Source organism: Pseudomonas sp. R25(2017), from assembly GCF_002112565.1.
In the GTDB taxonomy this organism is placed as follows: domain Bacteria; phylum Pseudomonadota; class Gammaproteobacteria; order Pseudomonadales; family Pseudomonadaceae; genus Aquipseudomonas; species Aquipseudomonas ekonensis.
On sequence record NZ_NEHZ01000001.1, the window covers coordinates 228505 to 286175 of the forward strand.

The following is a 57671-nucleotide window of genomic DNA, read 5'->3' on the forward strand; positions in this document are numbered from 1 at the left end:
CCCGCTACCGGCCGGACGTGCCGGAATGGCTGGCGCAGTGCCTTGCGCGCGGGGTGGAGGCCGATCCCGCGCAACGCTACGAGACCGCCGAAGAATGGTTGCTGGTGCTGGAGCACGGCGAACGCCGCAGCCTGAGCGTCCGGCCCCGGCCTTTGCTGGAGCGGGAACCGCTGAAGGTCTGGCGGACGTTGGCGCTGGTGGGGTTGCTGGGCAACCTGACGCTGCTGTTCCTGTTGTTCCATGGCTGACACCGGGGCGCTTCTTTCGCGGGCGTGCGCCCCATTTGCGGGCAACCCGCTTCGATTCAGTGCGAAACCACGGGCCTCCCGCCACCCCGATCACGGCCCACCCCTTGAAAACCGCCGGATGCAGCCAGTTGGCACAACCGCTGCATTACCGTTTGCAACACACATAAAGCGCAGCCTTCAACGACGAAGGCCGCGCTTCCCGAGCGAACGGGATCAGGACAAAGGCGTCCTCGTCAGGCCACTGACGGGACGCCTTTTTTGTTTGCGCCACATTTGCCGAGCACGGCCCGACTGCCCACAAGAGGCAAGCCCCACGCTCCCGGAGAACCTGATGAAAAAACTCAAACTGGTGATGATCGGCAATGGCATGGCCGGGGTCCGCACCCTGGAGGAACTGCTCAAGCTGAGCGACGAGCTCTACGACATCACGGTCTTCGGCGCCGAACCGCACACCAACTACAACCGCATCCTGTTGTCGCCGGTGCTGGCCGGCGAGCAGACCTTCGAAGAGATCGTGCTGAACGACCTGGACTGGTACCTGGAAAACGGCATCCAACTGCTCCTCAACCGCAAGGTGGTGGAGATCGACCGGGTCAAGCGCCGGGTGATCGCCGAAGACGGCACCGAAGCCGAATACGACCGCCTGCTGATCGCCACCGGCTCCACGCCGTTCATCCTGCCGATTCCCGGCAACACCTTGCAGGGCGTGATCGGCTACCGCGACATCGCCGACACCCAGGCGATGATCGACACTGCCAAGACCCACAAGCACGCCGTGGTCATCGGCGGCGGCCTGCTGGGGCTGGAGGCCGCCAACGGCCTGATGCTGCGCGGCATGCACGTCACCGTGGTGCACCTGGGCGAGTGGCTGCTGGAACGGCAACTGGACAAGACCAGCGGCCAGCTCCTGCAGACCGCCCTGGAGGCTCGCGGCCTGCACTTTCGCCTGTGCGAGCAGACCCAGGCCCTGCACGACGCCGGCAACGGCCGGGTCGGCTCCGTGCAGTTCAAGAACGGCGACATCATCCCCGCCGACCTGGTGGTGATGGCCGCCGGCATCCGCCCCAACACCGAACTGGCGGAAAAGGCCGGCATCCCGTGCAACCGCGGCATCCTGGTCAACGACACCCTGCAGACCTACGATCCGCGCATCTATGCCATCGGCGAGTGCGCCAGCCACCGCGGCATCGCCTACGGCCTGGTCGCGCCGCTGTTCGAACAGGCCAAGGTGTGCGCCAACCACCTGGCGCAACTGGGTTTTGCCCGCTATCAGGGTTCGGTCACGTCCACCAAACTGAAGGTCACCGGCATCGACCTGTTTTCCGCCGGCGACTTCATGGGCGGCGAAGGCACCGAGACCATCACCCTCTCCGACCCGATCGGCGGGGTGTACAAGAAACTGGTGATCAAGGATGACGTGCTGGTCGGGGCCTGTCTGTACGGCGATACGGCAGATGGCGGTTGGTATTTCCGGCAGATTCGTGAGAACCATGCCATCGGCGAGATCCGCGACCACCTGATGTTCGGCGAAAACGCCCTCGGCGACGTAGGACACCAAGGCCAGGACAAAGCCATGAGCATGGCCGACAACGCCGAAGTCTGCGGCTGCAACGGCGTGTGCAAAGGCACCATCGTCAAGGCGATCCAGGAACACGGGCTGTTCAGCGTCGACGAGGTGAAGAAGCACACCAAGGCCGCCAGTTCCTGTGGCTCCTGCGCCGGCCTAGTGGAGCAGATCCTGATCAACACCGTCGGCGGCGCGGCGGACGTCAAGCCGAAAAGCGAAAAGGCCATCTGCGGCTGCAGCGACCTCAACCACGGCCAGATCCGCCAGGCCATCCGACAGGAGCACCTGCTGACCATCGCCGGCACCATGAGCTACCTCAACTGGCGCACCCCCAACGGCTGCGCCACCTGCCGCCCGGCCCTCAACTATTACCTGATCTCCACCTGGCCCGGCGAAGCCAAGGACGATCCGCAGTCGCGCCTGATCAACGAGCGGGCCCACGCCAACATCCAGAAGGACGGCACCTACTCGGTGGTGCCGCGGATGTGGGGCGGCGTGACCAACCCGTCGGAACTGCGCCGGATCGCCGACGTGGCCGACAAGTACAACGTGCCGATGGTCAAGGTCACCGGCGGCCAGCGCATCGACCTGCTGGGGATCAGGAAACAGGATCTGCCGGGGGTGTGGAAAGACCTCGACATGCCGTCCGGCCACGCCTACGGCAAGTCCATCCGCACCGTGAAGACCTGCGTCGGCAGCGAGTTCTGCCGCTTCGGCACCCAGAACTCGACGCAACTGGGCATCGACCTCGAACACGACCTGTTCAACATGTGGTCGCCGCACAAGGTGAAGCTGGCGGTCTCCGGCTGCCCGCGCAACTGTTCGGAAGCGGGGATCAAGGACGTCGGCATCATCGGCGTCGATTCCGGCTGGGAGATGTACATCGGCGGCAACGGCGGAATCAAGACCGAAGTCGCCGAGTTCTTCGTCAAGCTCAAGACCGCCGAGGAAGTGCGCGAATACAACGGCGCGTTCCTGCAGCTGTACCGGGAAGAGGCCTTCTACCTCGAACGCACCGTGCATTACCTGCAACGGGTCGGCATGGAGCACATCAAGAAGGCCGTGCTGGAGGATCCGGAACGCCGCAGGGCGTTGAACGAGCGCCTGCAGTTCTCCCTGTCGTTCGAACAGGATCCGTGGAAGGAACGCCTGGCGCAGCCGCAGCTGAAGAAAGAATTCGACGTGATCCCCGTGAAAAACCTGGAGGTGCCGGCATGAACTGGCTCGATATCTGTGCCCTGGAAGAGATCAACGCCCTCGGTTCGCGGATCATCGCCGGGCCCAAAGGCGACATCGCGATCTTCCGCACCAGCGACGATGACGTGTTCGCCCTCGACGACCGCTGCCCGCACAAGGGCGGGCCGCTGTCCCAAGGGTTGATCTACGGCAAGCGCGTGGCCTGCCCGCTGCACAACTGGCAGATCGACCTTGAGTCCGGCGAGGCCCTGGCCCCGGACGTCGGTTGCGCCCACCACCATCCGGCCCGGGTCGAGAACGGTCGGGTGCTGCTGGCCCTGCGGGACGCCGTCTGATGGACCGCCAGACGACCGCCTCGACCTGCTGCTACTGCGGGGTCGGCTGCGGCGTGCTGATCGAGCATGACGGCGAGCGGATCCTCGGCGTCAGCGGCGATCCGGCGCATCCGGCCAACTTCGGCAAGCTGTGCAGCAAGGGCTCGACCCTGCACCTGACCGGCGACCTCGCGGCACGGGCGCTGCACCCGGAACTGCGCCTGGGCAAAGGCCTGGCGCGCAGCCGCTGCGACTGGGACACCGCGCTGGAACACGCCGCCAACGTGTTCGCCGACACCGTCGCCGAACACGGCCCCGACAGCGTGGCGTTCTACATCTCCGGGCAATTGCTCACCGAGGACTACTACGCCTTCAACAAACTGGCGCGAGCGCTGGTCGGCACCAACAACATCGACAGCAACTCGCGGCTGTGCATGTCGTCGGCGGTGGTGGGCTACAAGCGCAGCCTCGGCGCCGACGCGCCGCCGTGCAGCTATGAGGATCTGGAGCTGAGCGAATGCGTGATGATCGTCGGCAGCAACATGGCCTACGCCCACCCGGTGCTGTTTCGTCGCCTGGAAGACGCCAAATCCCGCCGCCCGCAGATGAAAGTCATCGTCATCGACCCCCGGCGCACCGACACCTGCGACCTGGCGGACCTGCATCTGGCGATCCTGCCGGGCACCGACGTCGCCTTGTTCCATGGGATTTTGCACCTGCTGGTGTGGGAAGACTGGATCGACCGGGACTTCATCCAGGCCCACACCGACGGCCTCGCCGAACTGAAAAGCCTGGTGCGCGACTACACCCCGGCGATGGTGTCGCAACTGTGCGGCATCAGCGTCGAGCAATTGCAGCAATGTGCTCAATGGATCGGCACGTCGCCCAGCTTCCTGTCGCTGTGGTGCATGGGTCTGAACCAATCCACCGCCGGCAGCGCCAAGAACAGCGCATTGATCAACCTGCACCTGGCCACCGGGCAGATCGGCCGTCCCGGTGCAGGCCCTTTCTCCCTGACCGGTCAGCCGAATGCCATGGGCGGGCGGGAAACCGGCAGCCTGTCCAACCTGCTGCCCGGCCACCGGGACGCGGCCAATGCGCAACACCGCGCCCAGGTCGCCGAATACTGGGGGGTGGAGCGCCTGCCGGACGCCCCCGGCCTGAGCGCCGTCGAACTGTTCGAGCAGGTGCGCAGCGGCAAGATCAAGGCGCTGTGGATCGCCTGCACCAACCCCGCACAGTCGATGCCCGACCAGAAAGCTGTCCGGGCGGCGCTGGAGGCGTGTCCGTTCGTGGTGTTGCAGGAAGCCTTTCGCACCACGGAAACCGCCGCCTTTGCCGACTTGCTGCTGCCGGCGGCCAGTTGGGGTGAGAAGGAAGGCTCGGTGACCAACTCCGAGCGGCGGATTTCCCACGTGCGCAAAGCCATTTCCGCACCCGGCGAAGCGCGTCCGGACTGGGCGATCACCGTGGATTTCGCACAACGCCTGGAGAAACGTCTGCGCCCCCGGCAACCGAGCCTGTTTGCCTTCGAGCAGCCGGCCCAGCTGTTCGACGAATACAAACAACTGACCCGTGGCCGCGACCTGGATCTGTCCGGCATCAGCCACGCGTTGATCGACCGGATCGGCCCGCAGCAATGGCCCTTCCCCACCGACGCCCGCCAGGGCACACCCCGACTGTACGAAGACGGCATTTTTCCTACCGCCAGCGGCCGGGCGCAGTTCGTGGCCGACCCGTACCGCGCCGCCAAGGAACAGCGCGACGCACGCTTCCCCCTGACCCTGATCACCGGGCGCCTGCGTGACCAATGGCACGGCATGAGCCGCACCGGCACCGCTGCGCAGCTGTTCGGCCATGTCGGCGAGGCCGTTCTGAGCCTGCACCCGGACGAACTGCGTCGGCACCGCCTGCAACCGGGGAGCCTGGTCAACCTGAAAAGCCGCCGGGGTGCGGTGATCGTCGCCGTCGAGAGCGACGACAGCGTGCGGCCCGGCCAGGCCTTTCTGCCGATGCACTGGGGCGACCGTTTCCTCAAGGGCGGCGTTAACAGCCTGACTTTGCCCGCCTTCGATCCCCTGTCCAAGCAGCCGGAACTCAAGCACAGCGGCGTACGCCTGGAACCGGTGGAACTGCCGTGGCAACTGTTCGCACTCATCGAAGGCGATGTACAGCGACATTTCGATGCGCTGCGCTCCCTTTGTGAGGCATTTTCCTACGCAAGTTTCAGCTTGATCGGACGCGAACGTCCGGCATTGCTGATCCGTGCCGCCAGTTCCGGCGCACCGGATCCACGCTTGCTGCGTGAAATCGACGTGTGCCTGGCCCTGATCGAGGGCCCCGTGCTGGCCTATGACGACCCGCGCCGCGCCATCGGCAAACGGGTGCGCATCGAACACGGCCGGATCACCGCGATCCGCCTGGCCGGCGAGACGCTCGCTCAGCATTGGCTACAGGGGCTGTGGTTGGAGGGCCGCACGGACGAACAGCTGCGCCGTTGGCTGCTGGCGCCGATGAGCGCGCCGCCGGGCAGCGCCCCGGCGCACGCCACGCAAGACAAGACCCTGTGCAACTGCAAGAACGTCAGCCACAGCGCGGTCTGCGCCGGCATCGATCAAGGGCTGGATCTGCCGGGGTTGAAAAAAGAGCTGGGCTGCGGCACGCAATGCGGCTCCTGCGTCCCTGAAATCAAGCGCCTGCTGGCTTCCCGCAGCCAGCCGGTCGCGGTCATCTGATGAGGAAAACACCATGAACGCAAAAGTCTGGCTGGTGGGCGCCGGCCCCGGCGACCCGGAACTGCTGACCCTCAAGGCCGTCCGCGCCCTGCGCGAAGCGGCCGTTGTGCTGATCGACGACCTGGTCAATCCGGCGGTGCTGGAGCACTGCCCCGCTGCGCGGGTCATCGCCGTGGGCAAGCGCGGCGGTTGCCGTTCCACGCCCCAGGCCTTCATTCACCGGCTGATGCTGCGCTATGCCCGCCAAGGCAAATGCACGGTGCGCCTCAAGGGCGGCGATCCGTGCATATTCGGGCGCGGCGGCGAGGAGGCGCAGTGGCTGCGTGAGCGCGGCGTCGAGGTGGAACTGGTCAATGGCATCACCGCCGGGCTGGCCGGGGCGACGCGCTGCGACATACCGCTGACGCTGCGCGGCGTGGCGCGGGGCGTGACGTTGGTCACGGCGCACACCCAGGACGACAGCCGACTGAACTGGCAGGCTCTGGCGCAGGGCGGGACGACCCTGGTGATCTACATGGGGGTGGCCAAACTCGGCGAGATTCGGGAACAGCTGCTGGCAGGCGGTATGGCGGCGGATACGCCGGTGGCCATGATCGAGAACGCCTCCTTGGCGCAGCAGCGGGAATGCCGCAGCGATCTGGCGGCCATGGAGGAAGCGGCCCGGGCGTTCGGGCTGAAAAGCCCTGCGATCCTGGTGATTGGCGCGGTGGCCGGCCATTCGGCCCAACTGGTGTGGGAACGCGGTTCGCCGGCAGCGGCGGCGCATCAGTCAGCCTGAGGCGCCCCGCCTCAGCAAATCGCAGGCAAAGAAAAGCCCGGCCTGAGCCGGGCTTTTCTCAAAGCGGCGAGCTAATTACTTAGCTTGGGCTTCAACCTGAGCTTCTACGCGACGGTTAACGGCGCGGCCAGCTTCGGTTTTGTTGTCAGCCACTGGGCGGGATTCGCCGTAGCCAACGGACTGAACGCGGTTAGCGCCAACGCCGTACTGGTTAACCAGAACTTGCTTAACGGCGTTTGCACGACGCTCGGACAGTTTTTGGTTGTAAGCGTCTGGACCTACGGAGTCAGTGTGACCTTCAACGGTGGTGGTGGTCGAAGGGTACTGCTTCATGAAGTCAGCCAGGTTCTTGATGTCGCCGTAGCTGTTTGGCTTAACAACCGACTTGTCGAAGTCGAACTTCACGTCCAGCTCAACACGTACGACTTCAGCAACTGCTGGGCAGCCATCAGCGTCAACGGTTACGTTGGCTGGGGTGTCCGGGCACTTGTCGACGTTGTCGCAAACGCCGTCGTTGTCGCTGTCGGAGCAGACTTCAGCAGGAGCTGGAACCGGAGCGGCTGCTGGCTTGGAGCCGCCACCGAAGTTCACGCCGATACCGATGCTTGGAGCCCACTCGGTGTCGCCTTTGTCGATGTTGTACTGAGCTTCAACGCCGGCACGGGCGTAGAAGTTGTCAGTGAAGTACAGCTTGGCGCCGCCGCCAACGTTGGCGAAGGTGGAGCGGTCACGACCGCCGGTGCCGTTCTGACCGATGCTCTGGTCGGAGAAGCCAGCCGATACGTACGGACGCAGCATGTCGCCCGGGTTGTTGAAGTGGTACAGAGCGTCCAGGGCGGTGTTTGCGCCCTTGATGTTACGACCGTCGTCGGAACGCACGTTGTGCACTTCGTCGTAGGCCAGACGCAGCTCAACGTCGTCGGTCAGGAAGTAACCAACGGAACCGCCGAACAGGTTGCCGTTGTTCTTGTAGTCACGAGCGCTGTCGAATTGCTCTTTCTTTGCGAAGCCTTCGATTTCAACTGCGCCTTGGCCTTGTGCCAGAGCGCCGAACGAAGTGGCGGCAATCAAAGAACCAATGGCCAAGCCCAAGGTGTTTTTCAGTTTCATCCGTTAAATCCCCATCTGGTGATTGTGAAGCAGTCCCGCAAACCGGGGGACAACTCGGCGGCAAGTCTATCAGAACTTGCCTACACGTAAGAGATATTTGCGCCGAACTAAGTTTCAGCAATGCCTGCAAATTTCTCACGCAATTTATCAAGAGCGCGCTTGTACCGCATTTTGGTCGCGCTCAGGCCCATGTGCATGATGTCTGCGATCTCCTGAAACTCCAGCTCTGCGACAAATCGTAGCACCAGGATTTCACGGTCGATCGGGTTCACATACACCAGCCAGCGATCCAGTCCACCCTTCTCCTCGGGTTTCGGCGCCTTCTCTTCCGACGCTTCTTCGAGGGGGTCAAGACTCAGTGCGTCCATCAAGCGACGCTTTCGCCGTTCCTTGCGATACTGCGTGATGCATTCGTTGTAGGTGATGCTGTATAGCCATGTCTTGAACTTCGACTTGCCCTCGAAATTCTTCAGGCCGTACAGCACCTTGAGCATCACTTCCTGACAGACATCGTCTGCGTCGCGATCGTTCCCGAGATACCGCGCACAAACGTTAAATAATGTCCGCTGGTAACGCCGCATCAGTTCTTCATACGCGCGCGTCACGTGAAACAGCTCGGTGTGCGAGCGCGCGACCAACTCCTCGTCAGAGAGCTCGCGGGGGTCGTAGCGCGTGGATAGCGTTTGGGCTTTATTCAAAACAGGTCGGGCCGACAGTCAGGTCAATGTCCACCGCCGCCAGCGACGGCTGGCATTTTGCGGCGGCATACATTAGCAGGGTTTGCCGGGTTAGCGGCTACTCACATGCTGCTCCAAAAGGATCCGATTGGAGAGAGAGACTAGCTCACCCTCATCGGTCAGCAATGTGGTTTTAACCGTGCCGATCTCCTCGATCTGCCCTTCGACCTCGCCAACACGCACTTGTTGCCCTACCTGATACAACTCACGCACATAGATGCCCGCCAGGATCTGACCGGCGATTTCCCGGCTTCCCAGGCCCATGGCCAGCGCAACCGCCAGACCAACGGTAATCAATACGATGACGATCACATGGTTCAGCAGGTCGGTCTTGACCTCAAGCTGGCTGATCGCGACCGAGATGCTGATGATGATCACCAGCCCCTGTGCGATGCGTCCAAGTCCTGAAGCGTAGTCCAGACCGACGCCTTCCGCCGCCCCGCGCACCAATCCGTTGGCCAGTTGGGCCAAGAGGACGCCGACGAGCAGCACCAGCGCTGCACCGAACACCTTCGGCACATACAGCGCCAGCATGTCCAGCGTAGCCGAAACCCGCTCAAGGCCAAGGGATTCTGCCGCAGAAACCAGGAAAATCAGCAGGACGAACCAATACACGATCTTGCCGATCAGGGTAGAGATCGGCACTTGCAGCCCCGCGCGGGACATCAGCTTGGTCAGGCCGGTGCCGGCCATCAGGCGATCCAGGCCCAGTTTGGCCAGCAATTTGGACAGCAAGGTGTCCAGCAGCTTGGCCACTACGAAACCGAGCAGCAACACGACGAGCGCGCCGAACAGGTTCGGGATGAAGTTGGCGACTTTTGTCCACAACGCAGTCATTGCAGTGACGAGGCTCTGGGTCCAGAGGTCAAGTTCCATATTCAATCAGCCTTATCAGCGGTGCGGGCGGTGGGTTTACGAAGACGGGAGACCGGCGCAACATGGGCCGAGCCGTTGTTCAGGGCGATCATCAGCGCGGGCAGCCAGCGGCCCAGCAGGCTGAACAGGTCGCCGGCGCCGACCTGGCGGTTGGCGGTTTTGAGCACGCGGCCAAGGCAGGCGTCGTCGTCACGGCTGGACGGCGAGGCGTTGAGCATGTCGCGCAAAGACTGTTCAAACGGATCGTGCATACGCACCTCTCGTGATGTCTGTGAAAGACGCGGGCAAATTTGGTCGGGTCACATGCGCCATGTTCACACCCAGCGCAAACGGCGGAACAGCCACCACTGCCCGAGCGCCACGGCGACCACGGTCAGGCAGGCGATCAGGAAGCCGTAGGGGCTGGTGGAGAACGGAATCCCGCCGACGTTGATCCCCAACAGGCCGGTGAGGAAACTCATCGGCAGGAAGATCCCGGTGATGATGCCGAAGCGGTACATGGTGCGGTTCATCCGCACGCTCAGGCGCCGGTCTTCGGCCTCCAGCACAAGCCCCACGCGCTCTCGGGTCAATTCGAGCTCTTCGAGGTAGCGGGTCAGGCTGTTGTTCAGTTCGTTCCAGTAATCGCCGTCGTCATCGACGAACCATGGCAGCCTTATCCGGGACAACTGTCCGAAAATATCCCGCTGCGGGGCCAGAAAACGCTTCAGTCCCGCCGCGCGTCGACGGATGTGCAGATTGGCGCCATGCTCGGGGGTATACCGTTCGTCGGCATCCAGCTTTTCTTCCTCGTCATCGACCATTTCCGAGAGGCAGGTGACCAGATCCTGCACCTTGTTGGTGAGGTACTGCGCCAGGTAGAGGATGAGCTCGGAAGACGTTTTCGGCCCCTTGCCTTCCGCCAACTGCGCCAGCAGTTCATCGGTGGCGCGCAACGGACGCAGGCGCAGGGAGATCACCCGCTGGGCCGACGCGAAGATGCGCACCGACACCATGTCCTCGGGTTCGGCCCCCGGGTTGAGGTTGACCCCGCGCAGGAACAGCAGCAATTCGGAATCCGCCAGCGGCAGCAGGCGGGGCCGGGTGTTCTCTTCCAGCAGCAGGTCGCAGGCGAATTCGTTGAGTCCGCTGGACTTGCGCAGCCAGGTCTGGGTCTGCGGATGGCTGCGGTCCCAGTGCAGCCATAGGCTTTCATGGGCCTGCAGCTGCAGGTCGTCCAGGTCCGTCCGGGCTATCGAACGCGCACCGCCCTTGCCGTCCAGCACCAGGGCATGCACCAGCCCCCACTGCGCGTTGTCTTCCTCGAACATCCTCACCCCTGTGCGTACGGCGACTTATTCCGGCATCTTCAGCGGGCTCGGCGAGATGATCACGCCGTTGTTGTCCGCATAGATGTACTGGCCCGGATGGAACGTGACGCCGGCGAAGGTCACCGCGACGTTGAGGTCGCCGATGCCGCGCTTGTCGGTCTTCATCGGGTGGCTGGCGAGCGCCTGGACACCCAGGTCGGTCTGGGCGATGACGTCGACGTCACGGATGCAGCCGTAGATCACCAGCCCTTCCCAACCGTTCTTCGACGCCTTCTCGGCCAGCATGTCGCCCAGCAGCGCGCGGCGCAGGGAACCGCCGCCATCGACCACCAGCACCTTGCCGTTGCCCTTGAGCTCGACCTGCTCCTTGACCAGCGAGTTGTCTTCGAAGCACTTGATGGTCACGATTTCGCCGCCGAACGAATCGCGGCCGCCGAAATTGCTGAACATCGGCTCCAGCACCTGCACCAGCTCCGGGTAGGCGTCGCACAGGTCAGGGGTGAGGTAATGGATCATCGAAAAACTCCTGTAAAGAGGAAAACGATCAGGGATGCCGCATGCTGTTGAAACGAGTTCCGGTGGCCGCCGTTTACCTTGGCTTGCGCCATGGTCGCCGACCGAACCTGAACAAACGCTGAAACGTAATAGCTAAACAGTCACCATTTGTGACCAGAACCACGCAATGCGTCATATCTTAGCCGCAAGCGGCCCTGAACGAAATGCCCTTGTCAGAGCCTTGCGCTCATACCGCCGCAGCCAGATCCGGTTTCTCGCCCAGCAACGGCGTCTGCTGATCCGCCAGCCAACGCGCCACCAACGGCCACACGTCGGCCTGCGCGGCTTTGCTCACCAGCATCTCGACATGGCCGAAATTCTCGCTGAAGCCCTGCTCGCGCCCCAGATTGATGAATTGCTTGGTTTCGGAACCGATCTGCTCGTACAGCTTGCGGCAGGCCCACGCCGGATCTTGATGGTCCCCCGCCGCGCTCACCGCCAACACCGGCACCTTCACGTCGGCAAGGCCGGCCCACCAGTCCTTGTCCTTGTCGCCGAAACGCCCGAACAGGCCGTACCAGCGCATGCTTTCCAGGGCCAGGCCGATCGGCTCGTCCTCCGGGCCGCGCTTGAGCCGCGAGCCGGACAGCTGGGCAAAGCGCTTGAGGATGAAACGCCCGCTCCACTCCACCGGCGGAATCTTCAGCGGCCAGTAGGTGCGGCTGACCTGGGTGCCGAAGAACACCGCCGACGCCACCGCCGGCTCGCCGAGGTACTCGCCGCCCAGCGCCGCCGCCAGGGTGATGCCGCCCAGGGAGTGGCCGATCCAGTGCGGGACCTGCCCGCTCTGCTCACGCACGAACGCGGCGATGGCCGGCAGGTCGTAGCGGGCGTAGTCGGCGACGCGGTTGCGGCGGTAGTCCTCGTTGCGCCGGGACAGGCCATGGCCGCGCATCTCCGGGATCCACACGTCGAAGCCCAGGCGCGTCAGGTAGGCGCCCAGCCCCAGCCCCTTGGGAGAGAACCAGAACCGCCGGTTGGAAAAGCTGCCGTGCAGCAGGATCACCGGCACGCCGCGCGCGGCCGGTTCGTCGGCCATGCCCAGGCGGGTGACGGCCAGTTCGACGGTCGAGTCCGGGCTGTTGCCCGGTTTCAGCCGATAGATGTCTTCGCTCAGATCGCCGCGCCGCTCGGCGCTGATCAGGGCGACGGGAAACAGGTTGCTGCTGCTTTGCATAATGCTCTTGCACAAAAAAGGGCGGCATCCGAAGGCGCTCGCCCTGTTTCAATCACTGTAAGACCGCCCCCCGGAGGGAGCGGTCCGTTCACATCGTTATCAAGCCTGGCCTTCGGCGAGGAAGAACCAGGTTTCCAGCACGGTGTCCGGGTTCAGCGACACGCTTTCGATGCCCTGCTCCATCAGCCACTTGGCCAGGTCCGGGTGGTCCGACGGGCCCTGACCGCAGATGCCGATATACTTGCCGGCCTTGTTGCATGCGGCGATGGCGTTGGCCAGCAGCTTCTTGACCGCCGGGTTACGCTCGTCGAACAGGTGGGCGATGATGCCCGAGTCCCGATCCAGGCCCAGGGTGAGCTGGGTCAGGTCGTTGGAACCGATCGAGAAGCCGTCGAAGAATTCGAGGAACTCTTCGGCCAGGATGGCGTTGGACGGCAGCTCGCACATCATGATCACGCGCAGGCCGTTGTCGCCGCGGGCCAGACCGTTTTCGGCCAACAGCTCGACGACTTGAGAGGCTTCGCCCAGGGTGCGCACGAACGGCACCATGATCTCGACGTTGGTCAGGCCCATCTCGTTGCGCACACGCTTGAGCGCACGGCACTCGAGCTCGAAGCAGTCGCGGAACGATTCGCTGATGTAGCGCGAGGCGCCGCGGAAGCCCAGCATCGGGTTCTCTTCTTCCGGCTCGTACAGCTTGCCGCCGATCAGGTTGGCGTATTCGTTGGACTTGAAGTCCGACAGACGCACGATGACCTTCTTCGGGTAGAACGCCGCTGCCAGGGTGCTGATGCCCTCGACCAGTTTCTCGACGTAGAAGCCGACCGGGTCGCTGTAGCCGGCGATGCGCTTGTCGACGCTTTCCTTGATGTCCTGCGGCAGGCCGTCGTAGTTCAGCAGCGCCTTGGGGTGCACGCCGATCATGCGGTTGATGATGAACTCCAGGCGGGCCAGGCCAACGCCGGCGTTCGGCAGCTGCGCGAAGTCGAAGGCGCGGTCCGGGTTGCCGACGTTCATCATGATCTTGAACGGCAGCTCCGGCATGGCGTCCACGGAGTTCTTCTTGACGTCGAAGCCCAGCTCGCCTTCGAAGATGTAGCCGGTGTCGCCTTCGGCGCAGGACACGGTCACGCCCTGGCCGTCCTTGAGCAGCTGGGTGGCGTTGCCGCAGCCCACCACCGCCGGAATGCCCAGCTCACGGGCGATGATCGCCGCGTGGCAGGTACGGCCGCCACGGTTGGTGACGATGGCGCTGGCGCGCTTCATGACCGGTTCCCAGTCCGGGTCGGTCATGTCGGAGACCAGCACGTCGCCGACCTGAACCTTGTCCATCTCGGACACGTCCTTGATGATCCGCACCTTGCCGGCGCCGATGCGCTGGCCGATGGCGCGGCCTTCCACCAGCACGGTGCCGGTTTCCTTGAGCAGGTAACGTTCCATGACATTGGCCTGGGTGCGGCTCTTCACGGTTTCCGGACGGGCCTGCACGATGTACAGCTTGCCGTCGTCACCGTCCTTGGCCCACTCGATGTCCATCGGGCAGCCGTAGTGCTTCTCGATGATCATCGCCTGCTTGGCCAGTTCGCTGACTTCGGCGTCAGTCAGGCAGAAACGCGCGCGGTCGGCCTTGTCGACATCGACGGTCTTGACCGAACGACCGGCCTTGGCCTCGTCGCCGTAGATCATCTTGATCGCCTTGCTGCCCAGGTTGCGGCGCAGGATCGCCGGACGGCCGGCCGAGAGCGTGCCCTTGTGGACGTAGAACTCGTCCGGGTTCACCGCGCCCTGCACGACGGTTTCGCCCAGGCCGTAGGCGCCGGTGATGAACACCACGTCACGGAAACCGGATTCGGTGTCGAGGGTGAACATCACGCCGGCGGTGCCGGTCTCCGAACGCACCATGCGCTGCACGCCGGCCGACAGGGCGACCAGTTTGTGGTCGAAGCCCTGGTGCACGCGGTAGGAGATCGCACGGTCGTTGAACAGCGAAGCGAACACCTCTTTGGCGGCGCGGATCACGTTGTCCACGCCACGGATGTTCAGGAAGGTTTCCTGCTGGCCGGCGAAGGAAGCGTCCGGCAGGTCTTCGGCGGTGGCGGAGGAACGCACGGCCACGGCCACGTCAGGGTTGCCGGCCGACAGCGCGGCGAACGCGGTGCGGATTTCGGCGTTCAGCTTTTCGGGGAATTCGGCTTCCATGATCCATTGGCGGATCTGGGCGCCGGTCTTGGCCAGCGCATTGACGTCGTCGACGTCGAGCGCGTCGAGGGCTTCGTGGATCCGGTCGTTCAGACCGCTCAGTTCCAGGAAATCGCGATAGGCCTGGGCGGTGGTGGCGAAGCCGCCGGGAACGGAAACGCCGGCGCCTGCCAGGTTGCTGATCATCTCGCCCAGGGATGCGTTCTTGCCCCCCACATGCTCAACATCGTGTTTGCCGAGCTTATCGAGGGAAACTACGTACTCTACCAAGGTGATCTCTCCACTAACTGTGTTGGAAAAGCTCAGAAACCGGCGGCTCGGGGGAGCGTCGGCCGGCTGTATGGCCTGGACCTGGAAAATAAGTGAGAATGCAGGCCGATGGCGGCCGGCAAACCGCGCCTATCATATCCAAGAATCAAGCGTCCTGTGTGGCGAATGACGCAGGACACTCACTTAAGGTCCAGGGTGCACATGAAACGATCCGCTTTCTTCATCTCCGATGGCACCGGCATCACCGCCGAAACCCTGGGTCAAAGCCTTCTGGCGCAGTTCGAGAACATTACCTTCAGCAAACTCACGCGGCCCTACATCGACACCGTCGAAAAGGCGCGGGCCATGGTACAGCAAATCAACAAGGCCGCCGAAGCGGACGGCCTGCGGCCGATCATCTTCGACACCATCGTCAACCAGGACATCCGTGAGATCCTGGCCACGTCCAATGGTTTCATGATCGACATCTTCTCGACCTTCCTGGCGCCGCTCGAACAGGAACTGACCGAGCACTCCTCCTACACCGTCGGCAAGTCCCACTCCATCGGCCACAACTCCAACTACATGGAGCGCATCGAGGCGGTGAACTTCGCCCTGGACAACGACGACGGCGCCCGCACGCATTATTACGACAAGGCGGACCTGATCCTAGTGGGCGTGTCGCGCTGCGGCAAGACGCCGACGTGTCTGTACATGGCCATGCAGTTCGGCATCCGCGCCGCCAACTATCCGCTGACCGAAGACGACATGGAGCGCCTGCAGTTGCCGGCCGCCCTGCGCGCCCACCAGCACAAGCTGTTCGGCCTGACCATCGACCCGGACCGCCTCACCGCGATCCGCAACGAACGCAAGCCCAACAGCCGCTATTCGAGCTACGCCCAGTGCGAGTTCGAAGTGCGCGAAGTGGAGAACCTGTTCCGCCGCGAGAACATCCCGCACATCAACTCCACGCATTTCTCGGTGGAAGAGATCTCGGCCAAGATCCTGGTGGAGAAAGGCGTCGAGCGGCGCTTCAAGTAGTACTGCGGCGCCCGCACCGGCGCCATCGCGAGCAGGCTCGCTCCCACAGTTTCTGTGCCACGCACGACATGTGGGAGCGAGCCCGCTCGCGATTGAACCATGACCCAGTCGCTCAGATGACGAACAGATCGACAAACCGGTTCACCGCCGTCCCCTCCAGCCGCGCCTGATCCCTGCACAACGCCACGATCTCCCCGCACCGCTGCCCGCCAAAGCGCGTCGCCAGGTTGGCCCTGAACTTGTCCTCCAGCAGGGGAATCCCCTCGGCCCGGCGCCGGCGGTGGCCGATCGGGTACTCCACCCGCACATTGTCGGTGTGGGTGCCGTCCTTGAAGAACACTTGCACCGCATTGGCGATGGAACGCTTGTCCGCCTCCAGGTACTCGCGGGTGAAGCGCGGATCCTCGACGATGATCATCTTGTCCCGCAGCTCATCGATGATCGGATGCGCCGCGTGGAAGCCGTCCTCGTAGTGCTCGGCCACCAGGTCGCCGAACGCCAGCGGCACGGCGGTCATGTATTGCAGGCAATGGTCGCGGTCGGCGGCATTGGCCAAAGGGCCGGCCTTGGAAATGATGCGGATCGCCGATTCGTGGGTGGTGATGACGATCCGGTCGATCTCGCGCAGACGGTCGCGCACCTGCGGATGCAGGGCCACGGCGGCTTCGCAGGCGGTCTGCGCATGGAACTCGGCGGGGAAGCTGACCTTGAACAGCACGTTCTCCATCACATAACTGCCGAACGGCCGTGAGAGGCTGAAGGAGCGCCGGTCTTCAGGCTTGAGCGCCAGATCGCTGTTGGTGTGGCTGAACGACACGTCGTAGAAGCCCCACTGCCGGGCGCTCAGCACGCCGGGGATGCCCATCTCGCCGCGCATCGCGATGTCGGCCAGCCTGACGCCCCGGCTCGACGCGTCCCCCGCCGCCCAAGACTTGCGCGAGCCGGCGTTCGGCGCATGGCGGTACGTGCGCAGCGCCTGGCCGTCGGCGAAGGCATGGGACAGCGCCGACAGCAATTGCTCGCGGTTGGCGCCCATCAGTTTGGCGCTGACGGCGGCGGAGGCGACTTTCACCAGGATGACGTGATCGAGCCCTACGCGGTTGAACGAGTTTTCCAGGGCGATCACGCCCTGGATCTCATGGGCCATGATCATCGCTTCGAGCACCGCACGCATGTCCAGCGGCGTCTCGCCCCGGGCCACGCGCTGCTGCGACAGGTGATCGGCCACCGCCAAAATCGCGCCGAGGTTGTCGGACGGATGCCCCCACTCGGCGGCCAACCAGGTGTCGTTGTAGTCCAGCCAGCGCACGGCGCAGCCGATGTCCCACGCGGCCTTCACCGGATCGAGCCGGTACGGCGTGCCCGGCACCCGCGCACCGAACGGCACGACGGTGCCCTCCACGAGCGGGCCCAGATGCTTGGTGCACTCCGGAAAGCGCAAGGCCAGCAGGCCACAGCCCAGGGTGTCCATCAGGCAGTGGCGGGCGGTGTCGAGGGCTTCGGCGGATTCGGTCTTGAAGGTGAGGACGTAGTCGGCGATGTCCTGCAGGACACGGTCGTAGTCGGGGCGGTTGTTCTGGTCGACGTTGGCGCTCATGGTCGATTCACTCCGTGAAGTGGTTCGTTGAGGGGACCTCGGTTCAGGGCTAACGCTTTCTTATTGTGGAAATGCGGCTGTATCGATTCTGCTGTGGCGTCTGGGCTGACGCTATCGCCAGCAGGCTGGCTCCCACAGGGTTCCTGTTGAACACAGAATCTGCGGTCGCCGCAAAACAAGGTGGGAGCCAGCCTGCTGGCGATGACGCCAGCGAAAGCACCGCCCGACAGGCTCCCAAACCTTGTTCCGGTCAGGTCAGAAAGCGTCGCCGGGCACCCGGACGAAACCTTCCATCAAGACCCGCGCGCTGCGGCTCATGATGGCTTTCTTCACGACCCACTCGCCGTTCTCCAGGCTCGCCTCGGCGCCGACCCGCAGCGTCCCGGACGGATGGCCGAAGCGCACGGAATTGCGCTCGGTGCCGCCGGCCGCCAGGTTCACCAGCGTCCCGGAGATCGCCGCCGCCGTGCCGATGGCCACCGCCGCCGTGCCCATCATCGCGTGGTGCAGCTTGCCCATGGACAGGGCGCGCACCAGCAGATCGACGCCCTCGGCCGCCACTGCCTTGCCGCTGGAGGCCAGGTAATCCGCAGGCCGCGCGACGAACGCCACCTTCGGCGTGTGCTGGCGCTGGGCCGCCTCTTCCAGACGGGAAATCAGGCCCATGCGCAGCGCGCCGTGGGCGCGGATGGTCTCGAACATCGCCAGCGCCTTCGGGTCGCCGTTGATCGCGCCTTGCAGCTCGGTACCCTTGTAGCCGATGTCCTCGGCGTTGACGAAGATCGTCGGAATGCCGGCGTTGATCATCGTCGCCTTGAAGGTGCCGACGCCGGGCACTTCCAGGTCGTCGACCAGGTTACCGGTGGGAAACATCGAACCGCCGCCGCCCTCTTCTTCCGCCGCCGGATCCATGAACTCCAGCTGCACTTCGGCCGCCGGAAAGGTCACGCCGTCGAGCTCGAAGTCACCGGTCTCCTGGACTTCGCCGTTGGTGATCGGCACGTGGGCGATGATGGTCTTGCCGATGTTGGCCTGCCACACCCGCACCACCGCCACGCCGTTGCGGGGAATGCGGTCGGGGTCGACCAGGCCGTTGCTGACGGCGAACGAACCGACCGCCGCCGAGAGGTTGCCGCAGTTGCCGCTCCAGTCCACGAACGGCTTGTCGATGGCGACCTGGCCGAACAGGTAGTCGACGTCGTGGTCGGCCTTGATGCTCTTGGACAGGATCACGGTCTTGCTGGTGCTGGACGTGGCGCCGCCCATGCCGTCGATCTGTTTCTCGTAAGGGTCGGGGCTGCCGATCACCCGCAGCAGCAACGCATCGCGGGCCGGGCCCGGCACCTGCGCCGCTTCGGGCAGGTCCTGCAGGCTGAAGAACACGCCCTTGCTGGTGCCGCCGCGCATGTAGGTGGCGGGGATCTTGATCTGTGGTGCGTGAGCCATGGTGCTCCTTAATCGCCGGCGCGAACCTTGAGGCCTGCGCCGGCACAGCGTGGATTAGACGGCGGCCGCCGACTCTTCGAGGAAGTCCTGGGCAAAGCGCTGCAGCACGCCGCCGGCCTCGTAGATCGACACTTCTTCGGCGGTGTCGAGGCGGCAGGTCACCGGCACCTCGACGCGTTCGCCGTTCTTGCGGTGGATCACCAGCGTCAGGTCGGCGCGCGGCGTGCGGTCGCCGATCACGTCGTAGGTCTCGCTGCCGTCGATGCCCAGGGTCTTGCGGTCGGTGCCCGGCTTGAACTCCAGCGGCAGCACGCCCATGCCCACGAGGTTGGTGCGGTGGATGCGCTCGAAGCCTTCGGCGACGATCGCCTCGACCCCGGCCAGCCGCACGCCCTTGGCCGCCCAGTCACGGGACGAACCCTGGCCGTAGTCGGCGCCGGCGATGATGATCAGCGGCTGCTTGCGGTCCATGTAGGTCTCGATGGCTTCCCACATGCGCATCACCTTGCCTTCCGGCTCCACCCGGGCCAGCGAGCCCTGCTTGACCTTGCCGTTCTCCTGCACCATTTCGTTGAACAGTTTCGGATTGGCGAAGGTCGCGCGCTGAGCGGTGAGGTGGTCGCCGCGGTGGGTCGCGTAGGAGTTGAAGTCCTCCTCCGGCAGGCCCATTTTCGCCAGGTATTCGCCGGCGGCGCTGTCGAGCATGATCGCGTTGGACGGCGACAGGTGGTCGGTGGTGATGTTGTCCGGCAGCACCGCCAGCGGGCGCATGCCCTTGAGCGGACGGGCCCCGGCCAGCGCGCCTTCCCAGTACGGCGGACGGCGGATGTAGGTGCTCATCTCGCGCCAGTCGTACAGCGGCGCGACCTTGGGGCCGGTGTCTTCGTGGATCGCGAACATCGGGATGTAGACCTGGCGGAACTGCTCAGGCTTCACCGCCGCCTTGACCACCGCTTCAATCTCTTCGTCGCTCGGCCAGATGTCCTTCAGGCGGATTTCCTTGCCGTCGGCCACGCCCAGCACGTCTTTCTCGATGTCGAAACGGATGGTGCCGGCGATGGCGTAGGCGACCACCAGCGGCGGCGAAGCAAGGAACGCCTGCTTGGCGTACGGGTGGATCCGCCCGTCGAAGTTGCGGTTGCCCGAGAGCACGGCGGTGGCGTACAGGTCACGGTCGATTATTTCCTGCTGGATCACCGGATCCAGCGCGCCGGACATGCCGTTGCAGGTGGTGCAGGCGAACGCCACGACGCCGAAGCCGAGCTGCTCCAGCTCCTTGCCCAGCCCCGCTTCGTCCAGGTACAGCGCCACGGTCTTGGAGCCCGGCGCCAGCGACGACTTGACCCACGGCTTGCGGGTCAGCCCCAGCTTGTTGGCGTTGCGCGCCAGCAGGCCGGCGGCGATCACGTTGCGCGGGTTGCTGGTGTTGGTGCAACTGGTGATGGCGGCGATGATCACCGCGCCGTCGGGCATTTGCCCCGGCACGTCGTCCCACTGTCCGGAGATGCCCTTGGCGGCCAGATCCGCCACCGCCACGCGGGCGTGGGGGTTGCTCGGGCCGGCCATGTTGCGCACCACCGAAGACAGGTCGAAGCTCAGGCTGCGCTCGTATTGCGCGCCTGTCAGGCTGTCGGCCCACAGGCCGGTGGTGCGGGCGTAGTTCTCGACCAACTGCACCTGCTCGTCGTCGCGGCCGGTGAGCTTGAGGTAGTCGATGGTCTGCCGGTCGATGTAGAACATCGCCGCCGTGGCGCCGTATTCCGGGGCCATGTTGGAGATGGTCGCGCGGTCGCCCAGGGTCAGGGCCGAGGCGCCCTCGCCGAAGAACTCCAGCCACGCGCCGACGACCTTCTGCTTGCGCAGGTATTCGGTCAGCGCCAGCACCATGTCGGTGGCGGTGATGCCCGGCTGCAGCTTGCCGGTCAGTTCGACGCCGACGCTTTCCGGCAGGCGCATCCACGAGGCGCGGCCGAGCATCACGCTTTCGGCCTCAAGGCCGCCGACGCCGATGGCGATCACGCCCAGCGCATCGACGTGCGGGGTGTGGCTGTCGGTGCCCACGCAGGTGTCGGGGAACGCCACGCGCTTTCCGTTTTCATCGGGGCGCACCTGAATCACCGGGGACATTTTCTCCAGGTTGATCTGGTGCATGATGCCGTTGCCCGGCGGGATCACGTCGACGTTCTTGAACGCTTTCTTGGTCCAGTTGATGAAATGGAAACGGTCCTCGTTGCGACGGTCCTCGATGGCGCGGTTCTTCTCGAACGCCTGCGCATCGAACCCGCCCGCCTCCACCGCCAGCGAGTGGTCGACGATCAGTTGGGTCGGCACCACCGGGTTGACCTGCGCCGGGTCGCCGCCCTGCCGGGCGATCGCGTCGCGCAGGCCAGCCAGGTCCACCAGCGCGGTCTGGCCGAGGATGTCGTGGCACACCACCCGGGCCGGGAACCACGGGAAGTCGAGGTCGCGCTTGCGCTCGATCAGTTGCTTGAGCGAATCGGTGAGCGTGGCCGGGTCGCAGCGGCGCACCAGGTTTTCCGCCAGCACCCGGGAGGTGTACGGCAGGGTGTCGTAGCTGCCGGGCTGGATCGCCTCGACCGCAGCGCGGACATCGAAGTAGTCCAGGGCGGTGCCGGGGAGCGGTTTACGAAATTGTGTGTTCATCGGTCAGGACTCGGGGCACGGTAGTTTCAAAGGGCGAGGCCTGGCATCAACCTCGAAATTCACACGAACCCTGTGGGAGCTGGCTTGCCAGCGATTGCGGCGGGTCAGCCGCCATCGATGCTGGATATGACTCCGTCATCGCTGGCAAGCCAGCTCCCACAAGGACTTCGGTGAACGTCGGTATCGGTGCCTGACCTCCACCATTCAGCGACGTTCGATTGGCACGAACTTGCGCTGTTCGACGCCGGTGTACTCGGCGCTCGGACGGATGATGCGGTTGTTGGCACGCTGCTCGAACACGTGCGCCGCCCAGCCGGTCAGGCGCGAGCAGACGAAAATCGGGGTGAACAGCTTGGTCGGGATGCCCATGAAGTGATACGCCGATGCATGGTAGAAGTCGGCGTTGGGGAACAGCTTCTTCTGCTCCCACATGGTCTTGTCGATGGCCTCGGAGACCGGGAACAGCACCTTGTCGCCCACTTCGTCGGCGAGCTTCTTCGACCAGCCCTTGATCACCTCGTTGCGCGGGTCGCTGTCCTTATAGATCGCGTGGCCGAAGCCCATGATCTTGTCCTTGCGCTCGAGCATGCCGAGGGTGCCTTTGATCGCCTCTTCCGGCGACGAGAAACGCTCGATCATTTCCATCGCCGCTTCGTTGGCGCCGCCGTGCAGCGGGCCGCGCAGGGAGCCGATGGCCGCCGTCACGCAGGAATACAGGTCCGACAGGGTCGAGGCGCACACGCGGGCGGTGAAGGTCGAGGCGTTGAACTCGTGCTCGGCGTAGAGGATCAGCGAGACGTTCATCACCTTGACGTGCAGCTCGCTCGGCTTCTTGCCGTGCAGCAGGTGCAGGAAGTGGCCGCCGATGGACGGCTCGTCGCTGACGCAGTCGATGCGTTTGCCGTCGTGGCTGTAGCGGTACCAGTAGCACATGATCGCCGGGAACGCGGCCAGCAGGCGGTCGGTCTTGTCGCGCTGCTCGGAAAAGTCCTTCTCCGGCTCGATGTTGCCCAGGAACGAGCAACCGGTGCGCATCACGTCCATCGGGTGGGCGTCGGCGGGAATGCGCTCCAACACTTCCTTGAGCGCCTGCGGCAGGTCGCGCAGCTTGCTCAGCTTGCCTTGGTAGGCGGCGAGCTGGGCCTGGGTCGGCAGTTCTCCGTAGAGCAGCAGGTACGCCACCTCTTCGAATTGCGCATCCGCCGCCAGTTCGCGCACGTCGTAGCCGCGGTAGGTCAGGCCGGCACCGGCCTGGCCCACGGTGGACAGGGCGGTCTGCCCGGCGACCTGGCCCCGGAGCCCGGCGCCGCTGAGTACTTTTGCTTCGGCCATTGCTGTCTCCAATCTTCTTGAATTTGTTTGGGAAACTTGCGGGAGCGGGCCTGCCCGCCCCACAGGATCTGGTTCAGCCTTTCTTCTGCGCGAACAGCGCATCGAGCTTCTGCTCGAAGGTGTGGTAGTCGATGCGGTCATAGAGCTCCATGCGCGTCTGCATGGTGTCGATGACGTTCTGCTGGGTGCCGTCGCGGCGGATCGCCGTGTAGACGTTTTCGGCCGCCTTGTTCATGGCGCGGAACGCCGACAGCGGGTACAGCACCAACGACACGTCGGCGCCGGCCAGTTGCTCGGTGGTGTAGAGCGGCGTCGAGCCGAATTCGGTGATGTTGGCCAGGATCGGCGCCTTCACGCGGCTGGCGAACAGTTTGTACATCTCAAGTTCGGTGATGGCTTCCGGGAAGATCATGTCGGCGCCGGCCTCGATGCACGCCGCAGCGCGGTCCAGGGCGGACTCCAGGCCTTCGACGGCCAAGGCGTCGGTGCGGGCCATGATCACGAAGCTGTCGTCGGTGCGGGCATCGACGGCGGCCTTGATGCGGTCGACCATCTCCTGCTGGGTGACGATCTCTTTGTTCGGACGGTGGCCGCAGCGCTTGGCGCCAACCTGGTCTTCGATGTGGATGGCGGCGGCGCCGAACTTGATCATCGACTTGACGGTGCGCGCGACGTTGAACGCCGAGGCGCCGAAGCCGGTGTCCACGTCCACCAGCAGCGGCAGGTCGCAGACGTCGGTGATGCGGCGCACGTCGGTCAGCACGTCATCCAGGCCGGTGATGCCCAGGTCCGGCACGCCGAGGGAGCCGGCGGCCACCCCGCCGCCGGACAGGTAGATCGCCTTGAAGCCGGCGCGCTTGGCCAGCAGCGCATGGTTGGCGTTGATCGCGCCGACCACTTGCAGCGGATGCTCGCTGGCGACCGCGTCGCGAAAACGCTGGCCTGGAGTGTTCTGGTTGGAACTCATGACTCACCTCGTTCAGTGGCTGTCGGGTTGGCGCCGTCCTGGTAGTGACGGGCGATGTTGCGTTTGGAGGCGCCGATGTGGCGGCGCATCAGAAGTTCGGCCAGTTCGCCGTCACGGTCGGCGATGGCGTCGAGAATCCGGTGGTGCTCGGCAAAGGCCTGGCGCGGACGGTTGGGCGTGGTGGAGAACTGGATGCGGTACATGCGCACCAATTGGTAGAGCTCGCCGCAGAGCATCTGGGTCAGGGTGCGGTTGCCGCTGCCCTGGATGATCCGGTAATGGAAGTCGAAATCGCCTTCCTGCTGGTAGTAGCCGAGCCCGGCCTGGAACGCCGCGTCGCGCTCGTGGGTCTCCAGCACCCGGCGCAGCTCGTCGATTTCTTCGCTGCTCATGCGTTCGGCCGCCAGGCGGCAGGCCATGCCTTCGAGGGATTCGCGGATCTCGTAGAGCTCCAGCAGTTCGGCGTGGCTCAGCGACACCACCCGCGCCCCGACGTGCGGCACCCGCACCAGCAGGCGCTGGCCTTCCAGGCGATGAATGGCCTCGCGCAGCGGGCCGCGGCTGATGCCGTAAGTGCGCGCCAGCTCAGGCTCGGAGATCTTGCTGCCGGGGGCGATCTCCCCCTTGACGATGGCGGCCTGGATGCGCCGGAAGACGTTTTCCGAGAGCGTTTCCGAATCGTCGCCGCTGGCGACCGGAGGATCGAGTTGATCCAGCATATTGTCGACACCTTGAATTCCAATGCGGCAAAAACTAGCCAATTAGCCCGCATCAGTCAAAGGATAAATAGACATTGTCGACAATCGTCTAATAACCCGCGATTCCAACCCCATGGGTTATAGACCGCCCCCGGCGCTGGCGCCATAAATGCGTCGTGCTAGAATGCCGCCCGCATTTGCGGGTCATTTGCACGGCTTGTCATAAAAAGCTGATAGGCACACGAAGGCACACGGGCAGACAGGACCTCCTGATGCCGTGGCCCTGAACCGAGAACGGAACGCTGCTCGCCAGGATTTATGAGACTCAAGCCCTTCCCCACATTCTTCGCGCTGTTCTGCTTGCCCGCCCTTGCCGCCGCCGGGGAGAAGACCGTGTACGGCCTCAACGAGTACGCGGCGCTGGACGGCATCAACCTGGAAGTCGCGGCCAAGCTCGACACCGGCGCCAAGACCGCCTCGCTGAGCGCCCGCGACATCAAGCGCTTCAAGCGCAACGGTGAGTCGTGGGTGCGCTTCTACCTGGCCATCGACAAGGCGCATTCGCACCCGATCGAGCGGCCGCTGGCCCGGGTCAGCAAGATCAAGCGCCGCGCCGGCGACTACGACCCCGAAGAGGGCAAGCAGTACACCGCCCGCCCGGTGATCGAGCTCGACATCTGCATGGGCGCGGCGATGCGCAGCATCGAAGTGAACCTGACCGACCGCAGTGCGTTCCAATACCCGCTTCTGATCGGCTCCGAAGCGCTCAAGCGCTTCGATGCGCTGGTCGACCCCAGTCTTAAATACGCTGCCGGCAAGCCTGCCTGCGCCATCGCCGCTCATACCGCCGAGTAATTTCAATGCGTTCTCTTACCTTCCACCTGAAAATCCTGATCGCCGTCCTCGTGCTGCTGGGCGTCTCGGTCACGGCCTATCAGATTTTCGTGCTCGGCATCCCGGTCACCGAAGACGCCACCGACGACCTGTGGAACATCGACGCCAAGGTCGAGTTCGTCGCCAGCACCAAGGACCCGGTCAAGATCCAGATGTTCGTGCCGCCCCTGAGCCGCGACTACGTCAGCCTCAACGAGAGCTTCATCTCCAACAACTACGGGGTGGCGGTCAACCGCATCGACGGCAACCGCAAGGTCACCTGGTCGGCGCGTCGGGCCAAGGGCAACCAGACCCTCTACTACCGCCTGGTGCTGACCAAGCGCTACACCGCCGAGAAATCCAAGGTCAAAGGCCCGACCTTCCGCGACAGCATGGCCATCGAAGGCCCCGAAAAGATCGCCGCCGAAGCCCTGCTCGCGCCAATCCGCCAGCACTCGGCCGACGTCGAGACCTTCATCGGCGAGGCGATCAAGCGGGTCAACAACGTCAACGACGACAACGTGAAACTGCTGCTGGCGGGCGATCCGTCCACCGCGCACAAGGCCAAGATCGTCGAGCTGCTGCTGTCCATCGCCCACGTGCCGGTGGAAAAGGTGCACACCATCCGCCTGGTGGCCGACCAGCCGCAGATGCCTGAACTGTGGCTGCGCAGCTTCAACGGCACCGACTGGCTGTACTTCAACCCGGAAACCGGCGAACAGGGCCTGCCGACCGACCGTCTGCTGTGGTGGATCGGCGACGAGAACCTGATCACCGTCGACGGCGGCAAGAAGGCCAACGTGACCTTCAGCCTGAACAACAGCGAAATGAACGCCATCCGCCTGGCCAAGCTGACCGACGAGAACACCGACGCCAACTTCCTCGAATACTCGCTGTACGGCCTGCCGCTGCAGACCCAGCAGACCTTCATGATCATGGTGATGATCCCGATCGGCGTGCTGGTGATCCTCATCCTGCGCAACCTGATCGGCCTGCAGACCCTGGGCACGTTCACCCCGGTGCTGATCGCCCTGGCCTTTCGCGAGACGCAACTGGGCTTCGGCATCTTGCTGTTCACCGTGATCACGGCGCTGGGCCTTTCGCTGCGCTCGTACCTGGAACACCTGAAGCTGCAGATGCTGCCGCGCCTGTCGGTGGTGCTGACCTTCGTGGTCGTGCTGATCGCCGCCATCAGCCTGTTCAGCCACAAGCTGGGGCTTGAGCGCGGGCTGTCGGTGGCGCTGTTCCCGATGGTGATCCTGACCATGACCATCGAACGCCTGTCGATCACCTGGGAAGAGCGCGGCGCCAGCCATGCGATGAAAGTGGCCATCGGCACGCTGTTCGCCGCGTCCCTGGCGCACCTGATCATGACCGTGCCGGAGCTGGTGTACTTCGTGTTCACCTTCCCGGCGGTGCTGCTGATCCTGGTGGGCTTCATGCTGGCCATGGGTCGCTACCGCGGCTACCGCCTGACCGAACTGGTGCGCTTCAAGGCTTTCCTGAAGAAGGCTGACGCCTGATGTTCGGTTTCTGGAAGACCTGGAAGGCCCTGGAAGCCCGCGGCATCATGGGCATCAACCGGCGCAACGCGGACTACGTGCTCAAGTACAACAAGCGCAGCCTGTACCCGATCGTCGACGACAAGATCATCACCAAGGAGCGCGCGCTCCAGGCCGGCATCCATGTGCCGGAACTGTATGGCGTGATCTCCACCGAGAAGGAAATCGACAAGCTCGGCGAGATCATCGGCGGGCGCAACGATTTCGTGATCAAGCCGGCCCAGGGTGCCGGCGGCGACGGCATCATCGTGGTCGCCGACCGCTTCGAGGGCCGCTACCGCACGGTGTCGGGCAAGATCATCAGCCACGAGGAGATCGAGCACCACATCTCCAGCATCCTCACCGGCCTGTATTCCCTGGGCGGGCACCGCGACCGGGCGCTGATCGAGTACCGGGTGACCCCGGACCAGATCTTCCGCAGCATCAGCTACGAAGGCGTGCCGGACATCCGCATCATCGTGCTGATGGGCTACCCGGTGATGGCCATGCTGCGCCTGCCGACCCGCCAGTCCAACGGCAAGGCCAACCTGCACCAGGGCGCCATCGGCGTCGGCGTCGACCTGGCCACCGGCCTGACCCTGCGCGGCACCTGGCTGAACAACTTCATCAGCAAGCACCCGGACACCACCAACGCGGTGGACGGCGTACAGCTGCCCTACTGGGACGGCTTCATGAAGCTGGCCGCCGGCTGCTACGAACTGTGCGGCCTGGGCTACATCGGCGTGGACATGGTGCTGGACCAGGACAAGGGCCCGCTGATCCTCGAACTCAACGCCCGGCCGGGGCTGAACATCCAGATCGCCAACGACTGCGGGCTGACGTCGCGCACCCATGCGGTCGAGGCGCACCTGGAGCAGCTCAAGGCCCGGGGCATCACCGAGACGGCGGCGGAGCGCGTGGCGTTCACCCAGGAAATGTTCGGGCACATCCCGACGGTCGAGGGCTGATCCGGCGCCGCGTCGCGACCTTCGAGCAGGCTCGCTCCCACAGGGCTCATGTGCATTGGCGCGCCCTGCAGAACGGCCCCCGATCTGCCAATCCCCGACATCCCCTCTAGGAGCGAACCCCTGAGGGGACTACAATCCCCACCCCGCCTCGATGGCCGATTTGCCCCGCCCATGCCGACCTGTTCCGTACACCTGCTGCCCTACCGCGCCGATCCCGCCGACTACTTCGCGGCTGTCCGCCACGCCCCCGGCGCCGTGCTGCTCGACAGCGGCCGCCCGAGCGCCGACCGCGGCCGCTTCGACCTGCTCAGCGCCTGGCCGCTGGAGCAACTGGCGGTGTTGCCGGACGAAAGCGGCGAGCGCTTCCTGCAACGCCTGCGCAGCCAACTGGCGCGCCTGGGCGACGCCGCACTGCCCGACGGCAGCGAACTGCCGTTCGCCGGCGGCCTGATCGGCTACCTGAGCTACGACTTCGGCCGGCACCTGGAGAACCTGCCGAGCCAGGCCATGGATGACCTGCAATTGCCCGACGCACGCTTCGGCCTGTACGACTGGGCCCTGATCAGCGATCACCTGGCGGCCACCAGTCAGCTGGTGTTCCATCCGTCAGTGAACGACAACGAAAGGCAGCGCCTGATCGAGCTGTTCAGCCGGCCCGCGAACGCGGCAGACGCGCCTTTTGGCCTGAAGTCGCCGATGGCGGCCGACCTCTCGGCCGATGACTACCGTCAGGCCTTCGAGCGCATCCAACAGTACATTCAGGCCGGCGACTGCTATCAGGTCAACTTCGCCCAGCGCTTCCGCGCCCCGTGCGAAGGCGATCCATGGCTGGCGTACAAGGCGTTGCGCGCAGCCTGCCCGACGCCGTTTTCCGGCTTCCAGCGCCTGCCCGACGGCGGCGCGGTGCTGAGCCTGTCGCCGGAGCGTTTCGTCAAGGTCAGCCGGCGCCAGGTGGAGACCCGGCCGATCAAGGGCACCCGCCCCCGCGGCGCAACGGCGGCCGAAGATGCCGCCAACGCCGCCGAACTGCTGGACAGCCCCAAGGACCGCGCGGAAAACCTGATGATCGTTGACCTGCTGCGCAACGACCTGGGCCGCACCTGCCGCACCGGGTCGGTGCGGGTGCCGGAGCTGTTCAGCCTGGAAAGCTATCCGAACGTGCATCACCTGGTCAGCAGCGTGACCGGCGAACTGGCGGACGGCCGCGACGCGCTGGACCTGATCGCCGGCAGCTTCCCCGGCGGTTCGATCACCGGCGCGCCGAAGATCCGCTCGATGCAGATCATCGACGAACTGGAGCCGACCCGGCGCGGCCTGTACTGCGGCTCGTTGCTGTATCTGGACGTGCGCGGCGAGATGGACAGCTCCATCGCCATCCGCAGCCTGTTGGTCAAGGACGGGCAGGTGTGCTGCTGGGGCGGGGGCGGGATCGTCGCCGACTCGGACTGGCAGGCGGAATACCAGGAATCGATCACCAAGGTGAAGGTCCTGCTCGAGACCTTGCAGAACCTCTGAGCGGTGTGGCGAGGGCCCTGGGGCCCTCGCCACAACAAGCCTTACAGGCTCAAGTCCCGGTTCGACGCCTTGAGGAACTCCTGCTTCAGTTCGGCAAAGCTGTGCACCGCCGGGAACTGCGGGAACTCACGGATCACGTTGTCCGGCGCGTGGAACAGGATCCCGGCGTCCGCCTCGCCCAGCATGCTGGTGTCGTTGTAGGAATCGCCGGCGGCGATCACCCGGTAATACAAACTCTTGAAGGACAGGACCGACTGACGCTTGGGATCTTTCTGACGCAGTTGGTAGCCGGTCACCCGCCCGCTGTCATCGGTGACCAGACGGTGGCAGAGCAAGGTCGGGAAGCCCAACTGACGCATCAGCGGCTGGGAAAACTCATAGAAGGTGTCCGACAGGATCACCACCTGGAAGCGCTCGCGCAGCCAGTCGACGAATTCCGCCGCGCCGTCCAGCGGCTTGAGGGTGGCGATCACTTCCTGGATGTCCGAAAGCTTGAGGCCGTGCTCGTCGAGGATCCGCAGGCGCTGTCTCATCAGCACGTCGTAGTCGGGAATGTCCCGGGTGGTGGCCTTGAGCGATTCGATTCCGGTTTTTTCGGCGAAGGCGATCCAGATTTCCGGCACCAGCACCCCTTCAAGATCAAGACAGGCAATTTCCACAACGACACTCCGTTTTTTAATGTTTATCGGGCCGAGCGAGCCCGAACTCTAGCCGCTCGCCCCCGGCCGCGCAACGCAGAGGGCGCCCCGGCGGGCCGCGCTTTTTGTTACCATCGGCGCCACATAGAGCGCCCAGCGCCACCGACCTGTAGGAAGCCGCCCTGATGAGTGCAACGTTCGACATCGTGGAACTCGCCACGACCTATGCCAGCAAATCCCCGCAGGACATCCTGAAGCTCGCCTTCGCCGAGTTCGGCGACGACCTGTGGATATCCTTCAGCGGCGCCGAGGACGTGGTGCTGGTGGACATGGCCTGGAAGCTGAACAAGAACGTCAAGGTGTTCAGCCTCGACACCGGCCGCCTGCACCCGGAAACCTACCGCTTCATCGATCAGGTGCGCGACTTCTACAAGATCGACATCGACATCGTCTCGCCGGACCACACGAAACTGGAACCGTTCGTGAAGGAAAAGGGCCTGTTCAGCTTCTACAAGGACGGCCATGGCGAATGCTGCGGCATCCGCAAGATCGAGCCGCTGCGGCGCAAGCTGTCCGACGTCAAGGCCTGGGCCACCGGCCAGCGCCGCGACCAGAGCCCCGGCACCCGCAGCGCGGTGGCGGTCATGGAGATCGACTCGGCGTTCTCCACACCGGAGCGCACCCTGTACAAGTTCAACCCGCTGGCGCAGATGACCAGCGAAGAGATCTGGGGCTACATCCGCATGCTGGAACTGCCTTACAACAGCCTGCACGAGCGCGGCTTCATCAGCATCGGCTGCGAGCCCTGCACCCGCCCCGTGCTGCCGAACCAGCACGAGCGCGAAGGCCGCTGGTGGTGGGAGGAAGCGACCCAGAAGGAATGCGGGCTGCACGCGGGGAACATCATCAGCAAGGCGTAACGCCCTTCGCCAGCAGGCTGGCGATAACGCTACGTCACGCAACATAGATGTCGGCAGTGCCGGCCTCATCGCTTGCAGGCAAGCTCCTACACAGATTTCACCCGTCTCAAAAATGTGTACACATGAATGTCACCATCCGTGCCATTTATGTGTGCACTTTTCGTTTCTGCGCCCTGAAAAGTTACACCCGACGCTCCCCCGCCCTACTCTCATTCCTCCTCGAAATCCGCGGCGAAAAATAAATACCTGTTCAACCGGTCAATTTATATCGCCTCCAATTCAGACACTTATCGGATATCGATAACTTTTCGAAATGAGCGACGCTTTCCATAGATCGCCGACTGGCACGCATCTGGCTTAAGTGCATGCATGTTTTGTATACAAAACTATTCAAGACATACACACACTTTCGATCCGCACGCCTGAAGCGCCCTATCCCGTACAGGCTGCAGACGCCCCATCACCAGTGATGCCTCACTGGCCGCGACGAAGATTTGTCGAGCCCCAACGCTCATGCACAGTCATCGCGGCCCGGACATCAGGAGCCTGCCGGAATGCGTACAAGTCTCTCCAACAACATCGCGCTGAATCTGCCCGCCGCTTCCCCCGACCGAACCGTGACCGGCGAAGATGCCGCTGAACCGCTGCAACTGAGCCCGCGCCTGCACAACCGCGACCTCGCGCCGACCAAGGCCGAAGGCCGGCGCTGGGGCCGCTACAGCATCTTCGCCCTGTGGACCAACGATGTGCACAACATCGCCAACTACTCGTTCGCCATCGGCCTGTACGCCATGGGCCTGGGCGGCTGGCAGATCCTGCTGTCGCTGGGCATCGGCGCGACGCTGGTGTACTTCTTCATGAACCTGTCCGGCTATATGGGGCAGAAGACCGGCGTGCCGTTCCCGGTCATCAGCCGGATCAGCTTCGGCATCCACGGAGCGCAGATTCCGGCCCTGATCCGGGCGGTGATCGCCATCGCCTGGTTCGGCATCCAGACCTACCTCGCCTCGGTGGTGTTCCGCGTGCTGCTCACGGCGATCCATCCGGGCTTCGCCGACTACGACCACAACTCGATCCTCGGCCTGTCGAGCCTGGGCTGGGTGTGTTTCGTGGCGATCTGGCTGGTGCAACTGACGATCCTGGCCTACGGCATGGAAATGGTGCGGCGCTACGAAGCCTTCGCCGGCCCGGTCATCCTGCTGACCGTCGCCTGCCTCGCCGCGTGGATGTACACCCAGGCCGACGCGACCATCGCCTGGTCGATCCGCGAACCGCTGACCGGCGCCGAGATGTGGCGCAACATCTTCGCCGGCGGCGCGCTGTGGCTGGCGATCTACGGCACGCTGATCCTCAACTTCTGTGACTTCGCCCGTTCCTCGCCGTGCCGCAAGACCATCAAGGTCGGCAATTTCTGGGGGCTGCCGGTGAACATCCTGGTGTTCGCCGGCATCACCGTGCTGCTGTGCGGCGCGCAGTTCCAGATCAACGGGAAGATCATCGAAAGCCCGACCGAAATCATCGCCTCGATCCCGAACACCTTCTTTCTGGTGCTCGGCTGCCTGGCGTTCCTGATCGTCACCGTGGCGGTGAACATCATGGCCAACTTCGTCGCCCCGGCCTTCGTGCTCAGCAACCTGGCACCGAAATACCTGACCTTCCGCCGCGCCGGCCTGATCAGCGCCACCCTCGCCGTGCTGATCCTGCCGTGGAACCTCTACAACAGCCCGTTGGTGATCGTGTATTTCCTGTCGGGCCTGGGCGCCCTGCTCGGTCCGCTGTACGGGGTGATCATGGTCGACTACTGGCTGATCCGCAAAGGCCGGATCCACGTGCCGCAGCTCTACAGCGAACACCCTGCCGGCGCCTATTACTACAGCCGCGGGGTCAATCTGCGCGCCGTGGCGGCGTTCATTCCTGCGGCGCTGATCGCCATCGTCCTGGCGCTGGTGCCGGGCTTCCACAGCGTTTCGCCGTTCTCCTGGCTGACCGGCGCCGGCATCGCCGCACTGCTCTACCTGATCATCGCCCAGCGCCAGCCGCACTACGCCGACGTCAGCGGCGAGGCCATCGCCGTCGACAACGTCAGCCACTGAACCTTCCGGCGGCCCGCCGACGGGCCGCAGCACCCACCGCAATAAGGACTTTCCATGCGCATTCTCGTGGTCAACGTCAACACCACCGAATCCATCACCCAGGCCATCGCCCGTTCCGCCCAGGCGGTCGCGGCCCCGGGCACCGAAATCGTCGGCCTGACCCCGTACTTCGGCGCCGATTCGGTCGAAGGCAATTTCGAAAGCTACCTGGCCGCCCTCGCCGTGATGGACCGGGTGATGGCCTACGACCAACCGTTCGACGCCGTGATCCAGGCCGGCTACGGCGAGCACGGCCGCGAAGGCCTGCAGGAGCTGCTCAACGTGCCGGTGGTGGACATCACCGACGCCGCCGCCAGCACCGCGATGTACCTGGGCCACGCCTATTCGGTGGTCACCACCCTGGACCGCACCGTGCCGCTGATCGAAGACCGGCTCAAGCTGTCGGGCCTGTGGGACCGTTGCGCCTCGGTGCGAGCCAGCGGCCTGGCGGTGCTGGAGCTGGAGCACGAGCCGCAGCGCGCAGTGGAGGCCATTGTCCGCCAGGCCGAGCTGGCGGTGACCCAGGACAAGGCCGAAGTCATCTGCCTGGGCTGCGGCGGCATGGCCGGGCTCGACGAACAGATCCGCCAGCGCACCGGCGTGCCGGTGGTGGACGGCGTGACCGCCGCGGTGACAGTCGCCGAATCGCTGGTGCGGCTGGGGCTGTCGACGTCCAAGGTGCGCACCTATGCGACGCCGCGGCCGAAGACCATCATCGGCTGGGGCGGGCGGTTCGGCCGCTAGGCCGCGTCATCGTTCATCGCCGGCAGGCGGGCTCCCGCATTCGAATCGCCTCTCACCCTGTGGGAACCAGCAGCTGGCGATGGCGGAGGGTCAGGCACTGGTGATGCTGGATGTGCCGGCCTCATCGCTTGCAGGCAAGCTCCTACAGGTTTTGTGATGGGCAGAAATCTTGCGGGCCGTCGGCAACCACTGTGGGAGCCAGCCTGCTGGCGATCGGCCGCGCCTCGCCTCCGAACCAGACTCAGACCGCACTGAACCGCTGCGCCAGCCCCTGCCCGGCGAACTGCTCGATGATGAAATCGACGAACGCCCGGGTCTTGCCCGGCAGCAGCCTGTGCTCGGCGTAATAGATGGAGATGTTGCCGTCGTCGACGTACCAGTCCGGCAGTACCCGCCGCAACGTGCCGGCCTCAAGGTAAGGCACGGCGAACGGCATGCTCACCAAGGCGATTCCCAACCCCTGCACCGCCGTGGCGCAGGCCGCTTCGGAATCGCTCATGGTCATGCATGCCTTGAGGGTCAACGGGCTGTGCTGACGGTTGCGGTGGGTCAGTTGCCAGGAGCGCACCCGGCCGGTCTGCGGCGAGCGGATCAGGATCCCGTCGTGGTCCGTCAGATCCTCCGGCCCTTGGATCATGGCGCGCCTGTCCAGATAGTCCTCCGCCGCCACCAGCACCCGGTGCGCCGGGGTCAACCGGCGGGCGACCACACCTTGCGGCAGCTCGAAGCCGCCGCCGATCGCCGCATCGAACCCCTGTCCGATCAGATCGACCTGGCGGTTATCGAAATGCCAGTCCGGACTGATCGCCGGAAACCGCCTTAGGAACTCCCCCAGCAACGGCACGATGTACAGCCGCCCGAACACCGTGCCCATGCTGACCTTCAGCGTGCCGGCCGGCTGCCCGCCGGCGCTGGCCAGGTTGGCGACGGCGTTCTGGATGGTGGTGAGGCTGGCGCTGACTTCACTCAGGAACAGCTGCCCCGCCTCGGTCAGCGTCAGGCTGCGGGTGCTGCGCTGGAACAGCCGTACCCCCAGGCGCGCTTCCAGTTTCGCCACACTCTTGCCGACCGCCGCCGGCGTCAGGCTCAGGCGCCGGGCAGCCTCGGCGAAGCTGCCGACCTCGGCGCTGCGGACAAAGCATTCGATACTGCTGAAGGTTTCCATGGGCATCACTATAAACTTTTGGTTTACACAGACTATAGCAACCATGGTCTACCCTGCTCTGGGCCCGAAGCCGATACTCGGCTCCAACAACAAGGCATCCCGCCTTGAATTTTCCGGAGATCGAACATGACCACTCAAACCCTCAGCGGCAAAGTCGCTCTGATTCAAGGCGGATCCCGTGGCATCGGCGCCGCCATCGTCAAACGCCTGGCCGCCGAAGGCGCCGCCGTGGCCTTCACCTACGTCAGCTCCGCCGCCAAGGCCGAGGAACTGCAGAACAGCATCACCGCCACCGGCGGCAAAGCCCTGGCGATCAAGGCCGACAGCGCCGACGCCGATGCCATCCGCCACGCGGTGAGCGCCACCGTCGAAACCTTTGGCCGCCTCGACATCCTGGTCAACAACGCCGGCGTCCTCGCGGTCGCCCCGCTGGAAGACTTCAAACTGGAAGACTTCGACCAGACCCTGGCCATCAACGTGCGCAGCGTGTTCATCGCCACCCAGGAAGCGGCCCGGCACATGGGCGAAGGCGCCCGCGTCATCAACATCGGCAGCACCAACGCCGACCGCATGCCCTTCGCCGGCGGCGGTGTGTACGCCATGAGCAAATCCGCGCTGGTGGGCCTGACCAAAGGCCTGGCACGGGATCTTGGCCCCCGCGGCATCACCGTCAACAACGTGCAGCCGGGCCCGGTCGACACCGACATGAACCCGGCCCACGGCGACTTCGCAGACAGCCTGATCCCGCTGATGGCCGTCGGCCGTTACGGCACCGCCGATGAGATCGCCAGTTTCGTCGCCTACCTCGCAGGCCCCGAAGCCGGTTACATCACCGGGGCCAGCCTGACCATCGACGGCGGTTTCGGCGCCTGATCCGCCCTCTTCCGCCCAGAACGAAAAACGCCGCCCCTCCTGGCCAGGAGGGGCGGCGTTTTTTCGTGCCCGGGCTTTACGGGCCGGTCAGGCCCAGTCCAGCGCCGGCAAACCGCAGGCGCCCGGAGTGAACGCTTTCAACGAACGGAGAATCCCGTCGGCATGGGCGTACTTCTCATCGGCCATGGCCGCGTCGGGAATCGCGATGGCCGTCATGCCGGCCGCCTTCGCCGCCGTCACGCCGAACGGCGAGTCCTCGAACACCAGGCAATCCTCGGGCGCCACGCCCAGGCGTCGGGCGGCGGTGAGGAAAATGTCCGGCGCAGGTTTGGCCGCACCGACTTCCGGGTCGTCGGCGGTGACGATGAAGTCGAACAGCGCGAACCAGTCGCGGTGCAAGGTGGTTTTCTGGCCGAACGACTGGCGCGAGGAACTGGTGCCCACCGCGATCGGCACATCGTGCGCCTTGAGGTGGCGGATCAGCTCCTCGGCGCCGGGCATGGCCTGGGCGGTCGGGAAACGCTCGCGCATCAGCGGCTCGCGGATGACCAGGAACTCCTCGGCGGTGATCGGCAGATCCAGCGCCTCGACCACATACCGCGCCAGATCCTCCGCCCCGCGGCCGATGATGTTCTGCTTGACGCTCCAGTCGAAGGTCCGCCCGTACCGCCCGGCGATGATGGACGTGACCTCGGTGTAGATGCCCTCGGTGTCCAGCAGCAAACCGTCCATATCGAAAATCACGGCCTTGACCGGGCCGAACGCCTTCATCGGTGCATTCATCACAGGATCCGTTATCAAAGACATCCCAGGCGGCTCGAACGGGCCGCTGCTCGGATCTGATTAAAGGGTTCAGCAGCATAACGAGAGCCGCGCGGATTGGGCAACGGGCAATCTCGCCGCCGGTCTGCGGGCACCCGGAACATTTAAGGAATTGCCCTACAAGCATTGCCTCCTTTCCCGGCTTATTTACTTTTCGATCCCCAGCAAAGTTCCGCGCCTATCCATTGATCTGCGCGAGTGACTGCCCATGCTTCCATCCGACCGCCTCCTGGCCTTGAACAACAGCATCGGCCTGCTGGTGGTCGCCGCCCTGAACCCCGACCGTCCCGACTTCGAATCGCTGATCGCCGAGTTTCGCCTGTGCCTCAACGACTACGACAGCTGGGCCGAGCAGTTCTGGGACGGCACCGCGCTGGATGTCGGGCAGGTGTTCAAGGTCGGCAACGACGTGCGCCTCAGCGCGCCGGTCAGCCCCACCCAACCCGTCAGCTCCTCGGTGGTCATGTGCCCGGCCACCGGGCCGCTGACCCTGGTCCATCTGTTCGAAGCCGCACGCTTCGTGCCGATCGGCGACACGCCGGTCATGCTGGAACCGGTGCTGGCCGAAAAGGGCGGAGTCCTGACATACGGCGAGCCGCTGCACCGCACCATCGGTCCGAGCGGCATTCTGGAAGTCGACGACTGCGAACGGGGCCAGCGTTATCGCATCACCTTCTTTCCCGATGTTTCCTCCGACCATGTCAAGGCGCTGCATGCCTCCTATCAGGACGTCGTCAACGGCCTGGAAGCCTGGCTGCGTGAGGAATGGACGGGGTTCCAGCCCTTGTGGACGGAGTTTTCCGACGCCGGCTTCCGTGAACGCTACGGCCAACTGCAACGGGCGGACTGGCGTGGCTTCGAGCGCGCGCTGCAAAGCGTCTGGGACGACATCAAGCAGGTGTTCGGCCTGCTCGCCGACCTGCAGGCCAACAGCGAAAAACTGCTGCAGTACCTGACCGAGGTCGAACTGGAGGCTTTGCTGAAGGCTTCCTCCGAGGCCATCGCCAACGGTTTGCTGGTGCTCGGCGATGAGCCTTTGCTGTTCATCCATCTCGCCGCCTTCACCAGTTGGCTGAAGATGCTGCCGCCGCAGTGCCTGGCCGAAGTGGTGGCGGAGGTTCGGGCCGAACTGCTGGTCGGTTTCCTGCTGACGAGCATCTCCGGCGGCGTGGGCCTGCCCTTGCGGTTGAGCGACAAGGTGCTGGACAAGGTCAAGTCGCCCCGGGCCCGGCAATGGCTGGCGGCTGCGGCCTTGCGGCTGTCCGAACAGGCGGCGGCTCCCGGTCTGGCCCGGCACGCGAACGCACTGAAACCTTTGATGGTCAACGCGCGACCGGCGCCGCTGAAGCCGACGCCTGCCGTTCCACTGGAAATCCGCACGGCCGGCCCGCTGGTCTTGAGGGTGCCCAATCCGGCCGCGGTGGCCCGTGGCAAATCCCGGGACATGACGCTGCTGGAGCGGCACGAACCCCACCACGACGCCCCGGACCAGGCAAAGAACCCCAACGGCGACAGCGCCGACTGCGCCGCCCGCACCTGCACCAACGGCTGCCCGGTGTCGATGGTCACCGGCGAAGAACTGCTTACCCTCACCGACGGTACCCTCGACGGCCTGCTGCCGTTTGCGTTCACCCGGCTCTACCGCAACAGCGCCGCCGAGATCGACCTGGGCCTCGGGTTCGGCTGGAGTCATTCGCTGGCCCACCGGCTGGAGCCCGACGGCGACGGGGTCGTCTGGATCGACGACGAAAACCGACGCACCCGCTTTCCCCTGCCGGACCGCAAGCGCCCGGCGATCCACAACAGCCTGTCGCGGGCGGCGATCTACCTCGGCGAAGACCCGGAGGAACTGATCGTCGCGCCAGCGGGCGAAACGGTGCGGTTCCACCACTTCCGGGACGGGTGCCTGACCGCCATCAGCGATGCCTACGGCAACCGGCTGAGCGTGCAGCGCGACACGTCAGGTCGGATCCGGCGCCTCGACAACGGCGCCGGACGCTCCCTGCTGCTGCGCTACGAGCGCCGGCACGTGACGGCCCTCGAATACCAGGTGTTCCGCGACGACGCCTGGCACACCGGACAGACCCTCGCCAGCTACCGCTACGACGCCCGCCACCGCCTCACCGAAGCCACCAACGCCGCCGGCGAAAGCGAACGCTACGACTACGACGACGCCCACGTCATCCTCCAGCGTCAGTTGGCCGGCGGCGCCAGCTTCTATTGGGCCTGGGAGCGCGTCGGCAAGGCGGCGCGCTGCGTGCGCCACTGGGCCTCGTTCGCGCAAATGGACACCCGCTACGTCTGGGACGACGCAGGCCAGGTGACGGTGCGCTACGCCGATGGCCGCGAGGAAGCCTACGTCCACGACGAACGCGCGCGGCTGGTGCGCCAGGTCGCGGCGGACGGCGGCGAACGACTCATGACCTACGACGGGGCCGGCCGCCTGACCGCCGAGCAGGATGCGCTGGGTGCCGTCACCGAGTATCGCTACGACGACGCCGGACGGTTGGTGGCGCTGATTCCGCCCCAGGATGCCCCGACCTCCTACGAGTACCGCGACGGTTTCCTGCACAGGCGACGCCGGGGCGAGGCGGTCTGGACTTACCGGCGCAACGCCCAGGGCGACGTTACCGAGGCAGTCGATCCTGACGGCCAGGTCACCCACTGCCATTACGACCCGCAAGGCCGCCTGCTGTCGGTTCGCTATCCGGACAATGGCCGCCACACCTTCACTTGGAACGACCTCGGCCAATTGCTGGAGGAGGCCCTGCCCGACGGCGGCGTGCGGCAGTACGCCTACGATGCCCTGGGGCGGCAGGTCAGCGCCCGGAACGAGCATGGCGCCGTCACCCGCCGACAATGGGATCCGGTGGGAAGGTTGGTGCAGGTCACGCACCCCGGCGGCGCAAGCCGCGACTACAGCTACAGCGCCTACGGCCAGGTCACCGCCGAACGCGACGAACTGGGCCGCATCACCCGCTACGAGTATGACGACGACCTGCACCGGGTCAGCCGCCGGATCAATCCCGACGGCACACGGGTGCAGTACCGGTACGACCATGCGCAACTGCTGCTGACGGAGATCGAGAACGAGTCCGGCGAAACGTATTCGCTGGACTACACGCCCACCGGGCTGATCCGCCAGGAGACCGGCTTCGACGGCCGACGCACCGGTTACGCCTACGACCGCAACGGTCATCTGCTGGAGAAGACCGAGTTCGGCGACGACGGCTCAACGCTCGTCACCCTCTACCGGCGGGATACGGCCGGGCGCCTTCTGCGCAAGACGCTGCCCGACGGGGTGGAGATCAGCTACCGCTACGACCTGCTCGGCCGGCTGGTCGGGGTGGACGACAGCCAGGATCATCCGCTGGCGTTCGAATACGACACCCAGGATCGCCTGACCGTCGAGCACCAGGGCTGGGGCACGCTGCGCTACGCCTACGACGCCTGCGGCCGGCTCACGCGCATGCGCCTGCCGGACAACAGCAAGCTCGATTACCGCCATGCCAAAGGCGGCGCGCTGGAGGGGATCGACCTCAACGGGGCTCCCCTGACCCGCCATGTCTATCGCTCAGGTCGCGAACAGCAGCGCCAGCAAGGCCTGCTCCTGAGCGAATACGTCTACGACGAACAGGGCCGGCTGAAGGCCCATGCCATCGGCCAACAGCACCATCCGCTGTACCGGCGCGACTACGCCTACAGCGCCAACGGCAACCTCGACCACATCGCCGACACGCGCCACGGCCAACGCAGCTACCAGTACGACGCCCTCGACCGGCTGATCCGCGTGCGCCACTCCCGGGACGAGGCGCCGGAGCGCTACGCCCACGATCCGGCCGGCAACCTGCTGATGCAGAACCGGCCCGGCCCCGCGAGCATCAAGGGCAACCGCCTGCTCAGCGACGGCGACCGGCTCTACGACTACGATGCGTTCGGCAACCTGATCCGCGAGCGTCACGGCCAGGGACTGCCGCTCGTCACGCTGTACCGCTACGACAGCCAACACCGCCTGATCGGCCTCACCCGTCCCGACGGCCAAACCGCCAGCTACCGCTACGACGCCTTCGGCCGGCGCATCGCCAAGACCGTCGACGGCCAGACCACCGAGTTCTTCTGGCAAGGCGACACCCTCGTCGCCGAAAGCGGCCCGGCGCACCACCGCAGCTACGTCTACGAACCCGGCAGCTTCCGCCCGCTGGCACTGCTCGACGGCCCCGGCCCGAAAAGGGCCTGCCCGTTCTACTACCAACTCGACCACCTCGGCACCCCGCAGGAACTCACCGACTACAGCGGCGAAATCGTCTGGTCGGCGAAATACGACGCCTACGGCAAAACCACCCGCCTGAGCCATAGCCCCGACGAACGCCTCGACCAACCGCTGCGCTTCCAAGGGCAGTACTTCGACGCGGAAAGCGGACTGCACTACAACCGACACCGCTACTACGACCCGGAAACAGGCCGCTACCTGACGCCGGACCCGGTGAAGCTGGCGGGCGGGTTGAACCAATACCGGTACGTGCCGAATCCGACGGGGTGGGTGGATCCGTTGGGGTTGGTGTGCAGTCCCTGCCCTGGATCGGATGTCGATGGGCCGTACAGTGAAATTGTTCCGGGGGGAGGTTTAGCCGCTCACGAGGCCCAAGGAGGGCATCTTATTGCTAAACATGTAGGCAGAACTGATACTCAACTGGCGGAGCGACTACAAGCTCAGCCAAATATTCCGGCAGCCTCTACCTTTCCAGATCGAGCTACAGCCGAGGCCGCAGTATCAGAAGCATTATCGACAAACTCTCAACGCATAAAAGCCTTCTTAACTAGCGGAAAGACGAAAACGACTATTACTCATCAGCTACCAACACCCATAGGTTTGAGCATGCCCAATGGTCGCACTCATTCTTTACCAGCAACAAAATTATTGCTGGTACTAAAAAGAGATCCAACATCACCTTTGGGTTACTTTCTGCTAACCGGATTTCCCGATCTATGAATAGAAGACTCCCTGAGTTACATGATTTTTTTGGCGCATACTTCCACCAAGACTGGCTAGAGGAGCACGATACCGCGGAAAAGGTCATAGATGCGTTCATAGCAGACTCCAACAACGAAACGATAGCTCTGGTAATAGGTGATTTGCAGAGCCTTCTAGAGTGGGACAACGATGAAAAATCCCTTAGAAACTACCTATTAAGAGAACTAAGTTGCTACTACTGCTACTGGAACGAATGGGAATCCGGTAAAGATTGGCTAAATCACCTAGAAAAAAAACTCAACATCTACAATAAAATAAACCGCCAACCATAAAAAACACAGTGCTTTAATGGCTTTCATTAAAATGCCCTAAAGCACCTCCCAAAACTTGCATTACAAAAATAACTTTCACTGATCATCTTCATACTCGTCATAGTCAACATCCACTGCATCCTCCTCCCAAAGCGGCACCAACACATCATCCATCAATGACCCCGGATCCTCATTCCCCGGGTCATTGATGAGCGGTAGTTCCTCAGGCTCCTGCCCTTCACGGTCATCTCGGTCGGTATCCACGGCACACCTCACCCTGTTCAGTCACGCATGAAATTCGAAGGCCTCTGCAACCCCATGTTCCTCCCGCGGCCCTGCAGAAGCAAAAAACCCGGCATCTCGCCGGGTTTTCGCTGACGCGGCACAGGGTCACCGGTGCCGGTTTTTGTGTTTGTGCTTGTGGCCACCGCCTGAGTGGGATTTGCCGCCATCGTCACCCAGGCTGCTGCCCACGGCGCCACCTGCTGCGCCGCCCAGGCCGGCGCCGATGGCGGATCCGGTCGAGCCTCCGAGGCTGTTGCCGATCACCGAACCGCCGGCCGAGCCCAAGCCGCCGCCGATGGCCGCTTCGGTACGATTGCCTTTGCGTGCACCGACAGCGCTACCGGCTGCACCACCGACGCCGGCACCTACCGCCGCTCCGGTGCTGCCGCCGAGCTGGCCGCCGACCACGTTGCCCAGCACACCGCCCAGACCGCCCCCCACCGCTGCCGAGCCGTCGCCCGCCGCCATGGCGCCCTGAGCCACCAACAACCCCAAAACCAGTGCGGATAATGTCAAGCGCATACACACCTCACAGTTCCCGAAACGGGACGGTTCGCCCGATAGTGATCGAATGACGGGCCGTATGACGTTGGAGGCATGTTCGGGCAAAACGTTCAGGCACAAAAAAGCCCGGCATCGAGCCGGGCCTTTTGATCTGCAGTCGCGATCAGTGACGCTTGTGCTTGGACAGGTTGCTGCCCACTGCGCCACCGGCGGCACCGCCGAGGCCGGCGCCGATGGTCGCGCCGTTCTTGCCGCCGAGGCTGTTGCCGATCACTGAACCGCCAGCGGCGCCGATGCCGCCGCCGATGGCCGCCTTGGTGCGGCTGCCCTTGCCTGCCGCCATGGCGCTGCCGGCAGCGCCCGCAACGCCGGCGCCGATCGCGGCACCTGTGCTGCCGCCCATTTTCTGGCCGACCACATTACCCAGCGCGCCACCCAGGCCGCCACCCAGTGCGGCGGTGCCGTCGCCGGCCATTGCACCTTGAGCGACCAGAAGCCCCAGAACCAGAGCAGGCAGTGTTAAACGCATGACGAAAACCTCAACAATTAGGGATGACGAAAGGGCGGAGATTGAATGCCGACGCGGCGTTAAAGTCCAGACAAAATCCGACGACAAGGCGGACTTCGCGCCGATTGGACAACCATTCTGGAAAAGGTTTTACGCCGGACAAAAAAAAGCCCGCTGGGGAGACGGGCTGGAGACTTGCTTTCTAACGGATGGCTTCACCCTACGTCGGCAGCTGTGAAAAGTTTGTGAAAACTGTCAGGCGTATCGCCATACCCTGTAGGACATTTAAACAATCAACCTCAGTCAAAAAACCCCGCTCATCGACGGGGTTTCGCTACGGCGGTTTACTTCCTGGAACGTGTCGTCACCTTGGGCAAAAACTTCGTTTTCGGCCCCTTGGGTGCAATCGACTTGATCTTGCCGGTCTGCACCGGATCTTCGCCAAAGCCAGCCTGATACTCGGTCTGGCCGCAACGCACGCAATTGTTGAACGGAAACTCGGCACCATCGTCTTCGATATACGGATCAGTCATCTCATCGCCCCTTATCAAAAACGGGGTCGATACCGGCAAGCCTTTTGCCTGAAAAATAACGACCCCAAGGCTTTTGAGACTAGCCGGTCATTACTGGACTCGTGGTTCAGATTGCCTGGAGCCGACGAATGGCCTACACCGGTTAAACAGCGCCTGGGCGCCCCCTGAGAAAAATCACCGCACCTGGAATCAGCGCAATTTCACCGCGGTTCCGGTGGCGAACACCACGACCATCCCGCCCTTGCCGGCCGGCATGCTGATTTCGAAGTCCAGTCCGATCACCGCATCGGCCTGCAACGCGCGCGCCCTTTCCTTGATTTCATCCGTCGCCTGGATCCGCGCTTCTTTCAAGGCCCTCTCCAGTGTCTGCGAGCGTCCGCCAAAAAAATCGCGCATGCCTGCGAACATGTCCCGGATCACGTTGACGCCCTGCACCGATTCGGCGCTGACGATATCGAGATAGGTCACGACTTGCCGCCCCTCGATCGTTTGAGTGGTCGTGATGATCATGTAGGCGATCCTTGCGTCAGTACGAAAGCGGTGATTGTAGGCGAGCGCGCCATCACAATGGAAACAGGCAAAAAAATGGGCGACCCAGGGTCGCCCATCACTCACGGCCTGTCGCCCTCAGCGAGGGGAAGACATAGCGCCCCAGCCTTCGACCTTGTCCAGGATCTCGCTCAGGCACACGGAAATGGACTTCTCGCTGGCATCCAGCATCAACGCCGGCGCCTCAGGCGCTTCATAGGTCGCGCTGACGCCTGTGAAGTCAGGGATCAGCCCTGCCCTGGCCTTACGGTACAGCCCCTTCGGGTCGAGGCCTTCGCAGACGCTCAGCGGGGTATTCAGATAGATTTCCAGGAATCGCTCGTTGCCGATGATCTCTCGGGCCTGTTCCCTCTGCAGCCGGCAGGGAGAAATGCAGGCAACGATGGCGATCAATCCTGCCTCGTTCATCAAACGCGCCACTTCTGCGATGCGACGAATGTTTTCCGACCGATCCTCGGTGGAAAAGCCCAACCCCTTGCACAATCCATGGCGGACGTTGTCGCCATCCAGCACAAACGCCGGCCTGCCGCTGTCGACCAACAGTTTTTCCAGGGCAAAGGCCAATGTCGACTTGCCTGCACCACTCAAGCCCGTGAACCAAAGGGTCAGCGGTCGCTGCGAGAAAAGTCGCTCACGATCGGCCGGTGTCACACGGGTCGGATGCAGCACTAGATTTTCGATGGCATCCGTTGTTGTTCTATTCATACCGTTTCCTCATCTCGAGAAGAGTCTGAGCCCGTCTACAAGATAGCCTCACTCAGCGGAACGACTGATGGTCGAACCGATCCAGCGCACGCCCAGGGAACCGCTCAGGTAAGGCAGTCTGTCCGCCTCGATGCTGAGCAGCAGTTTCGTGTTCAGGTAAATCTCAAGTCCACGGGCATTGGCCACCACGTTCAGGTCTCCGCTGAGCGGAAGCCCCGGCACCGCGATGTCCGGCTCCGGCGCCCATTGCGTTCCATCTTGGGTCCACAGCACCAGACGCGCTTCGGTGGCGCTCGAAGGCTGAATCAGCAGAGCGTTCATATCGGTGTCGTCACCGGTGCCCTTATAGGTGACCACCGCCACATGCGCATCCGAAGAAGACTGATCCATCGAATAACTGAAGGACATCCGACGTTCGGCAGCGTCTGCGACCTCACGTTGTTTCAGCAAGCACAACTGACCGGGCTTCGCCTCTCTTTCGCCCGATTCGAGAGCGTTCGGAGCACCGAACACAAGTTCCCAATCCTTCCAGGCATCCTGAATCTTGCGGTGACGATGAAAACTGTCCAGGCGCTCTTGCGAATGGCGGGTGTACAGGTCTTTTTCGAGCAGTTCGGAGACCGACGAAAAGACGTGACCGTGGTGCGCGAAGTCTTTGACGTTCAGCAACCTGACTTCGTTGACCGCGCCGTAGGGCCCCAGGGAGAGGTAGTCCAGCGGTTTGAGCGTGCTGCGCTCCAGCACCCATAGGCCGCTCATGGAACTGCGGCGCGATTCGCGGCCGGTCATCTGGCTTTCGCCCACGAGCATCACATCGGAAGACACCGCCAGCCCCCGGGCGTAGATCGGGCTGCCCGCCTGCCAGATGACCTCATTGGAATCCAGATCGACCAAGGAGCCGATGGAACTGTGGCAGGCGATCTTCTGGCCTTCGTCCGACACCCATATGTTGTGCAGCCCCGTTCGCTGCTCCACGGGATCAAGGCTGACCACTTCCAGTTCGGGATAGGTCAGAACGGCCAGCACCGAACCGTTATGGTGCCCGTGGGCAATCACATAGAGACGTCCGTCTTTTTCGAAGACGGAATTGAGGTGATCGCCAGTGATTTCCTTGAGCGACAACCGATCCCAACGGACGCTGGTCAGTCGCTTCTCCTGGAAGTGCCCGGGCTTGTTCAGGTCGATGACCGAGATGGCGTTCCTGCCGGTATTGGTGCAGACGACCCGGCCATCGGAAGCGCAAAGAATCTGGTGGGGTTGTGACAGGAACGGCTGGGTGGAGTGGGCGCCGTGGGAAAGATAGCCGACTTCGGAGTTCGCATACCCCTGAATGTCGGTCAGCGTGAGATTATCCAGCCCCGAGTGGGACAACACGAGATCCTTGCCGCCCGGAAACCATGACACACCATAGTATTCAGGGCGTTCGTTCTCGATCGGAGTGACTTTTCTGGTGTGCAGATCCACCAGAAGCAAGTATCCCGTTGTAGCGACAACTGCAAATAAAGATTCCAACGCATCGGACCTCAGCGTGACTACTCAACTCGACTCCGATACATCCTTGTCACGTGCAGAGCCACCGGTCGGCAAGTTTAACTACCCAATTCAATTAATCAATCGATCTCGACGATTGAGCGTGCCCATTGCGTCACGGTTTCGATACAAATGCGCCGGGATGCATATTGAGGCGCCTAAACGCAAAAACCCCTGGTTCCTTTCGAAACCAGGGGTTTTGTCTACATCGAATTTGGCGGTGAAGGAGAGATTCGAACTCTCGATACAGTTTCCTGTATACACACTTTCCAGGCGTGCTCCTTAAGCCACTCGGACACTTCACCGTATCTCGTCATTCGCGTTGCGTCTGTCGAGGCGCGCTAATGTAGTCGAAAGCTTTTCCGATGGCAAAGGTTTTTTTCAGAATTTTCATGCGGTTAAGGCATTTACCCTTTTCTGCGGGTTCCGGCCCATGGCAAACCGGCCATTCTCCGGTCGGTGCCAGGCCATCTTCGGCACCGGGAATGCCTTCCATAGGGATCGGCAAACGGAATGCGGTGACCGGCGGGTCAGTCACAGTGCTTTACCTGACCTGCATCGCTGGGTAACGTCTGCCTCAACTTTCTTATAAGGAATAGCGTCATGAGCGACCTGGTTGCCTATCACCTCGAAGACGGCATCGCGACCCTGACCCTGAGCAACGGCAAGGTCAATGCCATTTCCCCGGACGTGATCGCCGCGTTCAACGCAGCGCTGGACCGGGCCGTGACCGATCGCGCCGTGGTGATCATCACCGGTCAGCCGGGCATCCTGTCGGGCGGCTATGACCTCAAGGTAATGACGGCCGGCCCTAAAGAGGCGGTGTCGCTGGTGACCGCCGGTTCGACCCTGGCCCGTCGCCTGCTGTCGCACCCGTTCCCGGTGATCGTGGCCTGCCCGGGCCATGCGGTCGCCAAAGGGGCGTTCATTCTGTTGTCCGCCGACTACCGCATCGGCGTCGACGGCCCGTTCAGCATCGGTCTGAACGAAGTGCAGATCGGCATGACCATGCACCACGCCGGCATCGAGCTGGCCCGTGACCGCCTGCGCCGCTCGGCTTTCCACCGTTCGGTGATCAACGGTGAGATGTTCGATCCGCAATCCGCCGTGGACGCCGGCTTCCTGGATAAGGTGGTGTCGGCCGAAGAACTGCAGGGCGCCGCCCTCGCCGCTGCACGTCAGTTGAAGAAGATCAACATGACCGCGCACAAGAACACCAAGCTCAAGGTGCGCAAGGCCCTGCTGGAAACCCTGGACAACGCGATCATTCAGGATCAGGAGCATCTGGGATAACCCCCTGCCCCTGCCATCGCGCAGCAAACCGAGAGCCCGGCCGTCGTGTCGGGCTTTTTCTTACGCGGGCATTTGAATCCTCCGACAACGCTCTAGGTCGCATCTGACCACCGAGTCGGAAACATGCGCTTAAACATCGCCCATCTCCGGACACTTGAGCGGCAATTGCCGAAAACAGTGCACATCCGTACACTGCGCCACCTTTTTGTCCCGGTGGGCGTGAAAATGCTGTTTGCGTTACGTATGTTGTTGATGGGGCTGCACTTTATTCTTGCCGGTGTGCTGGGTGTGATCCTCGGCCTGTGCCGTCCGTTCAATCCGGACAACAGCCGTCTGTGTGCCCGCCTCTATGCGCTGCCGGCCATGTGCATCCTGCGGCTGAAAATCAAGGCCGAGGTCAGCGGGTTGATGAACAAGCCTGCCAGTTGCGTGATCATCGCCAACCATCAGTCCAACTACGACCTGTTCGTGTTCGGCAACGTGGTGCCTTACCGCACCGTGTGCATCGGCAAGAAGAGCCTGAAGTGGGTGCCGCTGTTCGGCCAGCTGTTCTGGCTGGCCGGCAACGTGTTGATCGACCGTGGGAACGCACACAAGGCGCGCAAGTCGATGCTGACCACCACCCATACCCTGCAGCATGAGGACACCTCGATCTGGGTGTTTCCGGAAGGCACCCGCAACCTGGGCAAGGAACTGCTGCCGTTCAAGAAAGGCGCGTTCCAGATGGCGATCGCCGCCGGCGTGCCGATCGTTCCGGTGTGCGTCAGCAACTACATCAACCATATGCGCCTGAACCGCTGGCGCAGCGGCAACGTGCTCATCCGTTCGTTGCCGGCGATTCCTACAGCAGGACTGACGATGGACGACATGCCTCGGCTCATGGCCCAGTGCCAGGAGCAGATGCGCGAATGCATCGATGCCATGGATCGGCAGCTGCAGGCCGCCTGAAGATGAAACCCGCCCCGTGCGGGTTTTCTTTTGCCGGTGAACGATGCAGATTGCACGCACTCTGAAGCAGCCACACGGCTAAGCTGAAGCCTGAAACCCCTGTCATCTGCCAAGAAGAAGTGAATCACCACCATGGGTCGAGTTGTCGCTGCTGCGGTTTACAGTGCCGGTAAGAAAGTCACCAACATCACCCTCGACGAAGGCGCGGCCTGGGCCGCGAAAACCGGGCACTTCGTTTGGATCGGCCTGGAAGAGCCGAACGCCCAGGAGCTGGCCAACCTGCAACGCCAGTTCAACCTGCACGAACTGGCCATCGAAGACGCCCTGGAAAAGCACAGCCGACCGAAGCTGGAAACCTTCGGCGACGCGCTGTTCATCGTCACCTACTCGCCGGTGCGCCAGCACGGCATCCTGCAATTTATCGAAACCCATATCTTCGCCGGCAAGGGCTACATCATCACCGCCCGCAACGGCCACTCGGCGTCCTACGCCCACGTCCGCCAACGTTGTGAGGCGCGTCCGCTGCTGCTTGAGCACGGGGAAGATTTCGTACTGTATGCAATCCTGGATTTCGTGATCGAGAACTATCAGCCGGTGGGCGAAGCGATCCATGCCGAAATCGACGAGCTGGAGCGCAACGTGCTGTGCAGCGCCTTGAACGAACATGACATCCAGAAGCTTCACGGCCTGCGCCGGGACGTCCTGCGCCTGCGGCGTTATGCGGCGCCCATGGTGGAGATCGGCGAGGAACTGCAGAAGCTGAGCTTCCCGTTCATCGACAAGAACATGCGCCCCTACTTCCGGGATGTGCAGATCCACGTGACGCGGCAGATGGAGGATCTGACGACCCTGGCGGACATCGCCAGCCAGACCATCGAGATCGGTGTGTTGCTGGAGGCGTCACGCCAGAGCGTGGTGCAGCGCAAGTTCGCCGCGTGGGCGGCGATCCTGGCGTTCCCCACGGCGGTGGCCGGGATCTACGGGATGAACTTCCAGAACATGCCTGAGCTGAGTTGGCACTACGGCTATTTCGGCGTGCTGGGGTTCATCACCGTGGGCTGCGTGGGGCTGTGGGCGAGCTTCAAGAAGTCGGGGTGGCTGTAGGGAACCCAGGGCTGGGGCCGCTTCGCGGCCCGGTGGACGCAAACTCCCTCGCTACAGGCGCGGGTCAGGCGGTTGCCGGTTTGTGTGCCACGAAACGCATCATCCACTCCGCCACCGTGGTGCCATGGTGCTGATGCTCAAGGCTGGCCACGCCTTTGCTGTAGACCTGTTCGCCCAGGGCTTCCTGGCGCAGGTCCAGCAGCGCACGCGAATAGTCGTGAATGAATTCCGGATGGCCCTGGAAGCACAGCACCTGATCGTTGATGTGGTACGCCGCGAACGGGCAGAAATCGCTGGAGGCGATCACCGTGGCGTTCTCCGGTAGTGCGGTGACCTGGTCCTGGTGGCTGATCAAAAGCGTCAGCTCTTCACGCACCGGGTTCATCCACGGGGCCTTGGCGGCCATCTTGTAGTTGTGGATGCCGACGCCCCAGCCTTGGGTGGCGCGCTCGCTCTTGCCGCCCAGCAGCAGCGCCAGCAACTGATGGCCGAAGCACACGCCCAGCAGCTTGTCGCCGCGCTCGTAGCGGGTCAGCAGGTATTGCTTGAGGGTCTGGATCCACGGGTCGGTGCCGAACGAATCGGCTTTGCTGCCGGTGACCAGGTAAGCATCGAAGGTCAGGTCATCGCTCGGATAATCGCCCTGCATCACGTTGTAGACGGTGAACTCGGCGGCGATCGGCTGCTGCGAGAACAGGCGCTGGAACATCTGCCCGTAACCCTGATACTGATCGACCAGTTCCGGACGCAGGATGTCGGTTTCCAGAATGCAGATGCGTAGCGACATAAAAAATTCCTGACACGTGATGGGAATAATGCACACCCCAGAGCCTGCCTTGAAACCACCCGGCAAGGCAAGCCCCGAAATGCGCCCGATCCCCGTCAGGACACCGTCAGAACAGTTCCCCCTTCGCCGCCTTTTCGAGCAGCAGGGCCGGTGGCGCGAAACGCTCGCCGTACTGTTCGGCCAGGTATTGCGCGCGGGCGACGAAGTCCTGCACGCCGTACTGGTTGATGAACTGCAAGGCACCGCCCGTCCACGCCGCGAAACCGATGCCGAAGACCGAGCCGACGTTGGCGTCGGCCGTGGACATCAACACGCCCTCCTCCACGCAACGGACGGTTTCCAGGGCCTGCACGAACAGCAGGCGATCACGTACGTCCTTCGGCGGAATCTGCCCGTCTGGCCTTTCGAAACGGGTCTTGAGCTCGGGCCAGAGGTGTTTCTGGCCGCCGGCCGGATAGTCATAGAAACCGCCTCCCGCGGCCTTGCCCGGCCGCTTGAATTCGTTGAGCAGCAAGTCAATCACGGCGAACGCCGGGTGCTCAATCAGCGGTTTCCCTTCCGCTTGCAGGTCTTTGGCCGTTTGCAGACGGATATGGCTCATCAGGCTGAGGGAAACTTCGTCGGAGATCGCCAGCGGCCCCACCGGCATCCCGGCCTTGCGCGCTTCGGTCTCGATCATCGGCGCGCTGACGCCTTCGCCGAGCATGGCGATGCCTTCGTTGGTGAACGTGCCGAACACCCGCGAGGTGAAGAAGCCACGGCTGTCGTTGACGACAATCGGGGTCTTCTTGATCTGCAGGACGAAGTCGAAACCACGGGCCAGGGTCTCGTCGCGGGTTTGCGCGCCCTTGATGATCTCCACCAGCGGCATCTTGTCCACAGGGCTGAAGAAATGCAGCCCGATGAACTTGCCCGGATCCGGCACCGCCGTCGCCAGGCCGGTGATCGGCAGGGTCGAGGTGTTGGACGCGATCACCGCGTCAGCGCCGACCACCTGTTGCGCGGCCGCCGATACCTTGGCCTTGAGTTCGCGGTCCTCGAACACCGCCTCGATGATCAGGTCGCAGCCATCCAGGTCGGCATCGCTTTCGGTGGGACGGATCCGCGCCAGCACCGTATCGCGCTGCTCGGCGCTCATGTGGCCGCGGGCGACTTTCTTGTCCAGCAACGCCGCCGAATGGGCCTTGCCCTTCTCGGCGGCGGCCAGGTTCACGTCCTTGAGCACCACCTCGATGCCAGCCGCCGCGCTGACGTAGGCGATCCCCGCCCCCATCATCCCGGCCCCGAGCACGCCCACCCGGCGTGTCACGTAAGGCGCATGCCCCTGCGGCCGCGAGCCGCCGGCATTGATTTCGTTGAGCTGGAACCAGAACGTGCCGATCAGGTTCTTCGCGACCTGGCCGGTGGTCAGTTCGGTGAAGTAGCGGGTCTCGATCAGGTGCGCCGTGTCGAAATCCACCTGCGCGCCTTCCACCGCCGCGCAGAGGATCTTCTCCGGGGCAGGCAAGGTGCCTTGGGTTTTCGCGCGCAGGATCGACGGGGCGATGGCCAGCATCTGCGCGACCTTCGGGTTCGACGGCGTGCCGCCGGGGATCTGGTAGCCCTTCACGTCCCAACGCTGCACCGCGTTCGGGTTGGCCAGGATCCAGGCCCGGGACTTGGCCAGCAGTTCGTCGCGGTCGGCCGCCAGTTCGTCGACCAGGCCGGCCTGCAAGGCTTGCTGCGGGCGGACTTTCTTGCCTTCAAGCAGATATGGCAGCGCCTTTTCCAGGCCGAGCATGCGCACCATGCGCACCACCCCGCCGCCGCCCGGCAACAGGCCCAAGGTCACTTCGGGCAGACCGAGCTGCACCGACGCGTCGTCCAGCGCCACCCGGTGATGGCAGGCCAGGCAGATTTCCCAGCCGCCCCCCAGCGCCGCGCCGTTGATGGCGGCGACCACCGGTTTGCCGAGGGTCTCCAGGGCGCGCAACTGGCCCTTGAGGGTCAGCACCATGTCGTAGAAGGCCCGGGCTTCGGGCTTGCCGACTTTGATCAGCTCGTTGAGGTCGCCGCCGGCGAAGAAGGTCTTCTTGGCGGAGGTGACGATGACGCCGGCGATCGTGTCCTTTTCCGCCGCCAGGCGGGCGACGCAATCGGCCATGGCCTCGCGGTACACCGCGTTCATGGTGTTGGCGCTCTGGCCCGGCATGTCGATGGTCAGGGTGACGATGTTGTCCTGGCCCAGTTCGTAACGGATGGCTTGGTTCATGGGGGTGGATTCCTTGAAGTCCGGGCTCAGAGGCGTTCGATGATGGTGGCGATGCCCATGCCGCCGCCGACGCACAGCGTCGCCAGGCCATAGCGCAGGCGCCGGGCTTCCAGTTCATCGAGCAAGGTGCCGAGGATCGCGCAGCCGGTGGCGCCCAACGGATGGCCCATGGCGATGGAGCCGCCGTTGACGTTGACCTTGTCCGGGTCGACGGCCATGTCCTTGATGAACTTCAGCACCACGGAAGCGAAGGCTTCGTTGACTTCGAACAGGTCGATGTCCTCGACCCGCAGCCCGGCCTTGGCCAGCGCCTTGCGGGTGGCCGGCGCGGGGCCGGTGAGCATGATGGTCGGGTCGGTGCTGGTGACCGCCGTGGCGACGATCCGCGCCCGGGGCGTGAGGCCCAGCGCCTTGCCGCGGGCTTCGGAGCCGATCAGCATCAGCGCCGCGCCATCGACGATGCCGGAGCTGTTGCCCGGCGTGTGCACATGGTTGATCCGCTCGACATGGCTGTAGACCCGCAGCGCCGTCGCGTCGAAGCCCATCTGGCCGATCATTTCGAAGCTCGGCTTGAGCTTGCCCAGGCCTTCGAGGGTGGACTCGGCGCGGATGAATTCATCGTGATCCAGCAGGACGATGCCGTTCTGGTCCTGCACCGGCACCAGGGATTTGCTGAACGATCCGTCGGCCCGCGCCCGCGCGGCCTTTTGCTGCGAATGCAAAGCGTAGGCGTCGACGTCCTGGCGGCTGAACCCCTCAAGGGTGGCGATCAGGTCGGCGCCCACGCCCTGCGGCGTGAAATGGCTGTGCAGGTTGGTCTGCGGATCCAGTGCCCAGGCACCGCCGTCGCTGCCCATCGGCACCCGCGACATGGATTCGACGCCGCCGACCACCACCAACTCTTCGAACCCCGAGCGCACCTTCATGGCCCCGAGGTTCACCGCCTCCAGGCCCGAGGCGCAGAAGCGGTTGATCTGCACGCCCGCCACACTGATGTCCCAGTCGGCCACCTGCACGGCGGTCTTGGCGATGTCCGAGCCTTGATCGCCGATGGGCGTGACGCAACCGAGCACCACGTCATCGACCTGGCTGGTGTCCAGCGCCGTGCGCTGCTGCAGTGCGGTGAGCAGCCCGGCCACCAGGTTCACCGGCTTGACGCTGTGCAGCGATCCATCGGCCTTGCCCTTGCCGCGGGGCGTGCGTAACGCGTCGAAAATCAAAGCTTGGGTCATGACGTCTCGAACCTGTGCGGTGAGTGAATTTCGTGCGCTCACTGTTGGCTCCCGCCGCCCCGGATTCAATGACCGCAGCGCTCAATGGCGTTGACGCGCACGCTCAGACGGACGGTCATCCCCGGCCAGGTTAACCGGTTCAGGCCACCGAGCTGTCTAGCAAAAGGGCGGCAAAGAAGCTGGCAATGGGCCTCATGCCGTTTTTATCGCGACTGGCAGCAATTCCATACGAAATGGATCTAAGCCAAGCGTGACGCGGGCCCTAATGTGAACAAGTACGTCGTTGTCGTCGGGTTTTGCCGAGGCACCCGTTCGTTACAGGAAGTGCAACGCTTGCCGTCATGGAGATCAGGCAAGCCTCAGGAAATAACAAAAAAGGCGGTCAAGCCATGTTCAAACAACCGAAAGTTCGTCAAGCGGGGCTCATTCTCTTTGCCACGACGCTGTTGTTGATTCTGCCCAACCTGACCAAGGTGCTCGGCTGACTCAAGCGGCAGGTTTCGCTCATCGCCACTTATCCTGTGACTGGCCCGCTATCCGGGCCAGCGTGGCTGTGCCACTCTTTGCGCACTTCCACGACATGGACGGCGATCATTTGAAAGCGCTCACACTGTTCGGGGCCCTGCTGCTGAGCACGCCCCTCTACGCCGCACAGCTGAACCTGGAGCTGGGCGCGAACGGCCGCACCTGGCAGACCGAGGAACTGCTCAAGCATCCTCAGGTGCAGACCCTCACGATCAAGAACGATGTTTCCTACAAGCGCGACATGACCTACCGCGCCGTGCCGGTGGCTGCGCTATTGACGGGCATCCAGCCGGGCGATCACCTGCAAGCCGTGGCGCTGGACGGCTTCGCCGCGGAACTGGCCGCCGCGCCGTTGCTCCAGACCCAAGGCGCACGGGCCTGGCTGGCCATCGAGGATCCGGCGCAGCCGTGGCCGCCACTGTCGGAAGGCAAGCCCAGCGCCGGGCCGTTCTATCTGGTTTGGACCGACCCCGAGGCCGGCCACATCAGCCCCGAGCAGTGGCCGTTCGAAGTCGCCAGCATCAAGCGCATGGCGCCGGTTGCCGAGCGCTTCCCCGCCCTGCTGCCGGATCCCGCGCTGAAGGCCGATGACCCGGTGAACAAGGGCTTCGCGCTGTTCCAGAAGAACTGCCTGGCCTGCCACCGCCTTAACGGTGCCGGGGATGCGCAGTTCGGGCCGGACCTGAACATTCCGTACAACCCGACCGAGTACTTCGGTGCGAACTTCCTCAAGCGCTACATTCGCGACCCGCAGAGCCTGCGCCAATGGCCGCAGGCGAAGATGCCGGGTTTCTCCGCCCAGGTGCTGCCGGACGCGGAGCTGCAGAACCTGGTGGGCTACCTCAAGCACATGGCCGGACGCAAAGTTAAGCCCTGAGACCACACCATCCCTGTAGGAGCGAGCCTGCTCGCGAAGCGATCCGTCAGCCACTGCAAAGGTGGCCGATCCGCCTTCGCGAGCAGGCTCGCTCCTACAGGGGGCCTCATCACTGTTGCTGGACGGCGATCACCGGCGTCGGCGCCACCACCACCTTGGCGTGCATCTGCTCGTACCCGCCGCCCCGGCGCATGCCGCGCACCGGGCAGGCGTCGAGGTAGTCCAGGCCCACCGCCAGCTTCAGGTGACGCTCCGGACGGGCCAGCCGGTTGGTCACGTCGAAGCTGTACCAGGCGTCATCCAGCCAGGCCTCGGCCCAGGCGTGGCTGGCCAGGTGCTCGCAGTCCTCGCTGTACAGGTAACCCGACACATAACGCGCCGGCACCCCCAGGCTGCGCGCGCAGGCGAGAAACGCGTGGGTGTGGTCCTGGCAGACGCCGGTCCGTGCCGCGAACGCCTCGGCGGCGCAGGTGTCGACTTCGGTCGAGCCCGGCAGGTAGGCCATGTGCTGGTTCAGGCCGTGCATCAGGTCGATCAGCGCGGTGCGGTCGCGGCGCTGCTTGCAGGCTTGGCCGGCGAATGCGCGCAACGCTTCGTCGGCCTCGGTCAGGCGGGTGAAGCGCAGGAACGGCAGCGCCGACTGGCTCTCGTGTTCCGCCTCGCGCCGTTCGTCGATGTCCACTACCCCCCGGGCGCCGATGACGATCGCTTCGTGGGGTTCGTCGAGGGTCAGCACATGCAGGATGTTGCCGAACGGGTCGAGCTGCGCGCGCACCGGGCGCGGCAGGTTCAGTTGCCAGTTCAGCACTTGCTGGCGCTCGCTGTCGTGCGGGGTCAGGCGCAGGTACTGAATGCTCGCCCGCACCTGATCGTCGTAGTGATAGGTGGTCTCGTGGCTGACGGAAAGTCTCATGCGGCCTCCAGGTAGGAACTGTGAATGGCGTTGCCCAACTGGCGCACCAGCGGGATGAATTCGGTGAGCCAGGCGTGCAGGCCCTCCTCGAGGATTTCGTGGATGCCGGTGTAGCGCAGGCGCGCGTCCATTTCCGCCGCCAGCCGTTGCGCAGGCCGGCCGTTGGCCCCCGGCAACTGGGCGAGGATCTGGTCGATCTCTTCGGTGCAGGCCCGCAGCGAACGCGGCACGTCGGCACGTAACAGCAAAAGCTCGGCGACATGCCGGGCGCCGGGCGCATCGCGGTAGATCTCGGTGTAGGCCTCGAACGACGACAGGGCCCGCAGCAGCGCGCTCCACTGGTAATAGGCGTGCGCGGTGCCGTCGCTGACCGCTTCGGCCTGGTCGCCGGCCATCTCGTAGCGGGCGTCGAGCAGGCGCAGGGTGTTGTCCGCCCGTTCGATGAACGTGCCCAGGCGGATGAAGCGGAACGCGTCGTTGCGCATGATGGTGCCGTAGGAGGCGCCGCGGAACAGGTGCGAGCGCTCCTTGATCCATTCGCAGAACCGGCTCATGCCGTAGCGGCTCAGGCCCTGGTCGGCGATCCCGCGGATCTCAAGCCACGTGGCGTTGATGTTTTCCCACATGTCGGCGGTGATCCGCCCGCGCACCGCATGGGCGCTGGCCCGGGCCGCGCCGAGGCAGCTGTAGATGCTGGCCGGGTTGGCCGCATCGAGGGCGAAGAAGTGCAGCAGCCGCTCGGCGTGCAGCTCGCCGTGGCGCTCCAGGTAGTCGTCCAGGGTGCCGGTGATCATCAGCGGCATGGCCAGTTCGTGCAGGCCGTCGCCGCGGCCGTCCTGCGGCATCAGCGACAGCG

The 57671-nt window shown here is 64.0% G+C and carries 51 protein-coding genes and 1 tRNA gene (2 of these 52 only partly in view); 21 read left to right on the forward strand and 31 right to left on the reverse strand.

What is annotated here, in order from left to right; translation table 11 throughout:
- The 5 genes from CAG31_RS00895 to cobA all read left to right on the forward strand — a co-directional run.
- A protein-coding gene (locus tag CAG31_RS00895; RefSeq protein ID WP_085577595.1) for a bifunctional protein-serine/threonine kinase/phosphatase crosses the window boundary here: on the forward strand, positions 1 to 248 show its 3' portion. The gene continues 1423 nt to the left of window position 1, outside the view; only the last 248 of its 1671 coding nucleotides appear in the window; its start codon lies off the left edge, out of view; it ends in the stop codon at positions 246 to 248.
- Positions 249 to 579: 331 nt separating this feature from the next.
- Positions 580 to 3033: a nitrite reductase large subunit NirB gene (nirB, locus tag CAG31_RS00900; protein WP_085577596.1), complete on the forward strand. Its 2454-nt coding sequence runs from the start codon at positions 580 to 582 to the stop codon at positions 3031 to 3033.
- On the forward strand, positions 3030 to 3347 hold the full coding sequence (nirD, locus tag CAG31_RS00905; RefSeq protein WP_085577597.1) for a nitrite reductase small subunit NirD: 318 nt from the start codon (positions 3030 to 3032) through the stop codon (positions 3345 to 3347). Before nirB ends, nirD begins: the two co-directional genes overlap by 4 nt.
- Positions 3347 to 6061, forward strand: a complete 2715-nt coding sequence (locus CAG31_RS00910) for a nitrate reductase (RefSeq protein ID WP_085577598.1) — start codon at positions 3347 to 3349, stop codon at positions 6059 to 6061. Before nirD ends, CAG31_RS00910 begins: the two co-directional genes overlap by 1 nt.
- A gap of 13 nt (positions 6062 to 6074) precedes the next feature.
- Positions 6075 to 6839, forward strand: coding sequence for a uroporphyrinogen-III C-methyltransferase (cobA, locus tag CAG31_RS00915; RefSeq protein WP_085577599.1), 765 nt, complete (start codon positions 6075 to 6077; stop codon positions 6837 to 6839).
- A 75-nt stretch (positions 6840 to 6914) separates the two neighbouring features.
- Here cobA and CAG31_RS00920 read toward each other — a convergent pair whose 3' ends face one another.
- The 8 genes from CAG31_RS00920 to ppsA form a co-directional block, all read right to left on the reverse strand.
- Positions 6915 to 7949 carry an OmpA family protein gene (locus CAG31_RS00920; protein WP_085577600.1) on the reverse strand — a complete coding sequence of 345 codons (1035 nt, stop codon included), beginning with the start codon at positions 7947 to 7949 and terminating at the stop codon, positions 6915 to 6917.
- A 107-nt stretch (positions 7950 to 8056) separates the two neighbouring features.
- Positions 8057 to 8647, reverse strand: coding sequence for an RNA polymerase sigma factor SigX (sigX, locus tag CAG31_RS00925; RefSeq protein ID WP_011333251.1), 591 nt, complete (start codon positions 8645 to 8647; stop codon positions 8057 to 8059).
- Between the two features lie 90 nt (positions 8648 to 8737).
- Entirely contained in the window at positions 8738 to 9562 is an 825-nt protein-coding gene (locus tag CAG31_RS00930; RefSeq protein ID WP_085577601.1) for a mechanosensitive ion channel domain-containing protein, read from the reverse strand.
- A 2-nt stretch (positions 9563 to 9564) separates the two neighbouring features.
- Entirely contained in the window at positions 9565 to 9813 is a 249-nt protein-coding gene (locus CAG31_RS00935; protein ID WP_007951986.1) for a hypothetical protein, read from the reverse strand.
- A gap of 63 nt (positions 9814 to 9876) precedes the next feature.
- Positions 9877 to 10872 (reverse strand): zinc transporter ZntB, encoded by a 996-nt coding sequence (locus CAG31_RS00940; protein ID WP_085577602.1) that lies wholly within the window; start codon positions 10870 to 10872, stop codon positions 9877 to 9879.
- Between the two features lie 24 nt (positions 10873 to 10896).
- The gene (gene rraA, locus CAG31_RS00945) at positions 10897 to 11385 is read right to left on the reverse strand and encodes a ribonuclease E activity regulator RraA (RefSeq protein WP_170929976.1); all 489 of its coding nucleotides are present in this window, start codon (positions 11383 to 11385) and stop codon (positions 10897 to 10899) included.
- A 229-nt stretch (positions 11386 to 11614) separates the two neighbouring features.
- Positions 11615 to 12604: an alpha/beta fold hydrolase gene (locus tag CAG31_RS00950; RefSeq protein WP_085577604.1), complete on the reverse strand. Its 990-nt coding sequence runs from the start codon at positions 12602 to 12604 to the stop codon at positions 11615 to 11617.
- A 99-nt stretch (positions 12605 to 12703) separates the two neighbouring features.
- Positions 12704 to 15073, reverse strand: coding sequence for a phosphoenolpyruvate synthase (gene ppsA / locus CAG31_RS00955; protein WP_085577605.1), 2370 nt, complete (start codon positions 15071 to 15073; stop codon positions 12704 to 12706).
- Between the two features lie 201 nt (positions 15074 to 15274).
- On the opposite strand from ppsA, the gene CAG31_RS00960 reads away from it, so the two are divergent.
- Positions 15275 to 16093 carry a pyruvate, water dikinase regulatory protein gene (locus tag CAG31_RS00960; RefSeq protein WP_085577606.1) on the forward strand — a complete coding sequence of 273 codons (819 nt, stop codon included), beginning with the start codon at positions 15275 to 15277 and terminating at the stop codon, positions 16091 to 16093.
- Positions 16094 to 16205: 112 nt separating this feature from the next.
- On the opposite strand, the gene prpD is transcribed toward CAG31_RS00960, so the two are convergent.
- The 6 genes from prpD to CAG31_RS00990 form a co-directional block, all read right to left on the reverse strand.
- The gene (prpD, locus tag CAG31_RS00965) at positions 16206 to 17690 is read right to left on the reverse strand and encodes a 2-methylcitrate dehydratase (protein WP_085577607.1); all 1485 of its coding nucleotides are present in this window, start codon (positions 17688 to 17690) and stop codon (positions 16206 to 16208) included.
- A gap of 255 nt (positions 17691 to 17945) precedes the next feature.
- Positions 17946 to 19136 (reverse strand): 2-methylaconitate cis-trans isomerase PrpF, encoded by a 1191-nt coding sequence (gene prpF / locus CAG31_RS00970; RefSeq protein ID WP_085577608.1) that lies wholly within the window; start codon positions 19134 to 19136, stop codon positions 17946 to 17948.
- A gap of 54 nt (positions 19137 to 19190) precedes the next feature.
- Positions 19191 to 21800, reverse strand: a complete 2610-nt coding sequence (gene acnD, locus CAG31_RS00975) for a Fe/S-dependent 2-methylisocitrate dehydratase AcnD (protein WP_085577609.1) — start codon at positions 21798 to 21800, stop codon at positions 19191 to 19193.
- A gap of 204 nt (positions 21801 to 22004) precedes the next feature.
- Positions 22005 to 23132, reverse strand: coding sequence for a 2-methylcitrate synthase (prpC, locus tag CAG31_RS00980; RefSeq protein WP_085577610.1), 1128 nt, complete (start codon positions 23130 to 23132; stop codon positions 22005 to 22007).
- Between the two features lie 73 nt (positions 23133 to 23205).
- On the reverse strand, positions 23206 to 24099 hold the full coding sequence (gene prpB, locus CAG31_RS00985; protein ID WP_085577611.1) for a methylisocitrate lyase: 894 nt from the start codon (positions 24097 to 24099) through the stop codon (positions 23206 to 23208).
- Complete coding sequence (locus CAG31_RS00990; RefSeq protein WP_085577612.1) at positions 24096 to 24818, reverse strand: GntR family transcriptional regulator; 723 nt, start codon at positions 24816 to 24818, stop codon at positions 24096 to 24098. Before CAG31_RS00990 ends, prpB begins: the two co-directional genes overlap by 4 nt.
- Before the next feature lie 297 nt (positions 24819 to 25115).
- Here CAG31_RS00990 and CAG31_RS00995 point away from each other — a divergent pair, with 297 nt between their 5' ends.
- From CAG31_RS00995 to pabB, 4 genes are all read left to right on the forward strand, one after another.
- Positions 25116 to 25652, forward strand: coding sequence for an ATP-dependent zinc protease (locus CAG31_RS00995; RefSeq protein WP_085577613.1), 537 nt, complete (start codon positions 25116 to 25118; stop codon positions 25650 to 25652).
- A 5-nt stretch (positions 25653 to 25657) separates the two neighbouring features.
- Positions 25658 to 27193 carry an inactive transglutaminase family protein gene (locus tag CAG31_RS01000; RefSeq protein ID WP_085577614.1) on the forward strand — a complete coding sequence of 512 codons (1536 nt, stop codon included), beginning with the start codon at positions 25658 to 25660 and terminating at the stop codon, positions 27191 to 27193.
- Positions 27193 to 28179, forward strand: a complete 987-nt coding sequence (locus CAG31_RS01005) for an alpha-L-glutamate ligase-like protein (RefSeq protein ID WP_085577615.1) — start codon at positions 27193 to 27195, stop codon at positions 28177 to 28179. Before CAG31_RS01000 ends, CAG31_RS01005 begins: the two co-directional genes overlap by 1 nt.
- A 171-nt stretch (positions 28180 to 28350) precedes the next feature.
- Complete coding sequence (gene pabB / locus CAG31_RS01010; protein WP_085577616.1) at positions 28351 to 29694, forward strand: aminodeoxychorismate synthase component I; 1344 nt, start codon at positions 28351 to 28353, stop codon at positions 29692 to 29694.
- Positions 29695 to 29735: 41 nt separating this feature from the next.
- Here pabB and thrH read toward each other — a convergent pair whose 3' ends face one another.
- A complete protein-coding gene (gene thrH / locus CAG31_RS01015) occupies positions 29736 to 30353 on the reverse strand; it encodes a bifunctional phosphoserine phosphatase/homoserine phosphotransferase ThrH (RefSeq protein WP_085577617.1) in 618 nt (205 codons plus the stop codon).
- A gap of 164 nt (positions 30354 to 30517) precedes the next feature.
- Here thrH and CAG31_RS01020 point away from each other — a divergent pair, with 164 nt between their 5' ends.
- The 3 genes from CAG31_RS01020 (at position 30518) to CAG31_RS01030 (ending at position 34128) form a co-directional block, all read left to right on the forward strand.
- Positions 30518 to 31252 carry a phosphoadenylyl-sulfate reductase gene (locus tag CAG31_RS01020; protein WP_085577618.1) on the forward strand — a complete coding sequence of 245 codons (735 nt, stop codon included), beginning with the start codon at positions 30518 to 30520 and terminating at the stop codon, positions 31250 to 31252.
- A gap of 554 nt (positions 31253 to 31806) precedes the next feature.
- Entirely contained in the window at positions 31807 to 33345 is a 1539-nt protein-coding gene (locus CAG31_RS01025) for an NCS1 family nucleobase:cation symporter-1 (protein WP_085577619.1), read from the forward strand.
- Positions 33346 to 33399: 54 nt separating this feature from the next.
- Positions 33400 to 34128 (forward strand): aspartate/glutamate racemase family protein, encoded by a 729-nt coding sequence (locus CAG31_RS01030; RefSeq protein WP_085577620.1) that lies wholly within the window; start codon positions 33400 to 33402, stop codon positions 34126 to 34128.
- A gap of 241 nt (positions 34129 to 34369) precedes the next feature.
- Here the strand turns inward: CAG31_RS01030 and CAG31_RS01035 are convergent, their stop codons facing one another.
- On the reverse strand, positions 34370 to 35293 hold the full coding sequence (locus CAG31_RS01035; protein WP_085577621.1) for a LysR family transcriptional regulator: 924 nt from the start codon (positions 35291 to 35293) through the stop codon (positions 34370 to 34372).
- A 126-nt stretch (positions 35294 to 35419) separates the two neighbouring features.
- Here CAG31_RS01035 and CAG31_RS01040 point away from each other — a divergent pair, with 126 nt between their 5' ends.
- Positions 35420 to 36166, forward strand: a complete 747-nt coding sequence (locus CAG31_RS01040; RefSeq protein WP_085577622.1) for a 3-oxoacyl-ACP reductase family protein — start codon at positions 35420 to 35422, stop codon at positions 36164 to 36166.
- A gap of 87 nt (positions 36167 to 36253) precedes the next feature.
- On the opposite strand, the gene CAG31_RS01045 is transcribed toward CAG31_RS01040, so the two are convergent.
- Positions 36254 to 36949 (reverse strand): HAD-IA family hydrolase, encoded by a 696-nt coding sequence (locus CAG31_RS01045; RefSeq protein WP_085577623.1) that lies wholly within the window; start codon positions 36947 to 36949, stop codon positions 36254 to 36256.
- Between the two features lie 247 nt (positions 36950 to 37196).
- Between CAG31_RS01045 and CAG31_RS01050 the strand changes: the two genes are divergently transcribed.
- Together CAG31_RS01050 and CAG31_RS01055 are read left to right on the forward strand one after the other, a co-directional pair.
- Positions 37197 to 41978 carry an RNase A-like domain-containing protein gene (locus CAG31_RS01050; RefSeq protein ID WP_085577624.1) on the forward strand — a complete coding sequence of 1594 codons (4782 nt, stop codon included), beginning with the start codon at positions 37197 to 37199 and terminating at the stop codon, positions 41976 to 41978.
- Positions 41975 to 42292: a contact-dependent growth inhibition system immunity protein gene (locus CAG31_RS01055; RefSeq protein ID WP_085577625.1), complete on the forward strand. Its 318-nt coding sequence runs from the start codon at positions 41975 to 41977 to the stop codon at positions 42290 to 42292. Before CAG31_RS01050 ends, CAG31_RS01055 begins: the two co-directional genes overlap by 4 nt.
- A 75-nt stretch (positions 42293 to 42367) precedes the next feature.
- Here the strand turns inward: CAG31_RS01055 and CAG31_RS28365 are convergent, their stop codons facing one another.
- From CAG31_RS28365 to CAG31_RS28035, 9 genes are all read right to left on the reverse strand, one after another.
- A complete protein-coding gene (locus tag CAG31_RS28365; protein ID WP_176243853.1) occupies positions 42368 to 42535 on the reverse strand; it encodes a hypothetical protein in 168 nt (55 codons plus the stop codon).
- Between the two features lie 126 nt (positions 42536 to 42661).
- On the reverse strand, positions 42662 to 43078 hold the full coding sequence (locus CAG31_RS01060; RefSeq protein ID WP_085577626.1) for a glycine zipper domain-containing protein: 417 nt from the start codon (positions 43076 to 43078) through the stop codon (positions 42662 to 42664).
- A 145-nt stretch (positions 43079 to 43223) separates the two neighbouring features.
- Positions 43224 to 43589 carry a glycine zipper domain-containing protein gene (locus CAG31_RS01065; protein ID WP_085577627.1) on the reverse strand — a complete coding sequence of 122 codons (366 nt, stop codon included), beginning with the start codon at positions 43587 to 43589 and terminating at the stop codon, positions 43224 to 43226.
- A 323-nt stretch (positions 43590 to 43912) separates the two neighbouring features.
- On the reverse strand, positions 43913 to 44101 hold the full coding sequence (locus CAG31_RS01070) for a hypothetical protein (protein WP_085577628.1): 189 nt from the start codon (positions 44099 to 44101) through the stop codon (positions 43913 to 43915).
- Positions 44102 to 44290: 189 nt separating this feature from the next.
- On the reverse strand, positions 44291 to 44611 hold the full coding sequence (locus CAG31_RS01075) for a YbjQ family protein (RefSeq protein WP_085577629.1): 321 nt from the start codon (positions 44609 to 44611) through the stop codon (positions 44291 to 44293).
- Positions 44612 to 44728: 117 nt separating this feature from the next.
- Complete coding sequence (gene cysC / locus CAG31_RS01080) at positions 44729 to 45355, reverse strand: adenylyl-sulfate kinase (protein WP_085577630.1); 627 nt, start codon at positions 45353 to 45355, stop codon at positions 44729 to 44731.
- Between the two features lie 48 nt (positions 45356 to 45403).
- Positions 45404 to 46819, reverse strand: a complete 1416-nt coding sequence (locus CAG31_RS01085; protein ID WP_139831321.1) for a hypothetical protein — start codon at positions 46817 to 46819, stop codon at positions 45404 to 45406.
- Between the two features lie 281 nt (positions 46820 to 47100).
- Positions 47101 to 47190 (reverse strand) — tRNA-Ser (locus CAG31_RS01090).
- A gap of 8 nt (positions 47191 to 47198) precedes the next feature.
- Positions 47199 to 47423 (reverse strand): hypothetical protein, encoded by a 225-nt coding sequence (locus tag CAG31_RS28035; RefSeq protein WP_139831322.1) that lies wholly within the window; start codon positions 47421 to 47423, stop codon positions 47199 to 47201.
- Positions 47424 to 47488: 65 nt separating this feature from the next.
- On the opposite strand from CAG31_RS28035, the gene CAG31_RS01095 reads away from it, so the two are divergent.
- The 3 genes from CAG31_RS01095 (at position 47489) to CAG31_RS01105 (ending at position 50230) form a co-directional block, all read left to right on the forward strand.
- Positions 47489 to 48178, forward strand: a complete 690-nt coding sequence (locus tag CAG31_RS01095) for a crotonase/enoyl-CoA hydratase family protein (protein ID WP_085577632.1) — start codon at positions 47489 to 47491, stop codon at positions 48176 to 48178.
- Positions 48179 to 48403: 225 nt separating this feature from the next.
- Entirely contained in the window at positions 48404 to 49126 is a 723-nt protein-coding gene (locus tag CAG31_RS01100; RefSeq protein ID WP_085577633.1) for a 1-acylglycerol-3-phosphate O-acyltransferase, read from the forward strand.
- A gap of 132 nt (positions 49127 to 49258) precedes the next feature.
- Positions 49259 to 50230: a magnesium and cobalt transport protein CorA gene (locus tag CAG31_RS01105; RefSeq protein ID WP_085577634.1), complete on the forward strand. Its 972-nt coding sequence runs from the start codon at positions 49259 to 49261 to the stop codon at positions 50228 to 50230.
- A 64-nt stretch (positions 50231 to 50294) separates the two neighbouring features.
- Here CAG31_RS01105 and CAG31_RS01110 read toward each other — a convergent pair whose 3' ends face one another.
- From CAG31_RS01110 to CAG31_RS01120, 3 genes are all read right to left on the reverse strand, one after another.
- Positions 50295 to 51017, reverse strand: a complete 723-nt coding sequence (locus CAG31_RS01110) for an amidotransferase (protein ID WP_085577635.1) — start codon at positions 51015 to 51017, stop codon at positions 50295 to 50297.
- 106 nt (positions 51018 to 51123) lie between these two features.
- Positions 51124 to 53268 carry a 3-hydroxyacyl-CoA dehydrogenase NAD-binding domain-containing protein gene (locus tag CAG31_RS01115; protein ID WP_085577636.1) on the reverse strand — a complete coding sequence of 715 codons (2145 nt, stop codon included), beginning with the start codon at positions 53266 to 53268 and terminating at the stop codon, positions 51124 to 51126.
- A gap of 26 nt (positions 53269 to 53294) precedes the next feature.
- Positions 53295 to 54500: an acetyl-CoA C-acetyltransferase gene (locus CAG31_RS01120; protein ID WP_085577637.1), complete on the reverse strand. Its 1206-nt coding sequence runs from the start codon at positions 54498 to 54500 to the stop codon at positions 53295 to 53297.
- A 341-nt stretch (positions 54501 to 54841) separates the two neighbouring features.
- On the opposite strand from CAG31_RS01120, the gene CAG31_RS28370 reads away from it, so the two are divergent.
- Positions 54842 to 54985, forward strand: coding sequence for a hypothetical protein (locus tag CAG31_RS28370; protein ID WP_170929964.1), 144 nt, complete (start codon positions 54842 to 54844; stop codon positions 54983 to 54985).
- Between the two features lie 95 nt (positions 54986 to 55080).
- Positions 55081 to 55902 carry a cytochrome c gene (locus CAG31_RS01125; protein WP_085577638.1) on the forward strand — a complete coding sequence of 274 codons (822 nt, stop codon included), beginning with the start codon at positions 55081 to 55083 and terminating at the stop codon, positions 55900 to 55902.
- Positions 55903 to 56011: 109 nt separating this feature from the next.
- Here the strand turns inward: CAG31_RS01125 and CAG31_RS01130 are convergent, their stop codons facing one another.
- Together CAG31_RS01130 and CAG31_RS01135 are read right to left on the reverse strand one after the other, a co-directional pair.
- The gene (locus CAG31_RS01130; RefSeq protein ID WP_085577639.1) at positions 56012 to 56815 is read right to left on the reverse strand and encodes a transglutaminase family protein; all 804 of its coding nucleotides are present in this window, start codon (positions 56813 to 56815) and stop codon (positions 56012 to 56014) included.
- A protein-coding gene (locus tag CAG31_RS01135; protein WP_085577640.1) for an alpha-E domain-containing protein crosses the window boundary here: on the reverse strand, positions 56812 to 57671 show its 3' portion. The gene runs 91 nt beyond the window's last position; the window shows 860 of its 951 coding nt (coding positions 92-951); its start codon lies off the right edge, out of view; it ends in the stop codon at positions 56812 to 56814. The genes CAG31_RS01130 and CAG31_RS01135 overlap by 4 nt, the downstream gene beginning before the upstream one ends.

Coding starts and splice junctions, on each gene's coding strand:
- nirB (WP_085577596.1), top strand. CDS start 580: ATGAAAAAACTCAAACTGGTGATGATCGGCAATGGCATGGCCGGGGTC.
- nirD (WP_085577597.1), top strand. CDS start 3,030: ATGAACTGGCTCGATATCTGTGCCCTGGAAGAGATCAACGCCCTCGGT.
- CAG31_RS00910 (WP_085577598.1), top strand. CDS start 3,347: ATGGACCGCCAGACGACCGCCTCGACCTGCTGCTACTGCGGGGTCGGC.
- cobA (WP_085577599.1), top strand. CDS start 6,075: ATGAACGCAAAAGTCTGGCTGGTGGGCGCCGGCCCCGGCGACCCGGAA.
- CAG31_RS00920 (WP_085577600.1), bottom strand. CDS start 7,949: ATGAAACTGAAAAACACCTTGGGCTTGGCCATTGGTTCTTTGATTGCC.
- CAG31_RS00930 (WP_085577601.1), bottom strand. CDS start 9,562: ATGGAACTTGACCTCTGGACCCAGAGCCTCGTCACTGCAATGACTGCG.
- CAG31_RS00935 (WP_007951986.1), bottom strand. CDS start 9,813: ATGCACGATCCGTTTGAACAGTCTTTGCGCGACATGCTCAACGCCTCG.
- CAG31_RS00940 (WP_085577602.1), bottom strand. CDS start 10,872: ATGTTCGAGGAAGACAACGCGCAGTGGGGGCTGGTGCATGCCCTGGTG.
- CAG31_RS00950 (WP_085577604.1), bottom strand. CDS start 12,604: ATGCAAAGCAGCAGCAACCTGTTTCCCGTCGCCCTGATCAGCGCCGAG.
- CAG31_RS00960 (WP_085577606.1), top strand. CDS start 15,275: ATGAAACGATCCGCTTTCTTCATCTCCGATGGCACCGGCATCACCGCC.
- prpD (WP_085577607.1), bottom strand. CDS start 17,690: ATGAGCGCCAACGTCGACCAGAACAACCGCCCCGACTACGACCGTGTC.
- prpF (WP_085577608.1), bottom strand. CDS start 19,136: ATGGCTCACGCACCACAGATCAAGATCCCCGCCACCTACATGCGCGGC.
- acnD (WP_085577609.1), bottom strand. CDS start 21,800: ATGAACACACAATTTCGTAAACCGCTCCCCGGCACCGCCCTGGACTAC.
- prpC (WP_085577610.1), bottom strand. CDS start 23,132: ATGGCCGAAGCAAAAGTACTCAGCGGCGCCGGGCTCCGGGGCCAGGTC.
- prpB (WP_085577611.1), bottom strand. CDS start 24,099: ATGAGTTCCAACCAGAACACTCCAGGCCAGCGTTTTCGCGACGCGGTC.
- CAG31_RS00990 (WP_085577612.1), bottom strand. CDS start 24,818: ATGCTGGATCAACTCGATCCTCCGGTCGCCAGCGGCGACGATTCGGAA.
- CAG31_RS00995 (WP_085577613.1), top strand. CDS start 25,116: ATGAGACTCAAGCCCTTCCCCACATTCTTCGCGCTGTTCTGCTTGCCC.
- CAG31_RS01000 (WP_085577614.1), top strand. CDS start 25,658: ATGCGTTCTCTTACCTTCCACCTGAAAATCCTGATCGCCGTCCTCGTG.
- CAG31_RS01005 (WP_085577615.1), top strand. CDS start 27,193: ATGTTCGGTTTCTGGAAGACCTGGAAGGCCCTGGAAGCCCGCGGCATC.
- pabB (WP_085577616.1), top strand. CDS start 28,351: ATGCCGACCTGTTCCGTACACCTGCTGCCCTACCGCGCCGATCCCGCC.
- CAG31_RS01020 (WP_085577618.1), top strand. CDS start 30,518: ATGAGTGCAACGTTCGACATCGTGGAACTCGCCACGACCTATGCCAGC.
- CAG31_RS01025 (WP_085577619.1), top strand. CDS start 31,807: ATGCGTACAAGTCTCTCCAACAACATCGCGCTGAATCTGCCCGCCGCT.
- CAG31_RS01030 (WP_085577620.1), top strand. CDS start 33,400: ATGCGCATTCTCGTGGTCAACGTCAACACCACCGAATCCATCACCCAG.
- CAG31_RS01035 (WP_085577621.1), bottom strand. CDS start 35,293: ATGGAAACCTTCAGCAGTATCGAATGCTTTGTCCGCAGCGCCGAGGTC.
- CAG31_RS01040 (WP_085577622.1), top strand. CDS start 35,420: ATGACCACTCAAACCCTCAGCGGCAAAGTCGCTCTGATTCAAGGCGGA.
- CAG31_RS01045 (WP_085577623.1), bottom strand. CDS start 36,949: ATGAATGCACCGATGAAGGCGTTCGGCCCGGTCAAGGCCGTGATTTTC.
- CAG31_RS01050 (WP_085577624.1), top strand. CDS start 37,197: ATGCTTCCATCCGACCGCCTCCTGGCCTTGAACAACAGCATCGGCCTG.
- CAG31_RS01055 (WP_085577625.1), top strand. CDS start 41,975: ATGAATAGAAGACTCCCTGAGTTACATGATTTTTTTGGCGCATACTTC.
- CAG31_RS01060 (WP_085577626.1), bottom strand. CDS start 43,078: ATGCGCTTGACATTATCCGCACTGGTTTTGGGGTTGTTGGTGGCTCAG.
- CAG31_RS01065 (WP_085577627.1), bottom strand. CDS start 43,589: ATGCGTTTAACACTGCCTGCTCTGGTTCTGGGGCTTCTGGTCGCTCAA.
- CAG31_RS01070 (WP_085577628.1), bottom strand. CDS start 44,101: ATGACTGATCCGTATATCGAAGACGATGGTGCCGAGTTTCCGTTCAAC.
- CAG31_RS01075 (WP_085577629.1), bottom strand. CDS start 44,611: ATGATCATCACGACCACTCAAACGATCGAGGGGCGGCAAGTCGTGACC.
- cysC (WP_085577630.1), bottom strand. CDS start 45,355: ATGAATAGAACAACAACGGATGCCATCGAAAATCTAGTGCTGCATCCG.
- CAG31_RS01095 (WP_085577632.1), top strand. CDS start 47,489: ATGAGCGACCTGGTTGCCTATCACCTCGAAGACGGCATCGCGACCCTG.
- CAG31_RS01100 (WP_085577633.1), top strand. CDS start 48,404: ATGCTGTTTGCGTTACGTATGTTGTTGATGGGGCTGCACTTTATTCTT.
- CAG31_RS01105 (WP_085577634.1), top strand. CDS start 49,259: ATGGGTCGAGTTGTCGCTGCTGCGGTTTACAGTGCCGGTAAGAAAGTC.
- CAG31_RS01110 (WP_085577635.1), bottom strand. CDS start 51,017: ATGTCGCTACGCATCTGCATTCTGGAAACCGACATCCTGCGTCCGGAA.
- CAG31_RS01115 (WP_085577636.1), bottom strand. CDS start 53,268: ATGAACCAAGCCATCCGTTACGAACTGGGCCAGGACAACATCGTCACC.
- CAG31_RS01120 (WP_085577637.1), bottom strand. CDS start 54,500: ATGACCCAAGCTTTGATTTTCGACGCGTTACGCACGCCCCGCGGCAAG.
- CAG31_RS28370 (WP_170929964.1), top strand. CDS start 54,842: ATGGAGATCAGGCAAGCCTCAGGAAATAACAAAAAAGGCGGTCAAGCC.
- CAG31_RS01125 (WP_085577638.1), top strand. CDS start 55,081: ATGGACGGCGATCATTTGAAAGCGCTCACACTGTTCGGGGCCCTGCTG.
- CAG31_RS01130 (WP_085577639.1), bottom strand. CDS start 56,815: ATGAGACTTTCCGTCAGCCACGAGACCACCTATCACTACGACGATCAG.